Genomic DNA, 56655 nt, shown 5'->3' with positions numbered 1-56655 from the left:
TGCCGGTCACCTGCTCGATCTGTAAGTGATCAAGCAGGCTGATCGCATCGTCGGCCATGGCGTCAAGAGACCAAGGAAGCGGCGGACAGCCGGAGGGTCGCACACCCCTAGCAGCGAACCAAACAACTCGGTGCCCCTTGGAAAGCAACGCCTCGACCAGACCACAGAATTCCCACGCAATCATCGGCTCACCAGAACCTCCGAGTAGAAGTACCGGCGTGCCGGTACCTCGATCTTCGTAATGCACGTCGTGAGTCGGAAGCGACATAATAGGCATTCACCCACAATATACTTACCAATGGTAATTACCAAGGGGTTGACATGAACCGTGCCCAGACCTTTGACCTCCTGACCGTTATAGGGCTGCGACTCGCCGCCGCGGTCGATCTTGGCAGTGCCGCCCTCGGGCTCACAGCCGCCGAATCGCGCGCTGTTGTGTGCCTCCAAGAACACGGCCCTTCGCGCCCAAGCGTCGTCGCCGAGCGGCTCGAAATCTCGCGCCGACGAATGACGCAAGTCGCCAAAACGCTCGAAGGTAAGGGCCTCGCCGAGCTCATGCCTGAACCTGGCGATGGGAGAGCCAAACACCTAGCCTTAACCACCGACGGCGCAACTTTGGCAGACGAAGTGACCACAATGCGCGACCTCTGGGCACAGGAAATCCTCAAGGATATCCCCGAAAAAGAAGTCGCCCACCTGGGCGAATCCCTTTCTCGCATTCTTCAAACGCTGCCGCCCGCCGTCCATCAAGTCTCTTGACTCTTGGCACGCCTCGCAGCGGCACCGGCACCAGGACATACGGCCGCTGTACTGCACAAGGAGCGCGAGTCCTTCAGCCGCCCTACGAATCCAGCGTGGGCCCTGAAGTGGCTATGACGCGCGGTCGTCCCAACGTGGCTCCCCGTGACAGTTAGCCGCTTTCCCGCTACGTCACGAATTCATTGAGGCTTTCATGATTCTTGGTCGATTCCGAGTTGCGCCCTCGCGTCGCGCGGAGGACTCAGGCACTTCTGGTGCTGCTCATCAGGTGGTTGCAAGGGCATGTACCGTATCCTGGTCTTGTGGGCCCACGGAAGGCGTCGATCATTGAGTAAAAGTACAAAGCTCTCCTGTGCACTAATTATTGTCGCACTGGTGGTGCTCGTCGGCTTCTTCGTTTTCACCGGAAATGATGATGAGAACGGCGCGTCTGCGCCCGAGAGTGCCCCTAGCCAGGAGCTGCTAGTTCGAGAAGATAGCCCCATCCTGTCGGAGGGGACAGAAGCCACGTTCGTCGAGTTTCTAGACTTCGAATGTGAAGCCTGCATCGCCTTGTATCCCACGATCGAGCAGCTCCGCGAAAAGTACGGTGACAGGGTGCGTTTCGTGGTCCGCCATATGCCACTTCACGGCAACTCCGTCAGCGCGGCGCAGGCTGCAGAGGCCGCCGCGGAACAAGGCCAGTTCGAGGCCATGTATCAGCGCTTGTTTGAGTCCCCCGAGGAGTGGGGGCATCAAGAAACATCGCAGGAGGAGACGTTCTTCGGATACGCCGAGGAACTTGGTCTCGACATGGAACGATTCACGGTGGACTTCGAGGCTCCTGAGATTATTGAGCGAGTCGAACAAAGTCAGCAAGACGGCCAGGACCTCGGCGTTCAAGGAACGCCGACATTCTTCCTCGACGGTGAGCGCCTCGCACCAGAAACGACCGCCGACTTGGAGAATAGTCTCAATGCGGCACTCGACGAGTGACGTTCGCCGTGCCGAGACCGGAACTGTCGAGAACTCGGCAGAGAGTCGAAGGCTGGCCGTAGTCCTTCTGATCGGCGGAGCTATCGGCCTCGCGATGGCGGTGACACTGTTGGTAGAGAAGATCGCGCTCATTGAGAACCCCGACTACGTCCCGAGCTGTTCGATCAATCCGGTCCTTTCGTGTGGATCTGTGATGTCCACGCCCCAGGCTGAGGCGTTCGGCATTCCCAACCCGGTCCTTGGTGTTGCTGGATTCGCTACTGTGGCCACAATTGGCGCGGCACTATTGGCCGGTGCGAGGTTCGCAAGCTGGTTCTGGGTCCTATCCCAGTTCGGAGTGACCTTCGCGGTCATTTTCGTTCACTGGCTCATCTACCAAAGTCTGTATGTCATCGGGGCGCTCTGCCCGTACTGCATAGTGGTGTGGGCCGTGACCATCCCGATTTTCCTTTACACCACGACGCACACGCTGCGGCTTGTTCAACAGAGCTCGGCCGGTGAAGAACATCGACTTATTCGAGGGCTCACCGAGTACCGGGGTGCAATTATCACCAGCTGGTTTCTGGCCATCGCTGCCTTGATCGCCGTGCGCTTTTGGAGCTACTGGAGCTCACTCATTTGAGCACGGCCTCAAGATCTGAGAATACGACCGCGTGTCGGATGCACCGTCGCGAATCGCGCGTTCTGTCTTTCGACAAATGGCCAGGGGTGGTGTGGAAGGGTTCCCGTTTTCCTTCGTAACCTTGGCGATGATTCGGCCGGGGAACCGATGTCAGCTATTCGTGGAGTACTGTCGCGCTCTCCGAGGCGTGGGTCTTCGCCGTTTCGAGTTGAAACGTGGCGTGTTCAATCTCCGCCCCGTTTACGTCGTCGAGGCATCTGCGTGCGTTTTCAAGAATGTCAGGCGCATGCCCAGAGTTAAAGCACTCTTCGTGAATCACCAAGTGCGCAGTCAAGATCGGGAGCCCTGTGCCGATGGTGGATGCGTGGACGTCGTGCACGCCGGTGACGTGCTCGAGTCGAAGTAGGCGCGCGCGAACCTCGTCGAGGTCGAGATCGCGCGGGGTAAATTCCATGAGTACGCGCAGCGATTCACGCATGATCCGGAACGCCCGCGGTGCGATGAGCGCGGCGATGAACAGCCCCGCGAGCGCGTCTGCCTGCTGGAATCCGGTGGTCCAGATGAGGATAGCTGCGATGATTACGCCGATCGATCCCAGCGCATCGTTGAGCACTTCGAGGAATGCGGCTTTCATATTCATATTGGAGTTGCGCCCACCCAGCAAAACAGCCATGGCGACGATGTTCGCGATCAGGCCAATGACGCCGAAGATCAGTAACTCGGTCGACGGCACCTCCGGCGGATCGAATAATCGAGTAATACCTTCGAACGCCGTGTAGGTGCCGACGACCAGCAACAATGTCGCTTGCCCGAGTGCGGCCACAATCTCGATACGCGCGAAGCCCCAGGTGCGTTTACTGCTCGGGGGGCGCATCATCATCGTGGCCGCGATGAGCGCCACGAGCAGGCCGGAGGCGTCGACCAGCGCGTGCGCCGTGTCTGTGAGTAAAGCGAGGCTGCCGGTGACGGCGGCGCCTACTGCTTGCGCGATTACGATGAGGGCCGTAATTGCAAAAGCAATCGCCAAGCGGCGGCGTGCTCCAGGGTTCGCGGTCGGCGAGGCGTGATCGTGCCCATGGCCGTGGGATTGCCCTGCACCGTGGTTGTGTCCAATGCTCATGACAGCTCCGTTTCAGGTAGACCTGCGGAGTGGTCATGTGACTGATGTTCCCGGAGCGACAGCGCGATTCCAGAATGAACCAGCAGGGATTCGGCGGAGGAAATAAGTGCCGCCAAGCGAGGCGCGTCCGCGATCGAGAACCACGACGCCCGACCTTCGACACGAACCGAAACGAGACCACATTCTCGCAGGCAAGCGAGATGTTTACTCACCGTGGATTGTGCGAGGTGCAAATGTTCAACGATGTCGCGTACGCGGTGCTCGCCGCGCGAGAGGTGCTCAAGCACCGCGAGCCTCGTTGGTTCAGACAAGGCATGAAATACTGCCGCGAGCGCGTCGCTCGCTTCTGCGAGGCGAGAAATATCGCCGATATCATCGTTTCTCATACGGCGATTATATCGCCATATGGCGATTAATCAAGATATTTGGCGCCTCGTCTTGAGGGGAGGATTAATGCCCACGAACTAGTGGCAACCAGGCGGGGCGAGGAACGCGGCGCGAGCCAACTGGAGACGGCCTGCCAAAAGCAAGGGGAGGACCCGTGCCTGATTTCTCAGAGGTTCCTCCCCAGCGGACAAGTTGGCATCTTAAGAAAGCGCCAACTACAAAGCCGCTCCCTCAATTAGACAATGACGCCGTTTCGCGCGAGCCACGGAACGGGGTCGGTCCAGTTACCGCTAGCGTCTTGGACTCCGAAGTGCAGGTGAGGTCCAGTCGAATCGCCCCGGTTTCCCACCGTGCCAATTACGTCGCCGGCTTGTACACGCTGCCCTTTCTGGACAAAGTTCTCATTGTTGTGGCCGTATTCGAGTAGTTCGCCCTCATCGGTCCGAATGCGAATCCATAATCCGTAGCCCGATGCAGGTCCAGCTTCCTCGATCACGCCCGATTTTGCGGCATACAGTGGAGTGCCAATCGGCGCTCCAAAGTCGGTGCCATTGGTGAAGGTGCCCCACCGCGGGCCAAAGCTGGACGTCACGGCGCCCACAGTCGGTGCGTGGGCCGCGCCGCCTGGTAAGGCTGCCCCGAACGAGCCGAGATCAACCCCGGCCACATCGGCATATTCGCCGTACTGATCGACGACCGGAGCCAGCTGGTCACCCAAGCCGTCATTTACAACTTGGGTCGCGAGCTGCTGAATTTGGTCATTGGCCGGTAATTCGCTTGACTGGGCCGAGGCGAGGGGGGCGGCGGCGATTGCCGCTCCACCAGCGATAGCGGCACCGGCGACGATTCCTGCAGTTGTGCGACCGCGACCAGCGGCCGCACCTTTGGCATGTCGACGCGCACTACCGACGTGGCTAGCCCCCCCTACGCGTGCGACAAGTTCAGTGACGGTGACAGCGTTCGGATTGTGGTTCATCCTCATCCTTCGGATTGACATCCTGGCGCCGCGAAATGCGGCACAGACAGAGAACCTAACAGAACGGTATCCGAAAAGTCACGATCCAATAGAGGAATCGGCAACGCTCAACTCAGCGACTCAGGCGCTCCAGACCGATCTAACAGCGCAAAGGCCCGGAGCAAAGCGAGCGCCGCCGCGCAAGTCTTACAAAACCCACGGGCACTTCTTCGGGCAATTGTTGTCAAACCAAATTGTTCGACATTTCAACATTGCCCCGGACAGGTTCGACGTTTCCCTTGGGCGGCATTATCGATAATTCGGTGTCGCGTCAGGATCGTAACTCACGAGTAGCTATGTTGACCCCCGACACCCGGCCTGAATGCGCGTCGTATGGGAGAGCGGGTACTGGCAGATCTACCGACGTGCAAGTGCCGAATATGCACTGAACGAATATGCACTGTTACCAGTAAACCGTTCGTTGGTTCCCTCGTCCGCCGGCTACGCACGCATCGTGAGAAGCCCTAGGGCGAAACATGACTCCTCTATCCCCCTCATCAACGTCCTCGCCGACTACAACCAGCGCGCCCCGCCGAGCCCTTAGGCTCCGCGGGGCGCGTAAGACGTCAGTCCCAACTCTTCGTGCCGGTTAACGGACCACGCTGAGCTACGAGGCGGACACCTTCTGCGGCATTGTGGACTCTGACTTGACCGCCTTGCCGAGAACGAGGAAGAAAATAACGAGCGCAATCGTCAGCAGGATGTGCCCGAGCCCGGCAATGCCGGAAATCGCCGGCGAAACTTCTTCCGTCCCCATCACCGTCATCGTGCCGTGGACGAACAACATGCCCACGGTGAGGACAATTCCGGCATTGTAGAGCCAGAAGAACCAGTCGAACAGCTTCGATCGCGAAAGGCCGAAAGACTTCTCCAGTGCCAGGACTACGAGCATGACCAGCAGTCCCAAGGCGAATAGATGCGTGTGGACGACGCTCAGTTGGGTGAACCCGTCCTCCGGGAAGTCTTGAGCCTTGGTCAGCTCGCGGTAATAGAGCCCACCGAGCAACCCGAGAATAGTGTACGTGAATGCCGCGTAGTAGAGACGACGCATGACTTTCCTTTCGACGTGTGTCCTTGGGCCTTCTCGGCCCGATAACTCCATTCTCGACACGTTCGCATTGCCCGACATCAACCGAAAGAAGGAGGAAGCATCGGCCAATTCGCCGGAAAATCTGAGTCTGCCCGCCGTCATGAATAGCTAGGCTGAAGGGACAATGCGTATACGTTCCCCCTATTCCCCGCCGCTCGCCTGGCCGTCCCAGGAATGCCCTACCGTCCGAAGGGAGGTCGCGGCGTGAGTTTCGGAATAGTCACCAACGTCGTGCTCGTTTCGGTCGCGACATTGCTGCTTCTGGCGTTTATCATCGTGGCCTCGCGGCGAATCCTCGGTGCGGACCTGGGCATCGGAAGAATTCTTTTTGCCGGTGTGCTCGGCCTGGGCGCCGAGCTCGGGTTCGAGTCCCAGGTCGTGTGGCCGTCGGACTCCTCTAATTTCGCGCTCATTCCCGTCCAGTTCGGGATTCTCGTGCTTGTCACGATTGCGATTCTCGTACTACTCGAGATCGTCGTCCCGCAAGGTCGGGTGCCGGCCGTCCACCAATGGGGCAAAATACTTCGCCAAACGCTTTCGCGCGGACGCCGCTATACCCAGCTCATGCGGATTGTCTCGCGCAACGGCCTCATCCCATTCCGCATCGACAACGGTAAGGGCCTCGAGGCCGAGCGTAAGCGGATCGAGCAGGCTGCGAATCTGCGCGCCGCGTGCGAGCAGGCCGGCGGCGCATTCATCAAGTTCGGCCAGCTCCTGTCGACTCGCAGCGACCTACTCCCCGACGCCTACCTCACCGAGTTGAGCCTGCTCCAGCAGGAAATTCCACCAACTCCGTGGGAGGAGATCTCCGCCGTCCTCGACGAGGAACTGCCCGCACCCGTCGGCGACATTTTCGCCTCCATCGACCACTCTCCTGTCGCCACCGCTTCGATCGGTCAGGTCCACATTGCAACGCTTGCCTCCGGCGAAAAGGTGGCAGTCAAGGTGCAGCGTCCCGGCATTGTCCCGCTCATCGAGCGGGACTCAGACATCGCCATGCGACTGTCGCGACGGCTCGAGGGATCCTCCGAGTGGGCTCGCGACGTTGGTGTCTCAGAAGTCGTGTCGAGCATGACGGCGAGCCTCCGCGAGGAAACGGACTTCCGGGTCGAGGCGTCCAACCTACGAGCGATGGAGTCGGCGCAGAATCGTCACAAGCCGGCCGATCGCATCAGGGTCCCCCACTGCTATCGAGAGTGGTGCACAAAGCGTGTGCTCGTCATGGAGTTCATGGAGGGCAATACCGTGAGCCGGCCGTCCGCGCTCGATTCTCTTGACGCAGACACACGGAAGACGATCGCGGAGACGGTATTTCGCTCGCTCCTCCTGCAGATCCTCGAGGACGGCGTCTTCCACTCGGATCTCCACCCGGGCAACGTCATCATCACCCCGGACGGCTCCCCCGCACTTCTCGATCTGGGATCCGTTGGCCGTATCGATTCCGAGACGCGGCACCGGCTTGCGGATGTCTTTCTCGCCGTCTCCCGTCGCAATTCGCGCGCGTTCGCCGATTCAGTGCTGGCGTTCGTCGAGATTCCCCCGGGCGTCAACGAAGTCGAGCTTCGAAAGGAAATCGGCGCCTTCATGGCGCACCACCTGGCCCCCGGGTCGAGCATGGATCCATCGGCGTTGTCCGAGATCTTCACGATTTTGAGTCTTCACGGCATCGCTCTTCCGGCCGAACTCATGTCCGCGCTGCGCGCGATGGGCGCAGCCGAGGGCACCCTGCTCAAACTCGATCCCTCATTCAACCTCCTCGATAGCGCAACCGAGTTCGGCTCGGCGACGATGAGGTTCCGCCTCGAACCGAAGTCGGTGAAGGAGTCGGTGGAAAACGAGGTCATCGAATCTCTACCTTTATTGCACGGCCTCGTGCAGCGTGCCGATACCGTGACCCGAGCGCTCGCCGAGGACCGCTTCTCCATCGGGGTCAGGGCGATGGCGGACGAACACGACCGACGCGTGTATCGCGAGTTCCTCCACTTCGCCGCGATCACTTTTCTCGCCGGCGTGTTCGGCATCATGGCGGTACTACTTTTGGTGAGCTCGACTGGGCCGAAGGTCACTGAGACGCTCACGCTCTTCCAGCTCTTCGGGTTTATTCTCATTCCCGTGTCCGGAACCCTGACCTTCCGCGTTCTATTCGACGTGTTCAGCAGCAGACGACGGCACTAGCGACAAAGAATGGTGCCCGAGTAGCTTGACCTCCAGCTACCCGGGCACCAGTTCGTTTCCGTTTCGAAGTGCGGCTTCGCCTATGACGTCGCAGGTCCCTCATCCGTGTCTTCCGGGGCAACCGACGGATCCTGTTCCAGCGGCGAGGGCTCGACCTCGGCGAGTTCCGCCTCCGTCGTCTGCATGACGAAAGGCTCGCCCTCGTGAGCGCGGATCGCCGTCGTCACGGAGCTATCGAGCACCGCCTTCGCAAGGTCCTCGCGAATCACCAGCGGATCGCGAGAAAGGTCCTTCCAGATGCTCACGCACAGCATGCTCAATACGATGACGAACGGCACCGACGACACGATCGTGATGTTCTTCAGCCCCTCGAGGGCCTCATCGGGCTGGTCCCCACCCGCGAGCAAGATCGCAGCCGCGACGGCACCGGTGGACACACCCCAGAATATGACGTTGAACTTCGAGGGTTCCTCGGCCCCGTTCTCCGAAAGCGACCCCATGACGATTGACGCAGAATCCGCACCGGTGACGAAGAAGATCGCGATGAGCACCACCGTGATGACGGTGACGATCGTGAGGATGATGCTCGGCAATCCGAGGTGTCCGAGCATGTCGAACAGGACGGTGTCGAAGTTGATGTCCGCACCTTGCTCCCCGAGCTGCGCGAGCATGCCGCCCGAATCCCGTGCCTGCTCCGCGCGCTCCTGAAGCCCGATCGCTCCGCCACCGAACACCGCGAACCAGACGAGCGAGATCACCGAAGGCACAAGGAGTACGCCCGTGATGAACTGGCGGACGGTGCGACCACGAGAGATTCGCGCGATGAATAGGCCGACGAAGGGGGTCCACGAGACCCACCATGCCCAGTAGAAAACGGTCCAGGTGGACATCCACTCGACGAGCGCCTGGTCGTCGCCGGCCGGCGTGCGGGAAGCCATCGCGGGCAGCATGTCTATGAACGAGCCGACGCTGCGCGGGATGACATTGAGGATGAACAGCGTAGGTCCGCCGACGAAGACGAGCACCGCGAGCAACACGGCCAGCACCATGTTGATGTTCGACAGCCACTGGATGCCGCGCTCGATGCCCGAAACGGCGGACGCGACAAAGCACGCGGTGAGCACCGCGATGATGAGAATGAGCAGACTCGAGCCGACGTTCTCTGCGAACCCGCCGGCGACGATGCCGCCACCGATCTGCAAGGCGCCGAGTCCCAGTGAACATGCCGAGCCGAAGAGTGTGGCGATGATTGCGAGGATGTTGATGGCCTTACCGGCGACGCCGTTGACGGCGCGGCGGCCGCTATGCCGAATACGAGCTTGTCCAGATGCGGACTAGATTCTCCCGGTTTTCGATCGGCCGACTTCTGGTAGGCCCGCAGCAAGTGCGTTGTCTTGTCGTTGGGTGACATCTCTTCATTTCTCCTTGAGCGGCCAAGAGCCGTTGCGCCCCCGGGCGAGTCGTGCTCGACGCATCAAATCCGTGCCGCTGCCCGCTGGATAGAACGCTTGCGTAACCAGAAGGCTGTTGGTGACGTGAGGGCCTTGGTCGCGACCGATTCCGTCATCGAACGATTGAGCTTTATAGAACCTTACGATTACCTGGGTCTCATTAATTTCGAAGGGGCAATTTTCGTTCCGGGAAGTACCGACCCCTTCATCACTCAGTCTTCACTTCGACGAGTCGTCTCCCGTTTTCACAGCGCTGACCTGGCCGGAATGTCGAAGCGTAAGAACGCCCGAGGATCAGCCCGACCACAGGCGACTACTGCCTCTCCCTGGGGATTCGCTAAGAGGCGTTCGGCTTTTTGAGAACGCCCGACGTCATGATCGTGTGTTCCGGATTTGCGACGCGCCGATGTGCACTGCGCCGTGCATAATCGGTGCATGCATGCCGACGCGACGACCGCTCAACTATCAATTGCCGACGAATTGCTCGACGGGTATGCCGACGCGTTGCACACCCTTGATGACGACTCGGTGAACCGCTCTCCCGTGCCCGGCACCGTGAACACGGCATTCGCACTCGTGAAGCACGTGCACGGGATGAGCCGGTTCTGGGGCGGGTCGGTAATTTCTGGCCTTTCCTTCCCGCGCGACAGGGCAGCGGAGTTCCGAGCCTCGGGAACTGTCGCCGAGGCGTTGAGCCTTGTGGAAGACGTACGTTCGGAACTTCCGACCTGGGCCGATAACGCGATGCGCCACGGCGTCCTTGACTCCTCCGCGAAAGGTACGAGCCGCACGGATGTCGCCGACGCCGGGCCCGAGTGGATACTTGCGCACATTATCCGCGAGCTGTCCCAGCACCTCGGACACCTCGAGGTATGCCGCGACATCGTGGTCGCCGGAAACTAGCCCCACTCCCCGTCCCGGCAGAAAGGCCCGATTTCGGAAGGAACCCTGATACCGAATGGGGAGCTTCCCCGATGTGCACTCCAGAACCGAGTGGAAATATCGCAAGCATGACGATTCAGAATGTGGGCGCTGACGGCGGCACCGCCCCAAAGCCTGTCAATGCGGCGCGTGGCGGCGCACCATCTCTACTCATCGCCACGTTCGTCGGGCTCGTCCATGCGGGAGTCACTTTCTACTGGGCTTCGGGCGGGCAGTTCCTTCTAAGCACTGTGAGCGACCGTGCGACCTCCATATTTGACGGAAACGAGCAGTGGCTTTATCCCGTAGGCGCAATCAAGGCGCTTTTCGCACTACTCCCCCTGCTTTACCTACTCATGCGGCGAAAGTTGAAGAAGGCTCGTGTCGTTCTCGGGATAGGCGCGCTCGTGCTCATCTTGTGGGGCGGCATCAATACCGTCACCGCAAATCTCAACTTCTTCGGAGTCCTCGAATCCGGCGTTGGTGGCAACGAGCTGATCGGCCACGCATTCGTCTGGGATCCCCTCTTCTTCGTCTGGGGCATGGCGGTCGTGGTGTTCCTCGTCTCCACTCGGAAGTTGAAGGATGCCTGACGGCGTACTTTCCGGGGAATAGTGCACTCCTACCTCGCGTTGCACGAGGCATGGGCCACTCTCCCCCGCGATAAATGCTGTGGCGCTTGCCCGTCGACTTTGGCGAGCCTGCACTGAGCTCGATCACACGAAACGGGTGACGGGAGAATGAGGCGCGGGAATCCGCGTAAGCTGTAGTGAGAATCTTTCGAACGAAAAGAGGGATGTAGCTGTGCCAACGCAACAGATTGTTGCACCGCCCGCACGGGCCGCGATGTTTCTGGTTTTCACCGTGAACGAAGGCTCTGAGGACGAGGTCCGGGACTTCCTCTCCGACGTGCCCGGTCTCACCCGGACGGTGTCCTTCCGCGCAACGGGACCGAACCCGTCGAAGGACATTCTCACCGTGGTCGGACTGGGCGCGGAGATGTGGGACCGGCTTTTCGCTGCCGACCGTCCCCGCTACCTGCACACCTTCGATCCGATCTACGGCGATAAGCACACCGCGCCGTCGACGCCCGGGGATCTGCTCATCCATCTGCGCGCTCCGCAAATGGATCTGTGCTTCGAGCTCGCACGAATCATGACCGACAAGCTCGCCGGCCACGTGACCGTCGTCGACGAGGTGCATGGCTTCACGTACTTCGACAACCGTGACCTGCTCGGTTTCGTCGACGGGACGGAGAACCCCGAAGGCAATGACGCCGACGAGGCAGTGCACGACAATGCCGACACCGAGCTCTACAACGGCGGCTCGTACGTCATCGTGCAGAAGTACACCCACGACATGCAGTCCTGGAATGCCATCAGCACCGAAGAGCAGGAACGCGTGATCGGGCGCACCAAACTGGATGACGTCGAGTTGGACGACGACGTCAAGCCGACAAATTCACATGTCGCTCTCAACGATGTGTCCGACGAGGACGGCAACGATCTCGACATCTTCCGCACGAACATGCCGTTCGGATCGATCGGCTCGGAGGAGTTTGGCACCTACTTCATCGGATATGCCGCCGACCCGTCCATCACCGAGCAAATGCTCGACAATATGTTCCTCGGCAATCCCGTCGGCAACTACGATCGCATCCTCGACTTCTCGACTGCGATCACCGGAACATTGTTCTACGTCCCATCGGTCGGCCTTCTCGAGGAAATCGACTCACTCGCCACCGGCTCCCCGGCCGGCCAGCAGAACGATGCACAAGCAAACGAGTCCGCCGCCGCGCCCTCGGACGAGCCCGCCGTTACCGCCGACGGCAGCCTGGGAATCGGAAGTCTCAAATAGTTTCGGCGATTCGTCGCCGCCATATCGAAAATTCGTAAACCACTACTTTCCAAAGGAACGAAAATGAGCAATCTCTACCGCGATCTCGCACCCATTACTCCCGAAGCATGGGACGAAATCGAAGAAGAAGCCCGCCGCACCTTCAAGCGCAATATCGCCGGCCGCCGAATCGTCGACATGCCCGAGGCCAAGGGACTTGAGTTCTCCTCCCTCGGCACCGGCCACGTAACTCGCATCGACTCCGGCGTCGAGGGAGTCGAGACGCGCCGCCGCGAAGCACTGCCCGTGTTCGAGCTGCGCGTACCGTTCACGGTCACCCGCGAGGCTATCGACGATGTCGAGCGCGGGTCGGCCGATTCGGACTGGCAGCCCGTCAAGGACGCTGCCGAGCGCATCGCGCTGGCCGAGGACAACGCCGTTCTCTACGGCTCGGACACGCTCGGAATCAAGGGCATCGCGATGTCCTCGTCACACAAGCCGGTCGATCTGCCCACCGAAATCCGCGAGGTCCCTGCAGCGGTCGCCAAAGCGCTGAGCACGCTCCGTCTGGACGGTGTCGCCGGACCTTACGATCTGGTCCTCTCCGCAGATCTCTACACTCAGGTCCTCGAGACAACCGACCACGGCTACCCCGTGCACGAGCACATCGGCCGGGTCCTCAAGGACGGCGACATCAAGTGGGCCCCGGCCCTTGAGGGCGCGCTCCTCGTGTCCACTCGCGGCGGCGACTTCGAGTTGCACATCGGCCAGGACCTCTCCATCGGCTACCACTCCCACAACGAAGAAGAGGTCAACCTGTACTTACAGGAAACCTTCGCATTCCGCGTCCCGGGCGACGAGGCAGCCGTCCGCTTGAGCTAACACGCTCCGCAGCACACGAAGAACGCCGCGGACACCTCCTAAGTGGCGAGGTGTCCGCGGCACTTTTTTATCCACCGGCCGATCAGATACCGGCACCACGAAAGGCTTTACGGAATAACTCCGGGCGTAGTACGTTTACATTAGGTGACACATCAACAACTAGAGCGAGGAGCGCACCATGCAGTTCGGAATCTTCACGATCGGGGACGTCACAACCGACCCCACCAACGGCACGACGCCCACGGAGCATGAGCGAATCCAAGCCATGACCGACTACGCGCTCAAGGCGGAGGAGGTCGGGCTCGACGTTTTTGCGACCGGCGAGCATCACAACCCGCCGTTCGTGCCGGGCTCGCCCACAACCCACCTCGGCTACATCGCCGCGAAGACGAAGAATCTCCAGCTGACCACCTCCACCACGCTGATCACCACCAACGACCCGGTGAAGATTGCCGAGGACTTTTCCTTCCTGCAGCATCTCGCCGGCGGCCGCGTCGACCTCATGATGGGTCGCGGAAACACCGGCCCGGTATACCCGTGGTTCGGGAAGGACATCCGCAAGGGCATCCCGCTGGCCGTCGAGAATTATCACCTGCTCCGGAAGCTGTGGCGCGAGGAGGTCGTCAACTGGGAGGGCGAATTCCGGACTCCGCTGCGTGGATTCACGCTCGCGCCGCGGCCGCTGGACGATACTCCCCCGTTCGTCTGGCACGGTTCGATCCGTTCGCCGGAGATCGCCGAGCAGGCCGCCTATTACGGGGACGGCTTCTTCCACAACAACATCTTCTGGAACTTCGAACACACCGCGCAGATGGTCAACCTCTACCGCCGCCGCTTCGAGCACTACGGGCACGGCGCGGCCAACCAGGCCACCGTCGGCCTCGGCGGCCAGGTCTTCATGGGCGGCTCCGAGTCAGAGGCGAAGAAGCAGTTCCGCCCCTACTTCGACAACGCGCCGGTGTACGGACACGGCCCAAGTCTCGAGGAATTCACGAAGATGACCCCGCTGACGGTGGGCACGCCGGAACAGGTCATCGAGCGCACCCTGACATTCGCCGATTGGGTCGGCGACTACCAGCGCCAGCTCTTCCTCGTCGATCACGCCGGTCTCCCCCGCGACGTCGTGCTCGAGCAGATCGAAGTCCTCGGCAAAGAGGTCGTGCCCGTGCTGCGCAAGGAGTTCGAGGCGCGCCGCCCGGCGGACGTCCCCTCGGACCCGCCCACGCACGCAAGCCTCGTCGCCGAGGGACCGAATTCGCCTTACCACCTCGTCGAGCCCGCGAAGGCTCGGATGGAAGCACAGGAGGCTCGTTCCTAATGCGCAAGATCGTCGTCATCTCCGCGGGTCTGTCCACACCGTCCTCGACGCGGCTACTCGCCGATCAGATCTCCGACAGCGTGCGCAGACAGATCACCGCACGCGGCGAGGCCGTCGACTTTACATTTGTCGAGCTCCGCGATCTCGCCGGGGATCTCGCCCAGGCGATGCAGACCGGCGCGATGCCCAACCAGATGCTCGACGAGGTCAAGAATGCGCTGAGCGAGGCCGACGCGCTCGTGGCGGTCTCGCCCGTGTTCGCGGCGAGCTACAGTGGACTGTTCAAGATGTTTTTCGACCTGCTCGATCCCGACGCGCTCACGGGCATGCCGACACCCATCGCGGCAACGGCGGGCACGCCTCGCCACTCGCTCGTCCTCGACTACGCGATGCGCCCGCTGCTGACCTACTTCCGCGCGAACGTCGTGCCCACCGGCGTGTTCGCCGCGACGGAGGACTTCGGCGGTGCCGAGGGCAAGTACCTGGAGGGCCGGATACAGCGCGCGGCCACCGAGCTCTCCTCGCTCGTGGTGAGCGAGTCAGGTGCCGTAGAGGGTTTCACCGCCGCCGAGACCACGGCGCCGCGGCGCACCTCGGGTAAGTCCATCGACACGGGGTTCACCCCGTTCGAGAGCCTGCTCAAGGGCCATTCGGGCGACTGATTCCTGCCCGCCACCAATAGACCCAACTGATGACGTCGGGCGTCCCGGATATCCGGGACGCTCGACGTCATCTGCGTGTGGTTACTTTTTAGTTCTTCGAGTCGACCAGAGCGTAGGACAGGCCCGAGGTGGCGGCGGTGACCGCCGCGATCGCGGGCCAAGCCCCAATCTTCTTCGCCAGCGGGTGGGAGGCGCCGAAGGCACCGATGTAGGTGCCTCCCAGGACCGCGGTGGTGGCCGGGCCGGAGGTTTCCTTCCACGTGCGTCCCGCGTAGATACCGGCGGCAGCGAGAACGACCCCGCCGAGCGGGCGAATGCCGGTCTCGCGCGCCACGAGATAGCCACCGACGAGACCGAAGGCGGACACCGCCGCCGACGAGACCTTGCGCGCGTTGTTCAATTCCATCGAACTCTCCCCTAGCGAAAAACGACTGTGCCGGGCGGCCTCCGCCGCCTGCTTCAGCCTAGCCGCAGGCGCCGCCGACACAATCCGGGAGGCCGTCTTGCCGACGGGCGCTACCGCTGGGTACGCCGTGGTTCGCGACTGGCCAGGAGCTGCCAGGCATCGACCCATCCGCTGCGGTACGACGCTTCCATGGCGGCCAGATGCAGCTGCCACATGCGGCGGAATACCGGATCGAATCCCTGTGCGGCGGCGTCGCGGCCACGGATGGTGAAGTTCTCTCGCCACAGCCGCGCGGTGTGGGCGGCGTGTTCGCCGAATTCCATTCGGCCGCGGAGCCGGAGCTCGGGATGGTGGGAGAAGGCCTCTTTGAGGTCCGACCGCAGCGGTATCGCGGTTCGTTCGTCGACGTAGCGCCGCCTCCAGGATGTGAGCTCGGAAATCTCGTGTTCATGGGAGTCGGATCCGACGTCCACCTGCAGGGCGAGGCGTCCGCCGTCATCCAGAAGCGCGGAGGAGCGCTCGGCGACGACCGCTATTCCTTCGCGGGTGGCTGCGTGCGGTTCGGCGATGACGATCGCGTCCGCCATGCCGCCGAGCGATTCGAATTCGCCTAGGCTGAGCGAGACGGCGTGGGACTGCCCAGCCGCCTGCACGCGGGCGCCGACGACGTGGAGCCGGTCGATCGACTCGGTCACGGTCCGCACCTGTGCGCCCCGCTCGGCGGCGCGCAGCGGCAGTTCGCCCCACCCCGGCGGCGCGACGATGACACGGCTGTCCTCCCCCACTCCCGAGATGCTGAGCAAGAGCTCGTGCGCCCGGCGCTGGGCGTCGCCGAGGTCGAGGCGGTGCGGTGAATTAGTCGGCGCGCTTACTCGCACCACCGTCCGCCCACGGCGGTCGTGGCTCTGGTTGCGTGCGCCGGAGGCGAACAGGGCGGCGCTGGTCGCCATGGTCGCGTCGGTGTACAGGGCCACGAGGTCGCCGGGGATGCCCATCTCCAGATCGGAGTTCTTCGCGCCCTGCTGCGCGCGCCGACGGCCCTGTCTTTCAGCCTTATGACGTCGGGCACTCTCCAACTCCGGGTGGCGTGCGAGCCACGGCACCAGGGCCGACAGGACCGTCGGCAGGTCTCCCGACACCCATTCGCCGGCCATGTACGACTCGAAGACGCCGGCCGTGGCACCGGAGGCGAGTCGAGTAAAGAATTCCTCCGGCGAACGCAGCACGATCGAGATGGGAGCGTCCAAGGAGCCGATTGACGAATCGTCGGGGAATTCGACACGCAGGCCCATTTCGGGGATCGCCGCGCGAAAGGCGTCCCGGATCTCTCGGACGGTGCTGCTGCGCACGCCGCCGTGATCGCGCTCCGGCGGGGCGAGCTCGGGCCACCGGGTGTGATCTACGCTTGAGGCCTCTACGCGCGCCATAAATTGCCTTCCTCCAGGTCGGTAATACCACCTGCCGCCGAACACTTGAGGCTGTGCCGTGTGAGGCGAGATTACCTGCGGGGGTGGAGGATTCCGGGAAGGCACGACGCGATAGTCGCGAACCGCCGGTGATGAGTTCGTGGTGCACCGGAACGCAAGCCGAAACCGTGTGATCTAGAGTTGTTAACGGCCGCCTACCTACCCGAATTCGCGTCACTGACTGCCCAGGAGTGATGAATGTCCACACCCGCCACTCGCGATCTTTCCGCCGGCGAAACGAGTTCCACGTCGCGGCACCATGTCGTAATCATCGGCTCAGGGTTCGGCGGACTCTTCGCGGCCCGCGAGTTCAAGGGCAAGAATGTCGATGTCACGCTCATTGCGAAGACCGGGCATCACCTGTTCCAGCCCCTGCTTTACCAAGTGGCCACAGGCATCTTGTCGGTCGGCGAGATCGCACCGCCGACGCGTTTCATTCTCCGCGACCTGAAAAACGTGAAGATCGTGCTCGGAGATGTCTCCGACATCGACGTCACGGCAAAGAAGGTGAAATACGTATCGGGGCGCCTCGACATCGAGACGAGCTTCGACAGCCTGATACTCGCGGCCGGGGCCAACCAATCGTATTTTGGTAACGACCACTTCGAGCAATACGCGCCGGGCATGAAGACTGTCGACGACGCTCTCGAGCTTCGCGGCCGGATCCTCGGCGCGTTCGAGCAGGCGGAGCTCACCACCGACGAGGTGGAGCGGCGGCGGCTACTCACGTTCGTCATCGTCGGGGCCGGCCCTACCGGCGTGGAGATGGCAGGTCAGGTCGCCGAACTCGCACGGAACACCTTCAAGGATCTGTATCGGAGTATTGACCCGTCGTCGGCCAGGGTGATTCTTCTCGACGCGGCTCCCGCCGTGCTTCCTCCTTTCGGTCCGAAGCTTGGCGACGAGGCGCGTCGTGCGCTGGAAAAGCTTGGTGTCGAGGTTCAGCTCGGCGCGATGGTCTCCGGAGTCGATGGACGCGGGATCACCGTCAAGGATGAAGCGGGCAAAGAGCGCCGTATCGAATCGGCGTGCAAGATCTGGTCGGCGGGGGTTTCCGCGAGTCCGCTGGGTGCGATCGTGGCGAGGCAGACCGGTGCCGAGGTCGACCGCTCGGGCAGAGTTCGAGTGGAGAAGGATCTATCACTTCCCGGCGAATCGAACATCTTCATCGTCGGGGACATGATGGCGCTCGATGATCTTCCCGGGGTCGCCCAAGTGGCCATTCAAGGTGGTCGCTACGCGGCCCGCCAGATTATCGCGGAGGTAGAAGGTTCTTCCGACCCCACTCGCCGTAAGCCATTCCGATACTTCGACAAGGGGTCGATGGCAACGGTCTCTCGCTTCAACGCGGTCGTGAAGATCGGGCGCATAGAGATCGACGGCTTTCTCGCGTGGATCATGTGGCTTGTTGTGCACCTTGCGTACCTGGTCGGATTCAAGAGCCGGTTCACTGCTTTGGTGTCGTGGGGGATGCACGTCATGGGCAATCAGCGGTCGCAACTCACCTCGACGAGCCAGCAGGTCTATGCGCGAAGCGCGCTGGAGCACATCGAGGAAGCCGCCGCAACGGTCACGACGTTCACTCCTCCGGAACATGTGGAAGACGACAGCAAGTAGCGTCGACGCGGCTATGCCTTTGGCGTGAGATTCGCCAGCCTTACCTGGCTGGTGGCGAGAACGCGGCCCGAAGCATCGCTGATCTCGACGCGCCAGAGCTGCTGAGAGCGCCCGCGGTGGATCGGTGTGCCCACGGCTCTCAACGTCCCTTCCGAAACGGAACGCAAGAAATCGGTGTTGTTGTTGACCCCGACGACGTTTCCGCGATCTCCCAGCCACGTTTGACCGGCCACACTTGCGACTTCCTCGGCGATGGCGGCGTAGACGCCGCCATGCACGATTCCCACGGGCTGGTGGAGCTTGGCGGTCACCGGGACGTCGATCACCACAGAGTCGGGTCCGGCCTCCACGTATTCGAAGCCCAGCGTCGAGCCGAGGTTCTCGGTGTTCTTCGTCATCTCGAGAAATTCCTGCCGCACCCGATCGTCCATGCCCGCCCCTATTCGCCTGGTTTCCACTTTCGCTCCACCATACTGCGCGACCGGAATGCCGACGGAGCCGCGACTATCCGATCACGGCCGAGAGCGCTTCGGGTTGACGTCCATGAGCGTGCTGGGAAGCGGACGCGAACGCCTGACCGGATGGCCGGCATGTTCCAGCGCGCCGAGAACGAGTTGCACACGGCGCTCGGCAGCCTCCCGGCACGTACCGCCGAAACGCGAGGCGATCACCGCCGTATACGAGGACTCGCGAGCCGTCGTCGACCACATCTGAGCCGTCGTGCAATGACTGAGTTTCGACAGCGACGCGAACACCGGGGCGAGGCTGGACGCCGCGCGACCTGCGAGCCAGTAGGCCATCTGGCTCTCCCCCGGGAAAACGATCATCTCGGAGCGCGGAAGATCGGCATCCGCATAGCGATCGTCAGGTAGAACGCGCATCGTCGAATCGTCGACGCCAACCCAATCGAAACCCCACTCTTGGTTCGTCCGGACGTAGAAGTTGGTGATATAGGGGTCCCAGATCCGCCCCTTGTGCACGAAGCTGGCCACCGCCCGGCCGAGCACGGAGTGGACGAATTGGCTCGTGACGAGATAGGTCGCGTACTTGACGTCGCCGTACTCTTCAAAGTGCGCTGAGAACATGTCCTCAACCAGGGAATATTGATTGAGTTCGGACAATGCGCGCCAACGTCGCCTGTTATGGACGCCGAGATCGGCGATGGAATACATCCGGGGATCGTCGTTGCTCAACTTCGCCATGTCGAGCGACGTCTCTGCAAACACGGGATTATCGGAACCGCGCTCGTGTATTCGTATTGGTCTGGCCATCTAACTAACACCTCCGCACTTCACGACGCCTTCGGCACACGATGTGGTTCCCTTGGGACTCACATTCTTTTGTTCGCGGCTGGAGGTAGTCGGTTCGCTCGATTCGCCTTCCAACACTGATGCTCAAAGTATTTATTACTGAAACATTTGCATTTACCTGGTCGACCGTTAAGCATTAAACCAGACCAATATTCCCCATACCAGGACAAAAAGGGATTTACATAAATTATTTACCATTTGTTTATCTAAATAAATTTGTCGCCATATCAGCATTTTCCTGGCGCCGATGCTCGAGCGAATCCGGCAGTTCTCCCCACTTGACCGGTCACTGACTATATTTGAGGCCATGACTGACGCATCGCCTTCGACCGCACAGGCCCCCGCAGACGGCAAAGCCAACATCGGAGTCACGGGATTGGCCGTGATGGGTTCGAACATCGCCCGCAACTTCGCCAGGAACGGTTTCACCGTCGCTCTACACAACCGTTCCGTCGCGAAGACGGATGCACTTCTCGATACGCACGGCGACGAGGGGTCTTTCATCCGTACCGAGTCGATCGCGGAATTCGCCGACGCTCTCGCGACGCCGCGTTGCGCGCTCATCATGGTCCAGGCCGGCTCGGCCACGGACTCCGTCATCGACGAACTGGCTTCCGCGTTCGACGAGGGCGACATCATCATCGACGGCGGCAATGCCCTGTACACCGACACGATTCGCCGCGAGAAGGAAATGGCCGAGCGCGGCATCCGGTTCATCGGCGCCGGCATCTCCGGCGGCGAGGAGGGCGCGCTCGAAGGCCCCTCGATCATGCCCGGTGGTCCGGCATCGAGCTACGAGGTCGTGGGCCCGATCCTCGAGAAGATCTCGGCACATGTCGACGGCCAGCCGTGCTGCACCCATATCGGCGAGGACGGTTCCGGCCATTTCGTCAAGATGGTGCACAACGGCATCGAATACTCCGATATGCAACTCATCGGCGAGGCCTACCACCTCCTCCGTGAGGTCGGCGGACTCGAACCCGCCGCGCTCGCCGAGGTCTTCCGCGAGTGGAACGAAGGCGACCTCGATTCCTACCTGATCGAGATCACTTCTCAAGTTCTCGCCCAGGTCGACGAGCGCACAGGTTCCCCACTCGTCGACGTCATCGTCGACCAGGCCGGGCAGAAGGGCACCGGCCGGTGGACGGTCAAGTCCGCCCTCGACCTCGGCGTCCCGGTCACGGGTATCGCCGAGGCGGTGTTCGCCAGGGCGCTGTCCAGCTCGCTCCCACAGCGCGAGGCCGGCAAATCGCTTCCCTCGGGCGCCACCAACGTCCCGCTCGATACCGGAGACGATTTCGTCGAGGATGTGCGCAAGGCGCTGTACGCGTCGAAAATCATCGCCTACGCGCAGGGCTTCGACCAGATCAACGCGGCCAAGGACGAGTACGGCTGGGATATCCACCGCGGCGATCTCGCCACCATCTGGCGCGGCGGCTGCATCATCCGCGCCAAGTTTCTCAACCGTATCGTCGATGCCTACGAGGAGAATCCGGAACTGCGCAGCCTCGTCGAGGCGCCATACTTCCTCTCGGCCCTCACCGACTGCATCGATTCGTGGCGCCGCGTCGTGGCGACTGCGGTTCACGCCGGAATCCCGGCCCCGGGCTTCGCTTCCTCGCTCGCCTATTACGACGCGCTGCGCACCAGCCGGCTCCCGGCCGCGCTCACCCAGGGACTGCGCGACTATTTCGGCGCCCACACCTACCGCCGTACCGACGCCGAGGGTGCATTCCACACGCTCTGGTCCGGAGACCGCAGCGAAGTCGAGGCGTAGCAGCTCATCGACGTTCCCACTCTGGACCAAGTCCTCGCCGACTGCGGTGCGGCGGTGCCCGTACGCCACGCGGTGCGCGCCATCGCGGACGGCCGGGCCACCGAGGCACAGCGTCTCGGCATCCCTGCGGTCGTCGCCCACGACCACCTCGCGCTCGTCGCGCCCACGGGGTCCGGGAAAACCCTCGTCGCCGCCGTCGCCGCGTGTATCGAGCTGGCGGTGGGGGCAAGCGCTCCCCGGCGCCCGCGCGTCCTCGTACTCTGCCCCACCAGAGAACTTGCCGATCAGGTCTCCGGTGTCCTCGCCGAGGTTCTCCAGGGGGTTGGTGCACGAACGGTTTCTCTCACCGGAAGCCCGGCGGCGCGCAAGGACACCTACGCGCTCGCCCGCCCCGTCGACTGCCTCGTCGCCACCCCTGGGCGGATGCTCGACCTCATTCGCCGAAGCACGATCTCGCTGGATGACGTCGGACAGCTCGTTCTCGACGAGGCCGACATGCTCCTCGGACCGAGTTTCCATACGCAGACACTCTCGATCCTCGAGGCGGTCACGACCCCGCGCGGCAGGGCGACGAGGGTGCTCGCCATGACCGCAACCGCTTCCCCCGAGGATTCTGGCGCGCTGCAGGCCGCGTTCGGCGCGACGTTCCACGACATCCGCGTCGCCGTAGATCCCTCCACTACGTCGCCGGCCCACGGCTCGGCCGCGCCGGGGCCTCCGGCATCGCTCGAGCTCCTCCCCGCCCGCTCGGAGAAGGCGGTTCGGAGCGCCCTCATCGAGCTGTGCTCGAGCGCGCGCTCGGCGATGGTCTTCGTGCCCCGGCGGGCCGATGTCGCCGATCTCGTCGCCGCCCTCGAGGACCGCGGGGTGGCGGTAGGCGGATTCACCGGGCGTTCTGCGACCTCGGTACGGACGTCCGCGATGGACTCCCTCCGCTCCGGGAAGGTCTCGGTGCTGGTCAGCACCGATGTCACCGCCCGCGGGATCGACGTCGCCAACCTCGCGATGGTCGTGCACGTGGGGCTTCCCCATTCGGCGGAGGACCTCACGCACCGCTCGGGTCGAACCGGGCGCGGCCACCGGCCGCCGGGGCTCGTCGTCGCGGTCATCGATCCGGAGGAGGAAGAACGCCTCAGGGAATTCGCCGACACGGCGGGACTGCAGGTCCACCGGTCTGGCAGCGCACGCGACGTCGTCGCGAAATTACGCCCGTCCGACGTCATACGGCGTCCCCTCGCCCCAAAGGGGAAGGACTCGCCACCTGCAGCGCAATCGCGGAACGTGGGTGCAGGGCGTCAAGCCCGGAAGCAGACGCGGTCCACGGGCGCTGGCCGAGGGCATACTCGCGGGCAACAGCGCGCGACGGGCAAGGGCGAGCGGCGCGGCGGTGCATCCCGGCGTGGGCGCTGACAACTTTGTCGGGACGCCGTAGTATTTTTGCATCCATACTCCACGAGGCGAAAGGCGGTTTGAGTGCCCAGCGCACCCAGTGATACTTGCGGTTCCAGACGATGGGGCATGCTCCGGCGAGGAGTATGCCCGTGACTATCGCCTGGCAATTGCTTTCCGTCCTGGCCTTCTTCGCGTTGACGCTGGGTACAGCGTTCTTCGTGGCCGCCGAATTCTCGCTGGCGGCGCTGGAGAAATCGGGCATCGACACCCGCGCCGAAAGCGGCGACGCTCGAGATCGCGCGGTGCAGTCCGCGCACCGCAAACTCTCCCTACAACTGTCCGCGTGCCAAGTGGGCATCACGATCACGACGCTCATCACGGGTTATCTCGCCGAGCCGTTGATCGCGAAGTTGTTGGAACCGCTGATGGAGGCGGTCGGGCTCCCGGAATCGACCGCCATCGTCATCTCGCTCGGCCTCGCCCTGGTCATAGCCTCGTACCTGTCGATGGTGATCGGCGAGCTCGTGCCGAAGAACATGGCGATCACCAACCCGACTGCGACCTCACGATTCGTCGCGCTGCCGCTCCTGGGATTTTCGAAGGTGTTCGGTTTCCTCATCCGGGCCATGGACAATTCGGCGAACGCCATCGTGCGCAAGCTCGGCGTCAAGCCCGGCGACGAGCACGCCGCGCGCTCGTCGAGTGAGCTCGAAGCGCTCGTGCGCAACTCGGCACGCGAGGGCGCGCTGGACAACGACACGGCGGTCATTCTCGAACGCTCGCTGTCCTTCGGCGAGCTCAGCGCCGAGGACATCATGACGCCCCGCTCGACGGTCGTCACCCTGGGCAGCGACGACTCGATCTCCGACCTCGTTCGTACCGCGGTCGATTCGGGCTTCAGCCGCTTCCCCGTCACCGCTCAGGGCCTCGACGAGACGATCGGCATGGTGCATGTCAAACAGGCGCTGGCACATCCGGTCGACGAGCACGAATCGATTCCGCTGTCGTCCATCGTGCGCCCGGTGCACCGAGTCCCCGACTCGCTCGACGGGGATTCGGTGCTCACCCGCATCCGTTCGGAGGGCGCGCAAATGCTCCTGGTCATCGACGAATACGGCGGGGTCGCCGGTCTGGTGACGCTCGAGGATGTCGTCGAGGAAATCGTCGGCGAGGTCGTCGACGAATACGACGATGCCTCCGAAGGCAGGCCCATCTACAGGCGCGGTGCATGGTGGGAATCGACCGGCCTCGCACGGCTCGACGAGGTCTCCCGCGAGACCGGGTACCACGCCCCCAACGGTCCGTACGAAACACTTGCGGGCTTGGTGATCTTCGCTCTGGGCAGGATGCCCGAGGCGGGCGACGTGGTCGATCTCCCCTCGGACCAGAGCACGATCTCCGATGAACTCGACGCAGGACATTTCCAGGTGTGGCAGGCGAGGGTTACCAAAATGGACGGACGCCGAATCGACCAGCTCACAATCGGACCGAACGTCGCTGCGTCCACCCCGGCTGCCGCCAATGAGAACGAGGAGGGCCAGCGATGAACGGACTCTGGGGCGTCCTGCTCACGATCTTCCTACTCGCCGCGAACGCGTTCTTCGTCGCTTCCGAGTTCGCTCTGATCTCCTCGCGCAAGGACAGGCTCGAGGCGCACATCGCCCAGGGACGCGAGCGCGCCCGCACCGTGATGCGCGCGACCGAACGCCTGTCGCTGATGATGGCAGCCAGTCAACTCGGCATCACCGTGTGTTCGATCCTGCTCGGTAAGGTCGGCGAGCCTGCCATTGCGCACCTGTTCGAGCCGGTATTCGAAGCCCTGAATGTGCCCGAAACGCTCGTCCATCCGATCTCGTTCGTCATCGCGATGTCGCTGGTCGTGCTCTTGCACGTGCTGCTCGGCGAGATGGTGCCGAAGAACATCGCCATCGCCGGCCCGGAGCTCACGGCGATGTACATCGTCCCACTCCATCTGGCGATCAGCCGGTTGGTGAGTCCGATCATCCACTTCTGCAATTGGTCGGCGAACCTCATCCTCCGCGCGTTCGGAGTCGAGCCCAAGAACGAGCTCGATTCGGTCGTCACACCGGCAGAACTGTCTTCGATGCTCGCCGACTCGCATTCGTCCGGACTGTTGGACAACGAGGAACATTCGCGATTGACCCGCGCCCTGGACAACGAGACGCGTACGGTCAACGAAGTGATGATTCCGCTCACCTCGGTGCGCACGGTCCGCGCCACCGATGCCGGTGTACCGCTCGAGGCGATCCGCGCTGCGGCCGGCGAAACCGGGTTCTCGCGGTACCCGGTACAGCGCCACGGAACCGAGTTCGAGGGGTATGTCCACATCAAGGACACCCTCGCATCGATCATTCCCGACGACGGACGTCCCGCTTCCGGCGATGCCGAGCATCTCCCCCTCTCCGCAATCCACGCGATGCCGTCGATCGGAGAGCAGGAACTTTTCGAGAACGCGCTGGGCAAAATGCGGCGCACGTCGAGCCACATCGGGAACGTGGTTGATTCGCGCGGATACACCGTGGGTATCGTGGCGCTCGAAGATCTGATCGAAGAATTTGTAGGCACGGTACGCGATGGCACCCATTACCGCCGAGACGGGCGCACACGCTAGTCGCCAGCGAGTCGCGCTGGAAGACTGGCGCGCCTGCGAGGCCGAACACCACGCCGCGGTCGACGAGCTGACCGCGGCGCACCTGCGCCGCTCGCACGAGGGCATCAAGCATCCGATCATCGACTTCCTGTTCACCTATTACCGGTCGTCGGTCGGGGCGCTCCGTACCTGGCACCCCGGTATCGGCGTGCAGCTCGAGATAGAGGACGACCGCCGCGATATCCCCCGCTTCTACCGCCGCGTCGGCACGGCCGAGGATCAAAGCACCTCGGCCATAGAGGTGGACGTCGACGCGGTGGCCGAGTCCAAGGGCAAACGTTGGCAGCGCGCGGCGACGATCGTGTCACGCACCGCTTCCCGGCCGCCACGTTTCGGTTGCTTCGGACGGCACGAATGGGCGATGGTCTACCGCCTGCGCCCGCACGAGATACGCCACGAACAGGTTCCCCTTCGCGTGAGCGAGGGGACCATCGCCGAGCAGGTCGAGGCCGGGGTCCACTGCACCCACTTCGACGCGTTCCGGTTTTTCACCGCGCCCGCCGAGCCACTCAACGAATTCGCCCTCAGCCGGGACTCCCAACTCGAACGGGAACAACCGGCGTGTCTGCACGCGGGAATGGACCTTTACCGCTGGGCCTCAGAGCTCGGCCCCGCCTGCCCCTCGGACCTGCTCTTGGATACCTTCCGCTCCAGCTTGCGTGCCCGAGTGGTGGATATGCAGGCGTCGCCGTACGACTTGAGCGAGTACGGCTACGAGCCGATCAAGATCGAGACACCGCAGGGTCGCGCGCACTACGCAGCGTTCCAGCGACGCTGGGCGGAAGAGACGAACGAGCTTCGCGAGCGACTACTCGAGTTGTATGCCTCGCTTGGAGTGCTGCCCGAGTAGGCAACGGCGAGGCTTCAGGTCTCGAGGATTTCGCCGTCGGCGGGGCGACGCCTCGAAGGCACGGGGTCGATCTCGAGGGCAGGGGCGACGAAGCGCTGTACGACGTCATAAATGGTGTCGATGACCTGCGCGGGAACCGTTTCCCGGGCCAGTAATCCGATCGTGCGCGCCGGACGGGGCTCGCCGAACTCCACGAGGGCGCAGTCGGTGTCGCGCGCCTCGACAGCGGCCGCGGTCGCGGGAAGGACGGTGATCCCGAGCCCCGCCTCGACGCAGCGCACGGCCGTGGACAGGTTCGACACCTTGGTCTGGGTAGAACCGAGGATGCGGGCATTGCCCTGCCTGCACAGATCGAGAGTCTGGTCACGCAGGCAATGGCCGGCCTCGAGCAGGAGGACGACTTCCTCGTCGAGGTCCTGTGGGAATATCTCGTCCCTTGAAGCGAGGGCGTGGCCCGAGGGCGCGGCAAGGACGAAACGTTCGTTGTAAAGCGGGTACTCGAGCAGCCCGCGTGCGCCCACCGGGATGGCAAGAATCGCGACGTCGAGACGTCCGGAACGCACGGATTCGACGAGATCGGCCGTCTGCTCCTCGACTACCACGGGCTGGAAGCCCGACTCGGGCGCAGCCATACCGCGAAGAAGCGACGGGAGAAGGTACGGCGCGACGGTGGGGATGACGCCCATGTTCACCGTCACCCTCCCCGCGCGGCCGGGATCTGCGGCTGCGACCATCGCATCGAGGGACTGCAGCGCTGTGCGAGCGAAGGGCAGCAGATTGAGCCCCTCGGCGGACAGCTCGATCTTCCGGGCACCGCGCCGCACGAGCTCTACCCGCAGACCCGTTTCGAGCGAGGACAGGGCCTGCGAGAGCGCAGACTGGCTCTGTCCCGCCGCCGCGGCCGCGGCGGTAAAACTTCCGAGGTCAGCGACCTTGACGAACGCCCGCAGCTGGGCGGGCGTGGGCGAAAATTCGGTGCGCGGCATGAACATAACCGTATGCCGGGCAATCCATCCAAGCAATAAGCACAACTGATTAGTTAGCTACGTCACTATTAGGTTTACTTTTAGAATCGCGCTGGGCATAGTGGTCATGGGCCACTTCAACGAGTGGACACAAATCTTCCAAATATCCGCGCCCACTAGGAGGCACACATGGCTATCCGTACCATCGGCGACCAGTTCCCGGACTTCGAGCTCACCGCTCTTCGCGGCGGCAACCTCAGCGACATCAACGCTTCGCAGCCCGAGGACTACTTCGAGACGGTCACCAACCAGTCCTACAGCGGCAAGTGGCGCGTGATTTTCTTCTACCCGAAGGACTTCACCTTCGTGTGCCCCACCGAGATCGCCGCATTCGGCAAGCTCAACGACGAGTTCGCCGACCGCGACACCCAGATCATCGGCGGCTCGATCGATAACGAGTTCTCGCACTTCAACTGGCGCGCGACCCACGAGGACCTCAAGACCGTGCCGTTCCCGATCCTCTCGGACATCAAGCACGACCTCATCAAGCAGCTCGGCGTCGAGAATGCCGAGGGTGTCGCGGATCGCGCAACCTTCATCGTCGACCCGGACAACGTCATCCAGTTCGTCTCGGTCACGCCGGACGCCGTCGGCCGTAACGTCGACGAGGTCCTCCGCGTCCTCGACGCTCTCCAGTCCTCCGAGGTCTGCGCTTGCAACTGGCAGGCCAACGACCCGACGAAGAACATCGACAAGTTCTCCGAGATGCAGGAGGGAATCAAGTAAATGAGCATTGACAATCTGAAGAACGGACTCCCCGAGTACGCCAAGGATCTCAAGCTCAATCTCGGTTCACTCGCTCGCTCCACCGAGCTGAACGAGCAGCAGCTGTGGGGGGCCCTCCTCGCCGCTGCCGCCACGACCCGGAACGACACAGTGCTTTCCGAGATCGCCGATGAGGCTCGCGGACACCTGTCCGACGAGGCGTTCAACGCCGCGCTCGCCGCATCGTCGATCATGGCGATGAACAACGTGTCCTACCGCGCGAAGTCGTGGCTCGGAGATGACTACGCCCAGGTGCGCATGGGTCTGCGCATGAACGTCATCGGCAACCCGGGCGTCGACCAGGCCGACTTCGAACTGTGGTCGACAGTCGTCTCCGTCATCAACGGTTGCGAGCACTGCACCCTCGCGCACGAGACGAAGATCCGCGAAGAGGGCCTCACCAAGGAGCAGGTCTGGGAGGCCATCAAGGTCGCCGCGACCGTCCAGGGAGTCGCGCAGGCCATCCAGATCGACGCCGCGCTCTAAGCACTTCCGCCGTCACGGCCGATAGAAAATCCCCCGCTCTCCCACGGAGGGCGGGGGATTTCTACGTCCTACGTAGTTCATGCACGCGTATGACGTCGGAGGTGCCCACCCCCAAGCCGGCACGGCATGCCGGTGCTGTATTCAACGCCGAGACGTGTAGAGAGATGTATTCGTGTGTAGTTGCCGAATTCGGCGTACGAACCTTTAGTGGCGCGGCGAATCGTCGCCGGCAGCCTCTTCGTAGCCCTGAGGCTCCTCGGCCCCACCGTCCGGCTCCGACGCCTCGGCGTCGGCCTCATGCCCCTTGATAACGGGGCGATCCTCCGGATGCTTGGCGTACCAGGCTTCCTCGCCGTCGTTCGCCTTCTTCACGGCCCACACGGTGCCTGCCGCGGCGACGATGGCGAGCGGCCAGCCCATGACGATGCGCGCGACACCGAGAGCATCTTCGAGATCGGCGTAATACAAAGGCGCCTGCACCGCGACGCGCGCGAAGAACACGAAAGCCCAGATCGCGGTGGCGACGATGTACCACCGCATCGCGGCGGGGACCTTGCGCCACGCATTCCCGTGCCCGTTAACGAAGCCCCAGATGACGCCGACCAGCGGCCATTTCACCGCGGCGCTCACCCCGAACACGAGCCCGTAGACGATCTGGGTGATGATGCCGTAGAGGTAGTACCCGCGCGCCGAGCCGGTGCGATAGGCGATGAACACGCAGATCACCACGGCAAAGAATCCGCCGATCGCGGGAGCGATCTTCTCGCGACGAAACACGGTCCACAACAGAAGTAGAATAGCCGCGCCGACGGCTGCGAACATCGCGGGCCGCAGCCCCCAGAAGGCGTTGACCGGAACGAATGCGAGCACTGGGAGCGTAGATGTGACCAGGCCCTTGACGCCGCCCATCTGTTCGAGCAATGGCGCGTCCGGATCTCCGAACATCGACGGGGTCGATGGTTTGGCGCCCGCTTTCGACGACGCTGAATGGGATGATTTCTCGGTGGGCTGATCGCTCACTGATTAGCGTCCTTCTCGCGCGGGACCGGAAACGTCTTCGCGTAGTTCGTAGCGGGGGTTGAAAAGCACTCGGCGGTTGTCCTTGAACGCGACGCGGCCGGACACCTGGAGGCAACGCCCCACCTCGATGCCGGGGATCGATCGCCGTCCCAACCAGACCACGTCCACGGATGCCGTGCCATCGTATACCTCTGCGGTCACTCCGAGCTCGTCTTCTCCAAGCCCGTAGGTGACGCAGCGGATGCGCCCGATGATCGTGGCGGACTGCCCACAGGAACAAGAGCACACGGAATCCGCGCCCGAGGAGCGGGACGCCTTCTCGAGCTCTTCGGCGTCGGAGTTTTCCAACGTTTGCGTCAATCGCGCACCCAGTCGACCCAGGAAACCCGTGTCGCTCACCGGTGTACCTCCAGATCGAGCACAGAGAATTGCGGGAACGAGGAAAGTCTACTTCTCATCGTCGAGTTCGTGAAGGCGGTTCATCGCGGAGGTGCGCTTGCGCTGCTTCATCTGCGGCGGCTCGCCGCTGCCGCCCGCGGCCTGGTGCGGAGCCGGCGCCTGGTTCTGTGCCGCATTCGGCGCCGGTGCCGCCGGCTGCGCACCTGCGGGAGCCGCCGTGGTGCCCTGCGCCTGCGGCTGAGACCCGGCTTGCGCGGAGCGAGCGGTCGCCGCCTGCTGCTGCGCGAGCTGCTGGCGGGCCTGGTTGAGCGACGCGGTGATCTCCTCCGGGATGTCCATCGGCAGTAGCTCCCCTGCCGGCATCGGATCCGTGCCGCGGTTGACGATGAACCGTCCGACGATCTCGCGTGCTTGCTCCATCGCCTCTTCGGCCTTGTCATTCGTACTCACCACGCGGACCTCTAGCATCCACCGCGGGCCTTCGACGCCGATGAGGCGGAGCATCGCGTTCGATTGCTCGGCGACGAGCTCTCGGCCCCACGGTCCGTCCTCGTGGAAGGTGGTTGCACCCTGCTTGTCGAGCTGCTCGCGAATGGACGACATGAATGTGCGCCACTGGCCGCCACTGCGCGGCGCTGAGAATGCACGCGGGATCACCCGCGCGGCCTCGCTCACTACGTGGAATTCGGGTGTGCCGTCCTGGGACAGCGCCGCGTTGAGCTGCGCATTCGGCGGGATCCCGAGCACGATCGTGCCGAGGTTGAGGTAGCCGTACCCCAGGTCCTTGTAGAACGCTTCGACATCGGGCACCGCCGACTTGTCAAAGGGCCCGTCCTGTGGATCGAAGTCGAAGCCCTCCGATTTTTCCGGCTGCTCCGCCTGTTCTGTGTCGGCTACCGTTGCCGCATCATCGTTTCCCGGTGTTGCCGCGTTGGAATTCTTCCGACGACCGAACATTCTTCACGCTCCCTCTATCGCCACGTCGCACTCGCTGCGCGAGCGGTTCTCGCCTAATGCTATTCGGATTTTCTCCATCCGACCGTACTCCGGGGATGCCACCCCTACGCCGTCGGCCGAGATATCCGTTCGCTTTCCACGCCGTACGGCTCAGCCGAGTCGGTCGTGTCCGCCGGTCGATCCGAACCCCTTCGCCCCGCGGGCGCTCTCCCCTAGTTCGGCGACGCTTTCTACTTCACGCACCGGCCACAGTTCGACGCGCTGGACAAGTAGCTGCGCGATTCGATCGCCCCGGCGAATATGGATCGGCTCGGCCGGATCGTGGTTGATGAGGTTGACCTTGAGTTCGCCGGTGTATCCGGCATCGATCGTGCCAGGCGTATTCACCATGGATAGCCCCGCCTTGTGGGCGAGCCCCGATCGCGGGTGCATGAGCCCGACGAACCCCGGTGGGATGCGCACGGCGAGACCGGTTCCCGTGAGGTGGCGCGCGCCCGGCTGCAGCGAGACGTCTTCGGCGCTATATACATCGATTCCCGCGTCGTCGGCGTGGCCGCGTACCGGCATCGGCAGCTCCGGGTCCAGGCGGTGGACGAGCAGCTCTCCCGGGCCGCCGGCTGCGGACGGCGTGGAAGAGGGGGTGGCGGGGGTTTCGGACACGGGGCTTGCCTCCACGGTCGGTGCTGTTGCTGTAACTTTTCGCCACCAGCATGCCAGGTGGGGGTCTGCTCCCCCGAGACCGAGGTTCTGGAGGTGCGGGGTCGCCGCGATAGTCTGGTACCCGTGAGTGAACGTATGGAATCGGCCCCGGGCTCTGGAAACGATACGGCGAGGGAGCTGTTCACCGAGCGCCTCTATGTGCCGCTTTGGTGGTGGTTGTTCCTCTTCGGCGTCATCGCCATCGTCATCGGCCAGGGGGTGTTCATCAGCTCACCCTGGTGGGTGTGGTTACTTCTCGTCCTCGTCGGCCCATTGATGATCTGGCTCATGTGGCGCCTGGGTAGAGAAAGGGTCGCCGTCGTCGATGACGGCGGAGGTGCGCGTTCTCTCGTCGCAGGCGGCGCCACGCTGCCGTTCGACGCGATCTCGCGATGCGCGGTGGTACCCAAGACGGCGAAGAGCGCGGCGATGGGGCGTCAATTGGACCCCGAGGCCTACGTAGTCCACCGCGGATACGTGCCGACGATGGCGATCGTCGTTCTCGACGACCCCTCTGATCCGACACCGTATTGGCTCATCAGCACCCGGCGCCCGAACGAGCTCACCGATCTGTTGCCTGGGAAGGTAGAGAACTAAGGGGCCGGCGATGCCGACCACACTTCGGGCCGCCCCGCGCGGTCGCGGGGCACCCGGCCCTCAGCTATGCGCAGTCCTGGCAGACCGGAAGGTTGCCGTCCATTCGGGCGAGCCGGCTGCGGTGGTGGACCAGGAAGCACGAACTGCAGGTGAACTCGTTGTTCTGAATCGGCACGACGCTCACGCTGAGCTCTTCGCCCGACAGATCCGCGCCGGGAAGCTCGTAGGACTCGGCCGTGGCCGTCTCGTCCTCGTCCACGACACCGGTCGTTCCCTCTCCGCCGCGGCGAGCCTTGAGCTCCTCGAGCGAATCGGCGCCGAGCTCGTCCGAGTCAGTCCTACGGGGGGCATCGTAATCGGTAGCCATGATTAACATTCCTCGAACTATCCGGTGGTGGTGAATGGCCTCGATCACGCCATCCATTCGGTTACTGTGCGTTCATTAACTAACGCATCCAGCGATCGCAAAATAGCGCACGACACACCCCGAAGCAACAGGCGTGTCGAGATAACGCGATATCCTCAGACAAAAGCCCACCGTACGCCGGGTGTGCTGGATAAATAAGAACTGGTTTCAGATAAATTCACCCCTTTTCATGGGTGATTCCCGCGCGAGGATAGGTGTCCGGAATTTCTCCGATGTCCGCCGTCATACGCCCCGTACTTTCGCCCTTCCCGCATGCCCGGCGAGGCCTTTGCGCGCGCCGTGGCACGGGAATCCGGCGGGGACAGCCTAGAGTAGACGCCGCACGCGTTGTACCCGCCCCGATGGATCCGGGCGCAAGGAAGGTCGATTTACAGCCATGGTCGCTCACCTGAGCTCTCGCAGCGTTCCCCGCCCGCCGATCAAGCGCGGATGGGACCGTTTGACGACACCGTATGCGCTCGTCGTCGCGGTGATGCTGGTCCTCGGCGCGATCGTCGCCGCCGTCGCCGTGTCCATCAGCGACCCGGAGACCTCGACTGTGGCCTGCGAGCTTTCGGACGAGGCCCAGGCTTCGGGACTCCAGGAAGAGGACGCGAGCACGCTCGATGACGTCGACGCGGCGCCGCTGGATCAGGTAGCTGTGCGTGTGCTCAACGCCAACGGCCAGACCGGACAGGCCGGGCAGGTCGCCTCCGAGCTAGGCGAGATGGGCTTCGCCGTGCCCGACTCCAACCCGGTGGGCAACGATCCGCTCTACCCGGAACAGAACCTCACGTGCCACGGCCAGATCCGCTACGGCGGCGATGGAGAGTCCGCGGCGGCGGCCCTCAAGCTCGCCGCGCCGTGCATGCAGCTCGTCGCCGACGGTCGCCCCGGCAATACCGTCGATCTCGCGCTCGGGAGCTACTTCCAGGAACTCAACACCGAGAACGCCTCGAAGGAGGCGCTCACCTCACTGGCCTCCGGCGGAGAGTCCTCCGAAGAGCAGGTCGGTCCCGCCTCCTCCGAAGTGAGCTGCTAGCTCTCCCCTCGCACCTCCGCGCTCAACGCGGCGGCGATCCTCGGCGCCGCCGCGACCACGGGCTCGCTCGGGACATTGGCCAGCTCGACAATGGCGCCGGCCTCCTCGGCGATGACCAAGCCTGCCGCGTAGTCCCACACCTTGATCCCGCGCTCGTAGTAGCCGTCTATTCGGCCGGCGGCGAGATGGCATAGGTCCAGCGCTGCCGCTCCGAGCCGTCGGATGTCGCGCACCTTCGGCAGTAGTCGCGCAACCACGTCCCCTTGCTGACGTCGGACGTCTCGTTCATAGGAGAACCCTGTGGCCACCAGCGCCGTCGCCAGGTCCTCGCGGCCGGATACGCCGATCGGCCGCCACCCCGCGTCCGCGGAGGTACGGTGCCACGCTCCCCCGCCGCGGCGCGCCGCGTACGTGTCCCCGAGACTGAGTGCGTGCACGGCGCCCGCCACATGCTCCCCGTCGATGACGGCACCCAGCGAGACCACGGACAGCGGCAGCGCGTAAAGCAGGTTGACCGTTCCGTCGACGGGGTCGGCGATCCACGTGACACCCGACTCCGCGATCCGGCCGCCCTCCTCCTCGCCGAGGATCGCGTCCTGCGGACGGAGCTCGGCGAGAATCCGGCGGATGAGCGCCTCGGATTCGGTATCGATACGGGTCACCGGATCGACATCTGTCGACTTCGTCTGTGTCCCGAGAGCCTCGGCACGGGATGCCGTGCCGTCCCCGTGCTCTGCGAGAGCGAGTTCGTAGCGGAACACGCGGCCGACGTGTTCGGTGATCTCGATGGCGAGGAGTTCCAAGACCTGGGTATCGAGGGGTCCGGCGTCATCCATGAGCTGTAAGAGGCGGGCCGAGGGGCGCCACTCCGGGCGGGCGGAGGGCACGTCGGGAGAGACGATCGGTTGTGGCGGGGGGAGGTGTTCGGGCATGACGTCCTTTCGGGCTCGGCGTGCGGGGCGGCCTTCTGTGGCCCCGCACGCGCCTTGGCATTAACCTTGCCGCTGGAGACCACGCGGCGCATCCGCGCGCCACAAGTCGAGGAGAACCATGGCACACACCACCGGATCAGGCACCGAGGCTACGGATCACATCGGGCTCGGTGTTGACGTCGGCGGAACGGGAATCAAGATCGGGCGGATCGACCTGCGTGCGGGCGAGGTTATCGGTGAGCGAATCTACATCGACACCCCACAGCCTTCGACCCCCGAGGCCGTGGCGACGACCATCGCCAATGTTATCGACGACCTGCAGTGGACCGCGCCGGTGGGAATCGCGCTCCCGACCGTCGTACACAAGGGAATCGCGCAGATCGCCTACAACATCGACCCCTCGTGGATCGGCACCGATGTGGAGGAGCTTCTGGCTCGCCACCTTCCGAATAACGTGACAGTGACGCTCAACGATGCCGACGCCGCCGGCATAGCCGAGTCCGCGTTCGGCGCGGCGAAGGGCACCAAAGGTCTGACGCTGCTCCTCACGTTGGGCACCGGAATCGGCTCGGCCCTTCTCCTCGACGGCAGGCTCGTGCCCAATTCCGAGCTAGGCCACGTCCTCGTGCGTGACATTGACGGGGTTACCGTCGACGAAACCGAGAACCTCGCAGCACCTTCACTCAAGGAATCCAATGGGTGGTCGTATGAAGAATGGGTGCCGCGCATCGATTCGGTTCTCAAACAGCTCGAGCACGTCTTGTGGCCCAGGCTGATCGTCATCGGCGGAGGCATCAGCGCCGAATCAGAGAAGTGGTTTCCGCTGCTCACCAATCGCACCGAGGTCGTTGCAGCGACCCGGCTCAACGACGCCGGGATCATCGGCGCGGCCGCCCTCGCCGCCGGAGACGCGGGAATAATCGATCTCTCGGGCGTAACGCCAACAACTCATTGATTATTAAGTCTTGTGAAAAATTGAAAACGCTAGTACCCAATCTAAGAGTCAAAGTCAGCCGATGCATCGACCTCGCTGGCGCGGTAACGTGAAGTTATGCAGCAAAGGGCGGACGCGCCCTGCCCCACATTTGTGGCGAAAGTAAGGGACGACGGTGCATCGAGTGCCGACCTCCCCTCTCGGCGCGGCTAGGACGCGGGCGGTTACACGTGCGTGATGTGCTCGTCGCGCAGAAAATCGACCGCATCTCGCCTCTCACTGCGTCCCTACAGAAACTATTCGGCCAGACCGAAGAGATCGGGTTCGTTGCGGAAGCCACGATCGCCCGTCTGGAAGGCGTCTCGAACGTGTCCAGTCGGTGCTGGCCGGCCCAGTCCGACATCGACGACATAACCCGATCTGGTGTTACCGCCGAGGTCATGCGCTTAAGAGCCGAGAAACGTTGGTAACGGGAGGGCGAATGCGAAAGTTCGCCACGGAACCCAGATCCTTTACATACGTCGTACCCCATACGGCACGAAGAAGCCGGCCCCCGCACGAAAGGGATCCGTATAGGGGCCGGCTAGATAATGGCTCAGGTTTTACTGCTGAGCCGGCAGCATAGCGGCCAGCTCCGGGGGAAGCTGGATCAGTCCGTTCTGGACAGCCCAAGCGCCACCGCCCGCAGCGAGCGCGGCAGCAATAGCGAGTCCACCGCCAATAGCCAGCGAGCCGAGGTCCGGGCTGGGAACCGATCCGAGAGCGCCGGGGGTGTCCTCGCAGAACCCGGCCTCGGCAAGGCCTTCACCGGTCAACGATGCCGCATTGACGACCTTTTCCCCCTGCCCGGGCGCCCCGGTGGTCGACGAGTACGAGTATCCGAGCGATCCGTTCGCGGGAACTTCCGGAATCGTGAGGGTGATCGTATTGCCTTCGATTTTTTCCGTCACCTTCTCCCGAATGTCGACGCCAACCTTCGGTTCTGCCGTCAGGGAGTACTTGCCGACCGCAATACCGAGCTCAGGCTGCGGATCGTGTGCCTTTACCTCCTTCAGCTTGTCGTCAAGCTTGAGAGTGATTTTGACGTTCTTGAGCGGCTTCTCGGTCGCGAAGGCGATGCGAGCGTTCTGACCGCCGGTACCACCCCAGCCATCGACACGGAAGTAGGCCTTATCCTTCTCTTCCACGACACCGGTGCGGGATGAGACGTCTGCGTAGGAGTTACCTTCGACTCCGTCCTTTGTGGCTGTAGTTGCGAGCGCGCACGATTGCCCCATGATCGAACCCTGAATCGCCTCCGGAGAAAGCGATCCCATTTCGACCGACTGGGCACCGGCGACGGGAGCCGAAAGCGCGGATCCGGCGAGAGCAACAACGGGGGCTACGGCCAGCATGGACCGACGCGAGAATTTCATAACCATTCCTTCATGTTGTCAGGTTTAGCGCCTTTGTTGGCGATAAACAGTGCCTAGTGTCAACGTTGCGCGAAGCGTATTGCGACAGCACTGGGCGACACGTTAGCCCTGCTCTCACACATCGGGCGAACAACCCTCATTAGGTGGAACGTTACTCAGTTCAACTAACTATGTTACGAATGCAATCACTTATGTTGAGCTGAGTCGAAGGGGACGCGCAGGCATCACCAGAGCACAATCACCGCATATCGCTCCCCTGGTAGAACTCTGTAATCCTGAATTCTGAACCGAACCAGGTTTCATGCCACTTTCTTTCGAGCTGGAAAGAAGTAGATGACGAGTAGAAATTTCACCCTGCACTGCGTCAGCAGCCCGTGAGCCTGGCGATGATTCGTCGGGTTGAGGAGTCGTCGACAACCGCGGAGGTGCTAGCGGTGTCGCATCGAGTGAGCGTTGGGCCGGATCTCTGAAACGCGACCATCCGAGGTGAGAACAGCCAGCAGCCGCCTCACGGCCACAGCCGACGAATCCCGAGCACACCTCACTCGGAGTCCGGCACGAGCCTGTACCTCAGTGCCCCAGAACTGAAGTTCCTGCAGCGCGTGAGCGCCCTAGTTCGATGCGACCAATGACGGATCACCGGCTTCCGACAGGTTCGGGTCAACGCCCAATATCGCTAACTGCACTGTGGCGTGTCGACTTGATTCCAGCGACGAGCGGAACCACCCCGGGCGGAGTGATACTCAATAGCGCCACCTTGGCGTGCTCCGGCGTGTTCAGCTAGATGTGCCGCACGTGGCAGCGCGCGGGAGCGATGATCTCTCGCAGCGATTTTCTGCGGGTACCCAAACGTGGCCTGCTGCAGTAATGTGGGTCCATTGTAGCCTTTCTAGCAGGGCAGATACTTTAATGTGCGCAAAGCTCGTTACAATGTCACGCAGAGATCAAGCGCCTGGGTTATTGGGCGCTTTTTGCGCGCGGTTTCGTCGACACTCGCATTCATCGCGAGCACGGCGCTCCGCGCTGCGGTGAACGACTTTCTTCAGCGATGTACAAAGGGGCATGCGTGGTAGCCACCGATAGCGATACTTCCACTCAGACGTCGGCAGAGGTCGACGCGGGATCCGGAAGCGCGCCGGCTAAGAAGGCCGCCCCCAAGAAGACGGCGGCCAAGAAAACTGCGGCGAAGAAGACTGCGGCGAAAAAGACCGCGGCCAAAAAGACGGCGGCGAAAAAGACCGCAGCCAAGAAAACCGCCGCCGGCGCTGCGAAGGCGACCGCGAAGAAGGCCGCAGCGAAGAAGACCGCGGCCAAGAGCGCGGCGGCCAAGGACGCCGATCCCGCCGAGTCGACGGCTATCGATCCAGCCACCGAGCAGGACGAGTTCGCGGACAACGACGACGCCGACGTAGAGCCTGACAGCGGCGAGCTCGCCGAGGATCCGGCGATCGAGGATGACGCCGACATCGACGAGGACGACTCCGACAACGACAATAAGGCCGTCGTCACGCCCAAGAGCGCAGTAGAGGCCGAGGAAGAGGATCCCGAGGCCGACGCAGAGGTCGAGAAGAAGCCGACCGCTAAGGACAAGGCTTCCGGCGACTTCGTCTGGGACGAGGAAGAGTCGGAGGCGCTGCGCCAGGCTCGTAAGGACGCCGAGCTCACCGCCTCGGCGGACTCGGTCCGCGCGTACCTCAAACAAATCGGCAAGGTCGCGCTGCTCAATGCGGAGGAAGAAGTCGACCTCGCCAAGCGCATTGAGGCCGGACTTTACACCACTCACCTCGTCAAGCAGATGGCCGAGGACGGCAAGAAGCTCACTCCGCAGCAGCGGCGCGACTTCCGCTGGATCGAGCGCGATGGCGTGCGCGCCAAGAACCACCTCCTCGAGGCTAACCTCCGACTGGTGGTCTCCCTCGCCAAGCGCTACACCGGGCGTGGGATGGCGTTCCTGGATCTCATCCAGGAAGGTAACCTCGGTCTGATCCGCGCGGTGGAGAAGTTCGACTACTCCAAGGGTTATAAGTTCTCCACGTACGCCACGTGGTGGATCCGCCAGGCGATTACGCGCGCCATGGCCGACCAGGCCCGCACCATCCGTATTCCGGTGCACATGGTGGAAGTGATCAACAAGCTCGGCCGTATCCAGCGTGAGCTGCTCCAGGACCTCGGGCGCGAGCCCACACCGGCCGAGCTCGCCAAGGAGATGGATATCTCCGAGGAGAAGGTCATGGAGATCCAGCAGTACGCGCGCGAGCCGATTTCCCTCGACCAGACCATCGGCGACGAGGGCGATTCCCAACTCGGCGATTTCATCGAGGATTCCGAGGCCGTCGTTGCTGTCGACGCGGTGAGCTTCACACTTTTGCAGGATCAGCTCGGCTCGGTGCTGGAGACGCTTTCCGAGCGCGAGGCCGGGGTCGTACGCCTGCGTTTCGGTCTCACCGATGGTATGCCGCGCACTTTAGACGAAATCGGGCAGGTCTACGGAGTCACGCGTGAGCGTATCCGCCAGATTGAATCGAAGACTATGTCGAAGCTGCGGCACCCGTCGCGCTCCCAGGTCCTACGCGATTACCTCGACTAGATCCGGATCCTTCACGCGGACGCGACGCCCTCGCCTTTCACTAGGCGGGGGCGTCACTCATTGCGGTGACGTGACGAAGTCCTGTCGGCTTGTCGATTTCGTCACAGGCAACGATCGCGAGGTCTGCAGAGGTGATCCGCGAAACGCCGCTCGAGGACACGAGAAGCTCGTCGCCCCCGCGGACGACGGCATTCGATCCTTGCCCCGGCTCGAACTGTGCTGACGGACTGAGATAGACCCAGTTCCCGTCCGGGAATGAATAACAAACCGCCAGTTGAGCGAGGCTCGCTCGCGCGACTGATTTCCATTCCAAAGGCACGAACTCGTCGTTCTCAACCAGACGTGACTCGGGATCACCGGGGACCTTTAACGCGCCAGCGCCACCCACGACGACTACTCGGAGCTGCAACGACGCGGCTGCTTGCAGAACGTTGTGCGTCATGGGCACGATATCCATCTCGTTTCCGGAAGTGGGACGGCCGGCAAGCACGATGACGTCGATCCCCTTCAGCGCCCCCACAATCGTCGACGGCTCACGAGCGTCGAGCAACACGTGGTGCGCCATCGATTCGAGCCTGTCCGACTCTGGTCGGGATCGCGACGCACCGATGACCGAGTGCCCTCGGGCGAGTGCCTCGTTCGATATGGCGCTACCTGCCATTCCGGTTGCGCCTATGACGAGTATGCGAAGTCGGTTCACGATTGCCATCACCGAACCGCCTCCAATTCGCGCGCTGGTCCGGTCGAACGCCTTCGTCCGGTCAATTGCCCCGAAGCCATGGCAGACAAAGCCACGGCGAAGCCGGCCACCTGGAAGACGGTGAGTTCTTCACCGGCGACGAGCACCCCAAGCGTCGCGGCTACGAGCGGTGACAAGATCCCCAATAGCGATGCCGCGGTCACGGGAATACGGCGGATACCGGCGAAAAGAAACGTATATGTCACGAGGGCTCCTGGGATCGCGAGCCAGAGATAGCCGCCAACCGCTCGAGCATCGATGCCGGAGGGAACACCTTCGAAGAGAAGGGTAGGCGCGAGAAGCACGAGTCCGCCGGCCGTGAGCTGCCACGACGCGATGGTCAGGCTTCCAACATTTGGCATACTTCCCCACCGTTTGGTGAGAACGAGTCCAGTGCCCATCGCGACTGCTGCCAGAAGGCCTGCACATATTCCCAGTGGGTCCAACGCGGCGTCCGGTCCAATAACGACTAGGCCGACCCCGAGGACGCCCACTACTCCCCAACCAAGACGCCATCGTGAGAGCTTCTCGGACAACAGAGGGACGGTGAGAACGGCGACGAAGACGGGCTGGGCGGCGATGAGCGTTCCAGCGACGCCGCCGGGCAGCCTTTCCGCGGCAACGAAGAGTAGTGGAAAGAATGCGCCGATGTTGAGCGCTCCCAGCAGTCCCATCCGCCACCACCAACGTCCGCTCGGTAGCTTGCGAACGATCAGAAGCCCGAGGAGGCCAACGGGAAGTGAACGCATGAGGGCTGCGAATAGCGGCCCATCAGGCAAATATTCCGTGGTCACGAAGTAGGTCGTGCCCCATGTGGCCGGGGCGCTGGCGGCAAGAAGCGTCCACCCGAGTAGGCGAGGGGCCGGAAGGTCGAGTTGTCGTATCAGTTGCATACGAAAACTATCCGTTCACCACTACGGATGAGTCCAACACATTGTTGTCATCGTATCGATCGACGTGGAAGATTGATCGCATGGAGCTGCAACAACTCAGGTATGTGATCGCCGTGGCCGAAGAGGCGAACTTTACCCGAGCTGCCAAGCGTTGTTTCGTGGTGCAGTCCGCGTTGAGCCACCAGATCAAGGCGCTGGAGTCCGAGTTGGGCACGGACCTGTTCGCACGAACGAGCAGGCGTGTGGATCTCACTCCCGCCGGTGCCGCGTTCCTGCCGCACGCGCGGCGCGCGTTAGAGAGCGCGGAACTCGCTGCGCAGGAGGCCGTTGCGGCTCACGGGATCGTTAACGGTGCACTGAAAATCGGAATGATTCCCACGGTGAGCGCGGTAAATGTGCCCGTTCTACTTCGCCATTTTCACGAATCATTCCCGCAGGTGAATACCTCGCTGTCCGTCCGGGCGAGCGACGACATCGTCGAGTCCGTGGCCGATGGAGCGCTCGATGTCGGCGTTGTCGGCATGCCCCGAGGTCGCGCCCCCAAGGGCGTCGAATCGGCACATCTCACGACCGAACGGTTAGCGGCGATTGTTCACGCCGGCCACCGTCTTGCTCATCGAGAGTCGGTCGATCTCGCGGAGTTGACGGAAGAGGTGTTCGCCGACTTCGCCACGGGCGGGGCAGGTCGAGAGCAAAGCGATGTCGTCTTCGTATCCGCCGGCATCGAGCGCAATGTGCGATTCGAGGCGGACACTCCGGAATCCCTTCTCGGGCTCGTACGGGAAGGGTTGGCGGTGTGCCTGTTGTCGCCCGAAGCAATTTCCGATTCGACAGGAGTTCGGGCGATCGCAGTGAACGGCGGGCCCGAACGTACTCAGTACCTCGTGTGGAGCCGGTTCAATCCGAGTCCAGCCGCCCGTGCGTTCGTCGACTTCGTCGAGGAGCCGCAGACTTGAGCGCATCGCCGTCCGGCGTCATAAACTACCAGCGGCGTAGCTCGGAAATCCGAGACCGGATCTCTTCTACCGAGGCCATCGGCACCGGCGGCCCGCCGCAGCTCGCGCGGAGCTTGTTATGGATCGATCCGTGCGACATGTTGAGGCGCTTCGAATAGACCGACACAAGCGTGTTGAGCTCCTTGCGCAACTCCTTACGCTCGGCGGCGGTGTTCGCACCGCCCGAGGCCGGCGAGACCGGCTGCGGCGGAATCATGTCCGCGGCGTTCGTACCGGACGATGCGATGACGGCGGTGTTGCCTGCTGCGGCACTGGCCGCCGCCTCACCTCTAGTGGATTCCGCGGCGATCTGTTCCTTCTCGCGTTTGCGCAGCAGGGCCTTGACGTCGTCCGCGCCGAGGAGACCCGGGAGACCAAGGTAATCGGCCTCGTCCTCACTTCCGGAGAATGTGGCCATGCCGTACGAGGACCCCTCGTACACGACCTGATCGAGCTCGGCATCGGCGCCGAGGGACACGTAGCCCTTTTCTTCTTCGTCCTCGTCCGGGTGGTCCTGCGTGGCATTCGCGGCGGCGAGAGCCTCGTCGTCCCAGCCTTCGGATTCGCGGTGCGGCTTGCCGAGCACGTGGTCTCGCTGAAGCTCCATCTGCGAGGCGAGATCGAGGAGCACCGGTACCGAGGGCAGGAATACCGAGGCGGTCTCGCCGGGGCGGCGTGCGCGAACGAAACGGCCGATCGCCTGGGCGAAGTAGAGCGGTGTGGACGCGCTTGTCGCGTAGACGCCGACACACAGGCGGGGCACGTCGACGCCCTCGGACACCATACGCACGGCTACCATCCAACGATCCGTGGATTTGGAGAACTGCTCGATTCGGGACGAGGCTCCCGGATCGTCGGAGAGCACTACGACGGGCTTGTCCCCTGTGATCTCCTCGAGTAGCGCGGCGTAGTCTCTCGCCCGCTCCTGGTCGGTGGCGATGACCAGGCCACCCGCGTCGGACACTCCTCCTGCGCGTACCTGCTGCAGGCGCGTGTGCGCCGCCTGCAGCACCGAGGGCATCCAATCGCCGTGCGGGTCGAGCGCGACGCGCCAGGCCCGTGCAGTCTGCTCGGCGTTGAGCGGTTCGCCCAGGCGCGCGGAGAACTCCTCGCCGGCGTTGGTGCGCCAGCGTGCCTCGCCCGAATATGCGAGGAAGACGACCGGGCGAACGACGCCATCGGCGAGCGCATCGGAATATCCGTAGGCGTGGTCGGCGACCGAGCGCATGTGGCCCTCGCCGTCAGGCTCGTACTCCACGAATGGGATGGGCGAATCGTCCGACCGAAAGGGCGTTCCGGTCAACGCCAGGCGGCGTTCGGCGTCGGAGAATGCTTCGCGGATCCCGTCGCCCCAGCTCTTCGCATCGCCGCCGTGGTGGATCTCGTCGAGAATGACAAGCGTGCGCTTGGCTTCGGTGCGCACGCGGTGCTTGTAGGGCATCGCTGCGACCTGCGCGTAAGTGACGACAACGCCATGGTATTCGGGAGGAAGAGCGCCGGAGGCGTTGGAGTATTCCGGGTCCAGCACGATCCCAGAACGCGCCGCAGAAGCGGCCCACTGGAACTTGAGGTGTTCGGTCGGCGCGACGACGGTCACCGTGTCGACGGTCCGGTCGGAAAGCAGCTCGGCGGCGAGGCGCAGCGCGAATGTCGTCTTGCCGGCACCCGGCGTAGCCACGGCGAGAAAGTCCTTCGGACGTGCCATGAGGTACTTGCGCATCGCCGTGCGCTGCCATGCACGAAGGTTCTGCTGCGGCGGCTGCGAAGCGGTGGCGGACGTGCTTGGGCCAGCGTGAGTCAAACTACTTCACCAGGATTCTTTCGCCTTCGGGGAATTGGGAAACGTGCGGTGTGTCCGTGCGCGGAAACTAGGCGCCGCCACCGCCGAAGGACTCGTAGATTTCCTTGCACTCGGGACATACGGGCGAGCCGGGCTTCGCCTGCCGCGTAACCGGGAAGACTTCCCCGCACAGAGCCAAGACAAAGGTCCCCAGGACCGCACTCTCGGCGATCTTGTCCTTGTTCACGTAGTGAAAGAACTTCGGGGTATCGTCATCGGTCCGGTCGGTCTCGGAGACCTCCGGCCTTTCAATCGTCTTCGTCGTAGTGCTCGTGCTCACGCGTTCAATTGTGCCGCATCGGAGCATTAAATCGCCAACCCCGAAGCTCACCGTTCGCCCGCCCGCAACGTGGGCGAAAGCGCGTGTTTCGGGTCGGAGTAGCCTGGGCGACATGGCAACGTCGCGGCGCGGCCACGATGGCCGCTTCCACCGCAAGGACGAGGACGACACCAGCTCCCCCGTCCTCATTACCGCTGCGAGAAAACCTTACGAAGAGGAATTGGCGGACCGAAAACGCCGCTACTTCTTCCTCATGTCGCTGCGCATCCCGGCCCTGCTTTTCGCGGCCATCGCGTTCATGATCTGGGATAACGGGTGGATCGCGCTCGCGATCATCGCCGGATCGATCCCGATTCCGTGGATCGCGGTCCTCGGGGCGAACGACCGCCCTCGCCGCAGCAAGAAGGAGCCGCGCGGATACGCCCGAGGTTCGCTCCAGACGACTCCGTTGTACCGGCAGATCGGACCGGGTGGCGTCGTGTACACCTCCGCCGGCACTCAGGCGTCGGATACGGCCACGAACCATGATGCGCCTCGCTACGTGCGTCCCCCGGACGACAACATCATCGACGGCGACTCCGATACCGGCGCCGACGGCGATCCTCCCGGCACTTCGCGCTGACCGCGTCCCCACCGGCCATCCGGCCTCAACGATTTTCGCCCGACCTCCCGCGAAAGGCCCCATGACCACCGACACCACGCTCCTCGCCTCTGTGGCCCCAGCCCTTCGCGATGCGTTCCTGCAGCACGACTACACAGTCGACGGGCTCGCCGCCGCGCTCGGCGATGCCGGGGTTGCCGCTTTGGGCCGGTCCGACGCCGCGTCCACGGCGAGACTCGCCTCCGATGCCGGCCCACGCGGGGAACTGCTGCGCCTGTTCGTCCTCGGCGAGGCGCTGTCGCGCGAAAAGATCGCGGACCTGCTTCCCGAACTCGACATCGATCTCGCCATACGCTCCGGATTGCTGGATGACGTCGCCGGCACCGATGTGCTCCACGCCGGCGTTGATCTCCGCCCCGTGGACACCGGAAGCGGCGCCCAGTGGGTCATTTCCGACCGCGACGGATCCATGGTGCGCGTCGAAACCAGACCCGACCACGTGCTCGGTGTCGGCCAGGCGAGCTTGTCGCTCCTCGGCATCACGCCACCCGGGCGCACTCGTTCCGTACTCGACCTCGGCACCGGGTGTGGAATCCAGCTTCTCGCCCAGGACTCCGAGCGCCGCGTGGGCACCGACATCACCCCGCGATGCCTCGATTTCGCCGCGGCAACAGCTGCGATCAACGAACTCGACGTCGACCTGCGCAACGGCTCGTGGTTCTCCCCCGTAGAAGGCGAAACCTTCGACCGCATCGTCGCGAACCCGCCTTTCGTCATCGGCACCCCGGAGATCGGGCACTCCTACCGCGAATCCGGCCTCCACCTCGATGGCGCGACCAAACTCGTCACCGAGCAGGCGTCCGAACATCTAGCGCCCGGAGGCGTCGCGACGCTACTCGGCTCGTGGGTATTGCAAGAAGGCGAGGACTGGCGCTCGCGCCTCGCCGACTGGATTCCCGCCGAGGGGGTCAGTGCCTGGGTGTTACTCCGCGACATCTCCGGCCCCGAGCACTACGTGTGGACGTGGCTCACCGACGAGGGCGCCGACCCGCGGACCCCGGAGTTCCGGGACTCCGCTGCGCGCTGGCTCGACCACTTCGCCACCGAAAACGTCGCGGGCCTTGGCTTCGGCTACATCTATCTGCAGGCCATCGACGGCCCCTCGGAGGTCGTCTGCGAGGAACTCACCCACCCGTTCGATCCGGGCCTGGGCGCCGAGGCGCTCGCCCACTTCGCGCGCGCCGACTGGCTTCGCGACTGCGACGAGGCAGACGTGGACGACTGCGTCTTCGAGATCGCACCGTCCGTCGTCATATATGAATCGCAGCGTCTCGGCAGCGCATCCGGCCGCGCAGGGGTCGGCCCTGCGCCGGGCGAGTCGGACTCGTGGTTCGTTGTCGAGCGGGCCTCCGGTCCCCGTTGGCGACACGAGGTCGATGCGACGATCGCTTCGGTCCTACGCGGCATCGAGCAGGGTGGCCTGCCGTTGGCGGAGATCGTCCAGCTCGCCGCGCTGTCCCGCGGACTCGACGAGCAGACCGCCGGCTCGGAGATCCGGTCGATAATCGTCGACCTTTTCCGCCACGGCATCGTCGTGCCTCGCAATGCCGAAGGGATGTGCCTCGAGGAGAGGTGGCCGGCCCACGACAGGCGTTCCAGCTCGTAGAACTTAGGGGAGGCAAAATGAAAGCAGTGCTCACGCGGGTGTCCTCCGCTCGCGTCCTCGTCTCTGGCGAGGTTGTCGGCGAGCTTCCCGGGCCGGGACTCCTGGGACTCGTCGGCATTTCCGTCGATGACAATCGAGCGGACGTCGCCACCATGGCGCGAAAGATCGCCGAGCTCCGCATCCTCGCCGCCGACGAGGCGGACGGCCCCGCCGAGGTTTCAGCCTCGGACATCGGCGCCCCCGTGCTTCTGGTCAGCCAATTCACGCTCTACGGGGACACCCGAAAGGGGCGCCGGCCCTCCTGGCAGCAGGCGGCTCCGAGCGCCGAAGCCGAGCCCCTTTTCAACTCCCTCGTCGAGGAGTTACGCAAGCGTTCACTTTCCGTTTCCACTGGCGTTTTCGGGGCGCACATGTGTGTCGAATCAGTAAACGATGGACCGTTTACTGTGCTCGTGGAAACCTCGGCGTAACTTCGTCGACTCCCGCACGGCGAGCGTGCCCGAAATGAGACACACCTCTCAGTCACTTCTCAGCGCCTACTACTCGCGTAAAGAAGGTTGAGGGTATTGAATTGAGGCCAATCGGGAACAAAGCGGGACCAGATCTCGTTGGACTCTTTGAAGACCTTCTCGGTTATTCACAAACAACCGGCCGAGCCGGGAAAACAATAGGCAAGTTTGTCTGCTTGCAGGTCGGCGGCCGCAGCCAGCGGCGCGCGCCATAGGAGGAGTAATGACGTCAGCCACCACCCGCCAGGACGCCCGTAAGGAATTTGAAGCAGAAGGACAGGGCCCCTCAGCGGACCTGGTTCGCGTTTACCTCAATGGAATCGGCAAGACGGCACTCCTCAACGCAGAGGACGAGGTCACGCTCTCCAAGGCAATCGAAGTCGGCCTCTACGCGCAGCACATCCTCGACACGAAGAAGCGCATCAGCCCGCAGCGTCGTGCCGACCTCAAGACGATCGTCGCCGAGGGGCAGTCCGCTCGCGCGCATCTTCTCGAAGCAAACCTCCGCCTCGTGGTTTCGCTGGCAAAGCGCTACACCGGCCGCGGCATGCCGCTCCTCGACCTGATTCAGGAGGGCAACCTCGGCCTCATCCGCGCTATGGAGAAGTTCGATTACGCCAAGGGCTTCAAGTTCTCGACCTACGCGACGTGGTGGATCCGGCAAGCGATCACTCGCGGTATGGCCGACCAGTCCCGCACCATTAGGCTCCCTGTTCACCTCGTCGAGCAGGTCAACAAGCTCGCACGGATCAAGCGTGAGATGCACCAGCAGCTCGGCCGCGAGGCGACGTTCGAGGAGCTCGCCGAGGAGTCGGGCATTGCCGCGAACAAGATCGAGGAGCTGCTCGACCACTCCCGCGACCCGGTCAGCCTCGATATGCCCGTCGGCGCAGACGAGGAGGCGCCTCTCGGGGATTTCATCGAGGACGCCGAGGCGATCAGCGCAGAGAACACCGTCGTCACCCATGTGATGCACTCGGACGTGCGCGAGGTTCTCTCGACCCTCGAGGAGCGCGAGCAGCAGGTCATCACGATGCGCTTCGGCCTCGACGACGGCCAGCCCCGCACTCTCGACCAGATCGGCCGCCGCTTTGGGCTTTCCCGCGAGCGGGTGCGCCAGATCGAGCGCGAGGTTATGGCCAAGCTCCGCGACGGAGACCGTGCGGAGCGCCTGCGCTCTTACGCCTCGTAACCAAGACGTCCGGCGCCCTGAACTGGGCGTCGGTAACGAACCACCAATGGATGACGCCGGGGTGGGAATGCTTCGAAAGCACTCCTGCCCCGGCGTTTTTCTATCTCGCCGCTAGTGGCATCCCCCGGCAACTGGTAGCCCGTTGAACCGGTCTAGCAGGAAGCCGACACCGAAAGGCGCGCCTGAGGCCGCCTGGATGAAGTGGTTGTAATCCCCGATCGGGGGCATGAAGTCGTCGCGGTAGACCACGTTCGCGCCCGCACTGCACCACAGGCCGGCCAGGTCTTTCGACTGCTGGTAATCGACGGTCGGGTCGTGGGGCCCTGCGACAATCATCGACGGGGCTTCCGGTGCACGTTCGCCCAAGCGCTGCTCTTCCATCGCGGCCCTACCCGCCGGGATTTCGTCCAGCAGCTCATCGAGCTTCTGTCCCGAGAGGGTCCACTCTGCCGTCGTGCGCCCTCCGTATGCGTCGTTGATCTCATCGGTGCACATCGTCGACAATTCGTCGAGCGCGTCGTACCCGGCTGGCGACAAGTTCGCCGCAAGGTCGGTCTCGAGATCCGGATATCGATCGACGAGTCCGTTGATCGTGAAGCCGATGGCGCCGGTGAGATCCGAACCGTCGATGTGCCGCTGCACCGCATTGAGATCGGCCGGAGGCGCGGACGAATACGTCCCGGCAACATTGAGGTCCGGCGCATACTCCGAGGCCGACTCCGCGGCCGAGGCCGAAGCGCCACCGCCCTGGGAGTGCCCGTAGAACGCGACCTTGCCGAACTGGCCGCCGCGCTCTCCGACGAGATTGCGCGCAGCCCGAGCCGCATCGAGCATCGCATGGGCCTGTTCGGCCCGGTTCATGTAGGTGTGGATACCCGGCGTGCCCATCCCGATGTAGTCGGTGACGACCACCCGCACCCCAGCCGTGGCGAACACCCAGTCGTAAAGCCCTTCGAGCGCAACCTTCCTACCTGATTGCAGCGGGTCGGGCTGATTATCGAGCGGCCAGTTGCGCGAGGGCGCGCATTGATCGCCCTGCCCGATCGTGCCACGACCGATAACGACGGTCGGCCGCTCCCCTGCGCCCGTCCAAGGCACAGTGGGCTCGACGACATATCCACTGACGGGCACTGAACGGCCGTGCGTATCCGTCGTCGAATACATAATCTTCTCGGCCGTATCGGGAACGCTGAAGTCGAGGCCGTTGAACACGGGCGCATACGGCGCCTGAAGGGTGCGGAGCACCTCGCCCGGCGCACCTGCGGCGAGCCCCTCGGTCTCATAGAAGGGGTCAGTGTCGCCGTTTTGGACGCTGGGGGCGAGCCCGGACGAGCCGAACTCTACGCTCCCCTCGGCCAAGGCGTCGCGGGCAGGAGCGAACGGATCGGCGACGGCAGCGGGTACCGAGGTGGCAATCAGCCCGGCACCCGCGGCGATCGCGCAAAGTCCCCGGACGGACCGGCGACGGAAATCTAAGAACGTGTTGCGGTTTCTCATAAACAGATTATGTGCTGTTCGCCACACCGAAATCTCGAAATTGCTCATATTCGGGACAATATTTTGAACAAAGGTCCAGATCTGGATGCCCAGTTCTAGCGAAGCCTTCTGGGCCCAACCTCGTTCCCCCGCCGAGGAGCAGGACCGAGCAGGATTTCTGCATAGAGTACGGCTGCCTCGGTGGCCCCGGCCAGCGCGGGTTCCACCAACGCAAGGCGCATCTCCGGAATCTCCTCCGCGAGCACGGAAAGTCGCACCATGAGTTCGACGATTTTCTTCTTGTTCGCCGGCGCCTCTCCTGAGATGCCGTCAAGGATCGGGGCCGCGGCCGGTCGGTGCAAAAGCTCATCCGCTTGCGAGGGCGTCAGCGGCAGAGCAGAGTACGCGCGATCGCCGAGCATTTGAGTGATCATTCCCGAAAGGCCGAACGAAATGAGAGAGCCGAAAATCGGGTGGTCCCCCACCTTCATAGTCACGCCGGTTCCACGAGGCGCCATCTTCTGCACGTGTATCGGTCCGCTGCGCCCCGCCGAGGAATCCAATTCCTCGAACGCCCTCCGCACGGATTCCGGATCGCCGATGTCCAGTCGCACTCCGGACATATCGCTACGCCTGCGCCACTTTTCGCTCATCGCCTTGATCGCGACTGGGTACCCGATTTCCTCTGCCGCATATGTTGCCTGTTCGGCATTCTGGACAACGCGATACTCGACGATGTTGATGCCGAAGCATTTGAGTAACTGTCGAGTCTGTCCCTGTGACAGCTTGATGTCGCCGCTGGCGGCCCTGCGGGTCCAGATCGAATCGACGAGCTCCCTCGCCCTCGAGATGTCCACGTCGGACACCTCCATGGGCTCTTCGGCGGGGCGCGAGAGCCACCGCTGATATGTAAGCGCACGGCTCAGCGCGGAAATCGCGCGCTCGGGGTACCCGTACGAGGGAATCGAGCCGCGCAGTGGTTGCCCCCGCTCATCTCGGACCGTGAGCCCCTCCGGCAGTCCCTCGACGGCGAGGAAGGTACTTGCCACCGGCTTCGTCGACTCCCGAGCCGCCTCGCGGATCGCTTCCGCGTACGCTTCGACGTTGCGTTGGACGGGAGGTACGAACACCGCAAGCACTGCATCGACGCCGTCATCCTGCACCGCTTCGGCCACCGCACGGGAGAACTCTTCCGGTGCGGCGGCGGCGCCGAGGTCCACCGAATTGACGACCTGGAGGCCTTCTCCCTCCGCGGCGTCCGCGCCGAGGTTGGATACCGCGGTGGAGTTCGCGACGATCGCCAATCGTGGCCCCTCGGGCAGGGGCTGATATGCGAGTAGCGCCGCGATGTCGAACATTTCCGGCAGCGAGGTCACCGGGATCAGGCCTATATCGTTGTAGAGCTCGTTCGCCGCCTGTGGCGAGATGTCAGCGAACTGCCCCGCAGCGGCGTCGGACGATCGGTGCACCACGACGACGGGCTTATTGCGCGCCACCCTCCGGGCGATGCGCGAGAACTTGCGTGGGTTACCGAACGATTCGAGGTACAGCAGGACGACCTCGGTATCGACTTCGGTGTCCCAGAATTGGAGCAGGTCGTTGCCCGACAGATCAGCACGGTTTCCGGCGGAGACGAATGTCGACAAACCGAGCCCTCTCCGCATCGCGGAATCGAGAATCGCGATGCCCAGCGCACCGGACTGGCAGAAGAACCCGATTTTTCCCGGCGCCGGGATGCGGTTGGCGAGTGTGGAGTTGAGCCGGATGGACGGATCGTTATTGATGACGCCGAGCGCGTTGGGGCCCACCACGCGCATTCCGTGCGCGCGCGCCTCGGCGACGAGCTTGCGCTCGGAAACGATGCCCTCCCCACCGACATCGGAAAACCCGGCAGAGATCACCACGAGTGTCGACACGCCCTTGGCGAGGCAGTCCTCGAGAACCTGCTGCATCGAGCCGGCGGGCACTGCGACGACGGCGAGGTCGACCGGGTCCGGGATGTCGCTCAGCGCTGGGTATGCGCGGATGGACAGGATCGAGCGGGCATCGGAGTTCACCGGATACACAGGCCCCTCGAAGCCCGTGTCGACCAGATTCTTCAGGACCGCATGGCCGAGTTTGCTCGGTTGATCGGATGCACCGATGACGGCGATCGAGCTCGGATTCAGGACTCGGGCGACGCTGCGAGCCTCCGCGGCGGCTTCCCGAGAGTTCCGCACCGAGGTGAGCGCATCGCTGGGGTCGATGTCGAACTCGAGGTGGATCGCCGAGCCGTCGAAGCTGCGAGATACGTCGTATCCGGCGCGCCGGAATACCTGAATCATCTGCCGGTTCTCCGAGAGCACCTCGGCCTCGAAGCGGCGTATCCCGCTCTCGGCCGCGGCGCCGGCGAGATGCTCGAGGAAGATCGACCCGAGCCCGCGTCCTTGATGATCGTCGGAGATCGTGAACGCGACCTCGGCGATGGGCGAACCCTCTTGGCCCTCGTACACGGCCATGCCGATGATCTCACTGCCGAGGAGAGCGACGAACGCCATACGGTTGACGTAGTCGATACGGGTCATTCGCTCGAGCTCGCTGTCACCGAGGACATTGTGCGAACCGAAATATCGCAGATATCTCGTGCGCTCGCTCAGCGTCGAGTGGAACCTCTGAAGTTCCTCTGCGTCCGAGGGGAGCACGGGGCGGATGCGCACGGCGCGACCATCGGAACCGAGAACGTCGGCCGCCCAGTCCGCGCGGTAACCCTCGGGCGGGAGATTCGCAGGGGATTCGCGCGGGGGTTCGTTTCCGGGCGCAGCCTCGATCTCATTGTCGGCGGCGGGTTCGTTTGCCATCGTCTATTCCTCCGAACGGTGGGCTGGCTCGAATTTCGATCGCACTAGTCTCGAGGGTCGTCGGGGTCCAGCCCCAGTGGCGGGAACGCTGCCCTCCTCGTATCGAGTATGGCTTGGTCCAAGCGTGCCATCGACCGATCGTCGGCCATCGCTACCGCAGCGCCGGGTCCGAGCTCCCACCGGGAGAATGAGGTGTCTCCGCCGTCACCCATGGTGGTGGGCACCTTCGATGGAGGCGCGACCTCCGCCGCGAGGTCGCGCCACTGCGTGGGTATTTCGGTGTCAGTCGGGACGTCGCGATCAAGCATTGTTGCGATGAGATGAGTCCACGAACGTGGGACGACGCGGGTGAGTTCGTACCCGCCGCCGCCCACGGCGATGATCTTGCCGTCGCACAGTTCATCGGCCAGCGCGCGCACTTCTCGGTAGGAGGCGCGGTGCCCGTCGACGGTAAGCGACAGGTCGGCGATCATGTCCTCCCGATGGCTGTCGCAGCCTCCCTGGAGCACGATGATCTCCGGTTCGAACGCACGAAGCGCGCCGGGGACTATCGCGTGAAAGCCGCGCATCCACTGCGAGTCCGTGGTTCCGGGCAGCAGCGGAAGGTTGACGACGGTCCCCTCGCTAGCTCCGTCGCCGATTTCCGACGACCATCCTGTCATCGGCCACAGTGTCGCCGGGTGCTGGTGCAGCGACACCGTCATCACGCGGGGATCGTCATAGAACGCGGCCTGGACTCCGTCGCCGTGGTGTACGTCGACGTCGACGTACGCGATTTTCTTCAACCCCTGTTCTAGAAGCCAATGAATGGCAATGGCGCAGTCGTTATACACGCAGAACCCGGCCGCGGCGTTGCGCATCGCATGGTGCATGCCGCCCGCAACGGAAATCGCTCTCTTCATCCGTCCTGACGCCACTTCCCGCGCTGCCGTGAGGGTGCTTCCGGCAATCGCCGCGCTCGCCTCATGCATGTGCGGGAACGTGGGATTATCTGCGGTACCAAGCCCATGAGGCAAGCCGGAGTGCTCGCCCGGTTCCATGGTCGACGCACTCTTGACCGCATCGACGTACCTTATGGCGTGAATTCGCAGCAAGTCCTGTTCGGTGGCTTCGCCCGGGGCAAGAATTTCGACTCCGTCGAGCACGCCGAGCGACGTCGCCAGCGACATCGTCAACGCCAGTCGGTGCGGGCTCATAGGATGGTCCTGCGAGTGCTTGTACTTGAGCAGCTCCGGACTCCACACGACCGACGCCGGCAGAGAATCCCCTTGTCCCCTGGCCACTAGCACCCCTCCCCACCTGCGGCATCCACCCTGCCCCAGTTCCATTCGACATCTCACTTCGAGTGACCTTCGTAACTCTAGTTCGCAACGGGCAAACATGAGGGACAACTCGGAATCTCCGAGGTCCGAACACTGTGGGAATAAGTAGCTAAGATGACGGTGTTCGACGAAGTAGATCAAACTACTTCGGCAGACTACGACTTTTTCCATTTCGGGTCGTTGTTACCTGTGTGAAGCGGTGGCGCCGGCGTGGTTTCTCGAAAGGAGCAAGTGTGAAGGACCTGGTGGACACCACCGAAATGTACTTACGCACTATTTTTGAGCTCGAGGAAGAGGGCATTGTCCCTCTGCGGGCTCGTATTGCGGAGCGTCTGGAGCAGAGCGGCCCCACGGTCAGCCAGACCATCGCCCGCATGGAGCGTGACGGATTGGTGTTCGTCGCCTCCGACCGGCATCTTGAGCTCACGGCCAAGGGCCGCGAGACTGCTGTCAACGTCATGCGCAAGCACCGTCTCGCCGAGCGCCTGCTCGTCGATGTCATCGGTCTCGAGCTCGAGAAGGTCCATGACGAGGCGTGCCGCTGGGAGCACGTCATCAGCGAGGATGTCGAGCGCCGCCTTGTCAACGTTCTCAACAAGCCGACTATTTCCCCGTATGGCAACCCGATCCCGGGTCTCGACGGGCTCGGCATCGATGTCGAGGCCGAGAAGAACACTTTTCCCCGTCTGGCAGAGATCCCGATGGGCCAGGAGATGGACGTCCGTATCCATGCTCTCGGTGAGCAGGTGCAGTCAGACTCGGATTTCTTCCACACCATCTGCGAGCTTGATGTCTCCCCGGGCTTCCCCGCCAAGGTCAAGCGCATCGGACACACGGTGACGTTGACAACCGACAAGGGAACCATCGAAATCGATCAGGATAAGGCGCACGCCATCCGTATCGAGGTCACCGAGTGAGGGTTCTCGTAACCGGCGGGGCCGGCTACGTCGGTAGCTGCTGCGCAGCGGAGCTGATCTCCCGTGGACACGAAGTAGTCGTCCTCGACGACTTGTCGACCGGGAACCGCGACGGAGTCCCGCCAGAAGCCACCTTCATCGAAGGCGACCTCATCAGTGACTCGGCCCGAGCGCTGGAGGGCGTGGATGCGGTGATCCACTGTGCGGCCCGCTCGCTCGTTGGTGAGTCCGTGGAACAGCCCGCCGAATACTGGCACGGCAACGTGGTTTCCACGCTGGCGCTGCTCGACGCGATGCGCGAGGCGGACGTGAAGAACATTGTGTTCTCCTCGACTGCCGCCACCTACGGCGAGCCCGAGCAAGTTCCCATTACCGAGGACATGCCGACCCGCCCGACGAACACCTACGGAGCGACGAAACTCGCCATCGACATGGCGATCACTTCTTACTGCGTCGCCTATGGCTTCGCCGCGACCAGCCTGCGTTACTTCAACGTCGCCGGCGCCCACCTCGGTTTCGGGGAGAATCGCGTCGTCGAGACCCACCTCATCCCACTGGTTCTCCAGGTCGCAGCAGGGCATCGCGAGAAAATCTTCGTCTTCGGCGATGACTGGCCGACGACGGACGGCACCTGCGCGCGCGACTACATCCACGTCGGCGACCTGGCGGACGCACACGTGCTCGCGCTCGAGAGCAACGCAGCCGGTGAGCACAGAATATTCAACCTCGGAAGTGGCGAGGGATTCTCGGTACAACAGGTGATCGACGTGTGCCGCACCGTCACCGGCCACGAGATTCCCGCGCAGGTCTCACCGAGACGAGCCGGGGATCCCGCCACACTCGTAGCCTCGTCCGAACAGGCTAAATCGGTGCTTGGCTGGCAACCGTCGCGGACCGATCTCACTACCGTTGTCGAGGATGCGTGGGAGTTCCTCCGCGCATTGGGCGACAGAGCGCACTCGGCGCACAGGTAGCGCCGGGCTACGCCGGGACCTGGTCGTCGACATCCATCAGCTCGGCGAGAATCGCGCACACCTTCTCCGGTGAAGTTCCTCTCTGGAGCAGCGACAGGATCAGCCTGTTGAAGTAGGGCATGAAGCCCGTCCGAAGCGCGGCTTCGAAGCATACGACGGCATGGATCCCGCTACCGCGGAGATAGTGGCTCGTACCGTTCAGCAGTAGCGCCCCTCCTCTCGCCCGGTCGCTGCCGCGCCGGGAGATCTCCATCAGCACGTCGAGATCTCCCGGTTCGGCCCCGAGATAATCGGCGTCGTCGACGTCAACCTCGAAATGCTCGTGGAGCGCGTTCGCGTACTGGCCGGCGACCATCTGCGTCAGTAGGTGGGAGCAGATCTCTGCCGACCCCAGGATCGACCCCGCCTCATTGAGCTCGTCCTGTCCGAAGGGTCTGGGCAGACGGGC

Annotated in this window: 56 protein-coding genes (2 of these 56 only partly in view); 30 read left to right on the top strand and 26 right to left on the bottom strand. The window is 63.3% G+C overall.

Annotated elements, in window-relative coordinates; all coding sequences use genetic code 11:
* Positions 1-268 carry the start of an alpha/beta fold hydrolase gene (locus BJL86_RS07915; RefSeq protein ID WP_257787305.1) on the bottom strand. 572 nt of this gene lie to the left of the window's left edge, so only the first 268 of its 840 coding nucleotides appear in the window; it begins with the start codon at positions 266-268; the stop codon falls past the left edge of the window.
* A 53-nt stretch (positions 269-321) separates the two neighbouring features.
* Between BJL86_RS07915 and BJL86_RS07910 the strand changes: the two genes are divergently transcribed.
* The 3 genes from BJL86_RS07910 to BJL86_RS07900 all read left to right on the top strand — a co-directional run bounded on the left by BJL86_RS07910 (position 322) and on the right by BJL86_RS07900 (position 2356).
* On the top strand, positions 322-759 hold the full coding sequence (locus BJL86_RS07910; protein ID WP_067471247.1) for a MarR family winged helix-turn-helix transcriptional regulator: 438 nt from the start codon (positions 322-324) through the stop codon (positions 757-759).
* A 327-nt stretch (positions 760-1086) separates the two neighbouring features.
* Positions 1087-1734 carry a DsbA family protein gene (locus tag BJL86_RS07905; RefSeq protein WP_082908294.1) on the top strand — a complete coding sequence of 216 codons (648 nt, stop codon included), beginning with the start codon at positions 1087-1089 and terminating at the stop codon, positions 1732-1734.
* The gene (locus BJL86_RS07900; RefSeq protein ID WP_067471249.1) at positions 1715-2356 is read left to right on the top strand and encodes a vitamin K epoxide reductase family protein; all 642 of its coding nucleotides are present in this window, start codon (positions 1715-1717) and stop codon (positions 2354-2356) included. The genes BJL86_RS07905 and BJL86_RS07900 overlap by 20 nt, the downstream gene beginning before the upstream one ends.
* A gap of 154 nt (positions 2357-2510) precedes the next feature.
* Here BJL86_RS07900 and BJL86_RS07895 read toward each other — a convergent pair whose 3' ends face one another.
* The 4 genes from BJL86_RS07895 to BJL86_RS07880 all read right to left on the bottom strand — a co-directional run bounded on the left by BJL86_RS07895 (position 2511) and on the right by BJL86_RS07880 (position 5929).
* Positions 2511-3476, bottom strand: coding sequence for a cation diffusion facilitator family transporter (locus tag BJL86_RS07895; protein ID WP_067471250.1), 966 nt, complete (start codon positions 3474-3476; stop codon positions 2511-2513).
* Positions 3473-3862, bottom strand: a complete 390-nt coding sequence (locus tag BJL86_RS07890; RefSeq protein WP_075844906.1) for an ArsR/SmtB family transcription factor — start codon at positions 3860-3862, stop codon at positions 3473-3475. The genes BJL86_RS07895 and BJL86_RS07890 overlap by 4 nt, the downstream gene beginning before the upstream one ends.
* Before the next feature lie 236 nt (positions 3863-4098).
* Positions 4099-4839: a M23 family metallopeptidase gene (locus BJL86_RS07885; RefSeq protein ID WP_067471392.1), complete on the bottom strand. Its 741-nt coding sequence runs from the start codon at positions 4837-4839 to the stop codon at positions 4099-4101.
* Positions 4840-5485: 646 nt separating this feature from the next.
* Positions 5486-5929 carry a DUF2871 domain-containing protein gene (locus BJL86_RS07880; RefSeq protein ID WP_067471252.1) on the bottom strand — a complete coding sequence of 148 codons (444 nt, stop codon included), beginning with the start codon at positions 5927-5929 and terminating at the stop codon, positions 5486-5488.
* A gap of 243 nt (positions 5930-6172) precedes the next feature.
* Between BJL86_RS07880 and BJL86_RS07875 the strand changes: the two genes are divergently transcribed.
* Positions 6173-8143, top strand: coding sequence for an ABC1 kinase family protein (locus BJL86_RS07875; RefSeq protein WP_067471261.1), 1971 nt, complete (start codon positions 6173-6175; stop codon positions 8141-8143).
* A gap of 80 nt (positions 8144-8223) precedes the next feature.
* On the opposite strand, the gene BJL86_RS07870 is transcribed toward BJL86_RS07875, so the two are convergent.
* Positions 8224-9456 (bottom strand): BCCT family transporter, encoded by a 1233-nt coding sequence (locus tag BJL86_RS07870; protein ID WP_082908296.1) that lies wholly within the window; start codon positions 9454-9456, stop codon positions 8224-8226.
* Between the two features lie 573 nt (positions 9457-10029).
* Here BJL86_RS07870 and BJL86_RS07865 point away from each other — a divergent pair.
* From BJL86_RS07865 to BJL86_RS07840, 6 genes are all read left to right on the top strand, one after another.
* A complete protein-coding gene (locus BJL86_RS07865; protein WP_067471265.1) occupies positions 10030-10497 on the top strand; it encodes a mycothiol transferase in 468 nt (155 codons plus the stop codon).
* 107 nt (positions 10498-10604) lie between these two features.
* Positions 10605-11108 (top strand): DUF3995 domain-containing protein, encoded by a 504-nt coding sequence (locus tag BJL86_RS07860; protein WP_067471266.1) that lies wholly within the window; start codon positions 10605-10607, stop codon positions 11106-11108.
* 211 nt (positions 11109-11319) lie between these two features.
* Complete coding sequence (locus BJL86_RS07855) at positions 11320-12372, top strand: Dyp-type peroxidase (protein WP_075844905.1); 1053 nt, start codon at positions 11320-11322, stop codon at positions 12370-12372.
* 63 nt (positions 12373-12435) lie between these two features.
* Positions 12436-13233, top strand: a complete 798-nt coding sequence (locus tag BJL86_RS07850; protein ID WP_067471271.1) for a family 1 encapsulin nanocompartment shell protein — start codon at positions 12436-12438, stop codon at positions 13231-13233.
* A gap of 178 nt (positions 13234-13411) precedes the next feature.
* Entirely contained in the window at positions 13412-14551 is a 1140-nt protein-coding gene (locus BJL86_RS07845) for an LLM class flavin-dependent oxidoreductase (RefSeq protein ID WP_067471272.1), read from the top strand.
* Entirely contained in the window at positions 14551-15213 is a 663-nt protein-coding gene (locus BJL86_RS07840; RefSeq protein ID WP_067471274.1) for an FMN reductase, read from the top strand. Before BJL86_RS07845 ends, BJL86_RS07840 begins: the two co-directional genes overlap by 1 nt.
* 88 nt (positions 15214-15301) lie before the next feature.
* Here the strand turns inward: BJL86_RS07840 and BJL86_RS07835 are convergent, their stop codons facing one another.
* Both BJL86_RS07835 and BJL86_RS07830 read right to left on the bottom strand, forming a co-directional pair.
* Positions 15302-15619 (bottom strand): hypothetical protein, encoded by a 318-nt coding sequence (locus BJL86_RS07835; RefSeq protein WP_067471275.1) that lies wholly within the window; start codon positions 15617-15619, stop codon positions 15302-15304.
* Positions 15620-15729: 110 nt separating this feature from the next.
* Entirely contained in the window at positions 15730-17046 is a 1317-nt protein-coding gene (locus BJL86_RS07830) for a class I SAM-dependent methyltransferase (RefSeq protein WP_067471276.1), read from the bottom strand.
* Between the two features lie 237 nt (positions 17047-17283).
* Between BJL86_RS07830 and BJL86_RS07825 the strand changes: the two genes are divergently transcribed.
* On the top strand, positions 17284-18702 hold the full coding sequence (locus BJL86_RS07825) for an NAD(P)/FAD-dependent oxidoreductase (protein WP_067471277.1): 1419 nt from the start codon (positions 17284-17286) through the stop codon (positions 18700-18702).
* Between the two features lie 11 nt (positions 18703-18713).
* Here the strand turns inward: BJL86_RS07825 and BJL86_RS07820 are convergent, their stop codons facing one another.
* Together BJL86_RS07820 and BJL86_RS07815 are read right to left on the bottom strand one after the other, a co-directional pair.
* Entirely contained in the window at positions 18714-19133 is a 420-nt protein-coding gene (locus BJL86_RS07820) for a PaaI family thioesterase (protein WP_082908298.1), read from the bottom strand.
* Positions 19134-19214: 81 nt separating this feature from the next.
* Positions 19215-19928, bottom strand: a complete 714-nt coding sequence (locus tag BJL86_RS07815) for a hypothetical protein (protein ID WP_082908299.1) — start codon at positions 19926-19928, stop codon at positions 19215-19217.
* A gap of 391 nt (positions 19929-20319) precedes the next feature.
* Here BJL86_RS07815 and gndA point away from each other — a divergent pair, with 391 nt between their 5' ends.
* The 5 genes from gndA to BJL86_RS07790 all read left to right on the top strand — a co-directional run bounded on the left by gndA (position 20320) and on the right by BJL86_RS07790 (position 26702).
* Positions 20320-21789, top strand: coding sequence for an NADP-dependent phosphogluconate dehydrogenase (gndA, locus tag BJL86_RS07810; RefSeq protein ID WP_067471278.1), 1470 nt, complete (start codon positions 20320-20322; stop codon positions 21787-21789).
* Positions 21790-21843: 54 nt separating this feature from the next.
* The gene (locus BJL86_RS07805) at positions 21844-23199 is read left to right on the top strand and encodes a DEAD/DEAH box helicase (protein ID WP_067471279.1); all 1356 of its coding nucleotides are present in this window, start codon (positions 21844-21846) and stop codon (positions 23197-23199) included.
* A 131-nt stretch (positions 23200-23330) separates the two neighbouring features.
* Positions 23331-24728, top strand: a complete 1398-nt coding sequence (locus BJL86_RS07800) for a hemolysin family protein (RefSeq protein ID WP_414836049.1) — start codon at positions 23331-23333, stop codon at positions 24726-24728.
* Complete coding sequence (locus BJL86_RS07795) at positions 24725-25813, top strand: hemolysin family protein (RefSeq protein WP_067471282.1); 1089 nt, start codon at positions 24725-24727, stop codon at positions 25811-25813. Before BJL86_RS07800 ends, BJL86_RS07795 begins: the two co-directional genes overlap by 4 nt.
* Positions 25776-26702, top strand: a complete 927-nt coding sequence (locus BJL86_RS07790) for a hypothetical protein (RefSeq protein ID WP_067471284.1) — start codon at positions 25776-25778, stop codon at positions 26700-26702. The genes BJL86_RS07795 and BJL86_RS07790 overlap by 38 nt, the downstream gene beginning before the upstream one ends.
* Before the next feature lie 14 nt (positions 26703-26716).
* Here the strand turns inward: BJL86_RS07790 and BJL86_RS07785 are convergent, their stop codons facing one another.
* Positions 26717-27688 carry a hydrogen peroxide-inducible genes activator gene (locus BJL86_RS07785; RefSeq protein ID WP_197487510.1) on the bottom strand — a complete coding sequence of 324 codons (972 nt, stop codon included), beginning with the start codon at positions 27686-27688 and terminating at the stop codon, positions 26717-26719.
* Between the two features lie 168 nt (positions 27689-27856).
* Between BJL86_RS07785 and BJL86_RS07780 the strand changes: the two genes are divergently transcribed.
* Positions 27857-28453: a peroxiredoxin gene (locus BJL86_RS07780; protein ID WP_067471288.1), complete on the top strand. Its 597-nt coding sequence runs from the start codon at positions 27857-27859 to the stop codon at positions 28451-28453.
* Entirely contained in the window at positions 28454-28978 is a 525-nt protein-coding gene (gene ahpD / locus BJL86_RS07775) for an alkylhydroperoxidase, AhpD family (protein WP_067471289.1), read from the top strand.
* 204 nt (positions 28979-29182) lie between these two features.
* Here ahpD and BJL86_RS07770 read toward each other — a convergent pair whose 3' ends face one another.
* The 4 genes from BJL86_RS07770 to dut form a co-directional block, all read right to left on the bottom strand.
* On the bottom strand, positions 29183-29998 hold the full coding sequence (locus BJL86_RS07770; protein WP_231887086.1) for a DUF3159 domain-containing protein: 816 nt from the start codon (positions 29996-29998) through the stop codon (positions 29183-29185).
* Positions 29999-30001: 3 nt separating this feature from the next.
* Entirely contained in the window at positions 30002-30397 is a 396-nt protein-coding gene (locus BJL86_RS07765; RefSeq protein ID WP_067471293.1) for an OB-fold nucleic acid binding domain-containing protein, read from the bottom strand.
* Positions 30398-30445: 48 nt separating this feature from the next.
* A complete protein-coding gene (locus BJL86_RS07760; protein ID WP_075844904.1) occupies positions 30446-31354 on the bottom strand; it encodes a DUF3710 domain-containing protein in 909 nt (302 codons plus the stop codon).
* A gap of 150 nt (positions 31355-31504) precedes the next feature.
* Entirely contained in the window at positions 31505-31954 is a 450-nt protein-coding gene (gene dut / locus BJL86_RS07755; RefSeq protein ID WP_075845162.1) for a dUTP diphosphatase, read from the bottom strand.
* A 183-nt stretch (positions 31955-32137) separates the two neighbouring features.
* Here dut and BJL86_RS07750 point away from each other — a divergent pair, with 183 nt between their 5' ends.
* The gene (locus BJL86_RS07750; protein WP_231887103.1) at positions 32138-32650 is read left to right on the top strand and encodes a DUF3093 domain-containing protein; all 513 of its coding nucleotides are present in this window, start codon (positions 32138-32140) and stop codon (positions 32648-32650) included.
* Positions 32651-32714: 64 nt separating this feature from the next.
* Here BJL86_RS07750 and BJL86_RS07745 read toward each other — a convergent pair whose 3' ends face one another.
* Complete coding sequence (locus BJL86_RS07745; RefSeq protein WP_067471567.1) at positions 32715-33017, bottom strand: DUF4193 domain-containing protein; 303 nt, start codon at positions 33015-33017, stop codon at positions 32715-32717.
* A 436-nt stretch (positions 33018-33453) separates the two neighbouring features.
* On the opposite strand from BJL86_RS07745, the gene cei reads away from it, so the two are divergent.
* On the top strand, positions 33454-34098 hold the full coding sequence (cei, locus tag BJL86_RS07740; RefSeq protein ID WP_067471570.1) for an envelope integrity protein Cei: 645 nt from the start codon (positions 33454-33456) through the stop codon (positions 34096-34098).
* Here the strand turns inward: cei and BJL86_RS07735 are convergent.
* Positions 34095-35030 carry an inositol monophosphatase family protein gene (locus tag BJL86_RS07735; protein WP_231887104.1) on the bottom strand — a complete coding sequence of 312 codons (936 nt, stop codon included), beginning with the start codon at positions 35028-35030 and terminating at the stop codon, positions 34095-34097. The genes cei and BJL86_RS07735 overlap by 4 nt on opposite strands.
* 118 nt (positions 35031-35148) lie before the next feature.
* Between BJL86_RS07735 and ppgK the strand changes: the two genes are divergently transcribed.
* Complete coding sequence (gene ppgK / locus BJL86_RS07730) at positions 35149-35985, top strand: polyphosphate--glucose phosphotransferase (RefSeq protein WP_067471576.1); 837 nt, start codon at positions 35149-35151, stop codon at positions 35983-35985.
* 209 nt (positions 35986-36194) lie between these two features.
* Entirely contained in the window at positions 36195-36434 is a 240-nt protein-coding gene (locus tag BJL86_RS07725) for a hypothetical protein (RefSeq protein ID WP_067471578.1), read from the top strand.
* A gap of 132 nt (positions 36435-36566) precedes the next feature.
* Here BJL86_RS07725 and BJL86_RS07720 read toward each other — a convergent pair whose 3' ends face one another.
* Entirely contained in the window at positions 36567-37379 is an 813-nt protein-coding gene (locus BJL86_RS07720) for a hypothetical protein (protein WP_067471581.1), read from the bottom strand.
* Positions 37380-38427: 1048 nt separating this feature from the next.
* Between BJL86_RS07720 and BJL86_RS07715 the strand changes: the two genes are divergently transcribed.
* Entirely contained in the window at positions 38428-39966 is a 1539-nt protein-coding gene (locus BJL86_RS07715) for an RNA polymerase sigma factor (RefSeq protein ID WP_067471584.1), read from the top strand.
* 40 nt (positions 39967-40006) lie between these two features.
* On the opposite strand, the gene BJL86_RS07710 is transcribed toward BJL86_RS07715, so the two are convergent.
* Positions 40007-40675 carry an NAD(P)-dependent oxidoreductase gene (locus BJL86_RS07710; protein ID WP_067471587.1) on the bottom strand — a complete coding sequence of 223 codons (669 nt, stop codon included), beginning with the start codon at positions 40673-40675 and terminating at the stop codon, positions 40007-40009.
* Complete coding sequence (locus BJL86_RS07705) at positions 40675-41598, bottom strand: EamA family transporter (protein ID WP_067471590.1); 924 nt, start codon at positions 41596-41598, stop codon at positions 40675-40677. Before BJL86_RS07705 ends, BJL86_RS07710 begins: the two co-directional genes overlap by 1 nt.
* A gap of 80 nt (positions 41599-41678) precedes the next feature.
* Between BJL86_RS07705 and BJL86_RS07700 the strand changes: the two genes are divergently transcribed.
* The gene (locus BJL86_RS07700; RefSeq protein WP_067471593.1) at positions 41679-42554 is read left to right on the top strand and encodes a LysR family transcriptional regulator; all 876 of its coding nucleotides are present in this window, start codon (positions 41679-41681) and stop codon (positions 42552-42554) included.
* Positions 42555-42579: 25 nt separating this feature from the next.
* Here BJL86_RS07700 and BJL86_RS07695 read toward each other — a convergent pair whose 3' ends face one another.
* The gene (locus BJL86_RS07695; protein WP_231887108.1) at positions 42580-44313 is read right to left on the bottom strand and encodes a DEAD/DEAH box helicase; all 1734 of its coding nucleotides are present in this window, start codon (positions 44311-44313) and stop codon (positions 42580-42582) included.
* A 148-nt stretch (positions 44314-44461) separates the two neighbouring features.
* Positions 44462-44740, bottom strand: coding sequence for a DUF3039 domain-containing protein (locus tag BJL86_RS07690; protein WP_067471681.1), 279 nt, complete (start codon positions 44738-44740; stop codon positions 44462-44464).
* Positions 44741-44825: 85 nt separating this feature from the next.
* On the opposite strand from BJL86_RS07690, the gene BJL86_RS07685 reads away from it, so the two are divergent.
* From BJL86_RS07685 to BJL86_RS07670, 4 genes are all read left to right on the top strand, one after another.
* The gene (locus tag BJL86_RS07685; protein ID WP_067471603.1) at positions 44826-45335 is read left to right on the top strand and encodes a DUF3099 domain-containing protein; all 510 of its coding nucleotides are present in this window, start codon (positions 44826-44828) and stop codon (positions 45333-45335) included.
* A 61-nt stretch (positions 45336-45396) separates the two neighbouring features.
* Entirely contained in the window at positions 45397-46980 is a 1584-nt protein-coding gene (locus BJL86_RS07680) for a DUF7782 domain-containing protein (RefSeq protein WP_067471606.1), read from the top strand.
* A gap of 17 nt (positions 46981-46997) precedes the next feature.
* A complete protein-coding gene (dtd, locus tag BJL86_RS07675) occupies positions 46998-47450 on the top strand; it encodes a D-aminoacyl-tRNA deacylase (RefSeq protein ID WP_067471609.1) in 453 nt (150 codons plus the stop codon).
* A 262-nt stretch (positions 47451-47712) separates the two neighbouring features.
* The gene (locus tag BJL86_RS07670) at positions 47713-48681 is read left to right on the top strand and encodes a sigma-70 family RNA polymerase sigma factor (protein ID WP_067471612.1); all 969 of its coding nucleotides are present in this window, start codon (positions 47713-47715) and stop codon (positions 48679-48681) included.
* 111 nt (positions 48682-48792) lie between these two features.
* On the opposite strand, the gene BJL86_RS07665 is transcribed toward BJL86_RS07670, so the two are convergent.
* From BJL86_RS07665 to BJL86_RS07655, 3 genes are all read right to left on the bottom strand, one after another.
* Complete coding sequence (locus BJL86_RS07665) at positions 48793-50178, bottom strand: alpha/beta fold hydrolase (RefSeq protein WP_075844902.1); 1386 nt, start codon at positions 50176-50178, stop codon at positions 48793-48795.
* A gap of 95 nt (positions 50179-50273) precedes the next feature.
* Positions 50274-52994: a bifunctional acetate--CoA ligase family protein/GNAT family N-acetyltransferase gene (locus BJL86_RS07660; RefSeq protein ID WP_082908320.1), complete on the bottom strand. Its 2721-nt coding sequence runs from the start codon at positions 52992-52994 to the stop codon at positions 50274-50276.
* Positions 52995-53038: 44 nt separating this feature from the next.
* Entirely contained in the window at positions 53039-54190 is a 1152-nt protein-coding gene (locus tag BJL86_RS07655) for an acetoin utilization protein AcuC (RefSeq protein WP_335672058.1), read from the bottom strand.
* A gap of 359 nt (positions 54191-54549) precedes the next feature.
* Between BJL86_RS07655 and BJL86_RS07650 the strand changes: the two genes are divergently transcribed.
* Together BJL86_RS07650 and galE are read left to right on the top strand one after the other, a co-directional pair.
* Positions 54550-55233, top strand: coding sequence for a metal-dependent transcriptional regulator (locus BJL86_RS07650; protein WP_067471621.1), 684 nt, complete (start codon positions 54550-54552; stop codon positions 55231-55233).
* Entirely contained in the window at positions 55230-56207 is a 978-nt protein-coding gene (gene galE, locus BJL86_RS07645; RefSeq protein WP_067471624.1) for a UDP-glucose 4-epimerase GalE, read from the top strand. Before BJL86_RS07650 ends, galE begins: the two co-directional genes overlap by 4 nt.
* Positions 56208-56214: 7 nt before the next feature.
* Here the strand turns inward: galE and BJL86_RS07640 are convergent, their stop codons facing one another.
* Positions 56215-56655, bottom strand: the end of a protein-coding gene (locus BJL86_RS07640) for a DUF4192 domain-containing protein (RefSeq protein ID WP_197487514.1). 825 nt of this gene lie beyond the right edge of the window; only the last 441 of its 1266 coding nucleotides appear in the window; its start codon lies beyond the right edge, outside the window — the gene reads right to left on this strand; it ends in the stop codon at positions 56215-56217.

This window comes from Dietzia timorensis, assembly GCF_001659785.1.
GTDB classification, from domain to species: Bacteria; Actinomycetota; Actinomycetes; order Mycobacteriales; family Mycobacteriaceae; genus Dietzia; species Dietzia timorensis.
The sequence above is the reverse complement of the archived record's forward strand: the minus strand, read 5'-3'. Positions and strand labels throughout refer to the sequence as shown.

Bases quoted from the DNA above. Each gene is read 5' to 3' on its own strand.
- BJL86_RS07910 (WP_067471247.1), top strand. From the start codon at position 322: ATGAACCGTGCCCAGACCTTTGACCTCCTGACCGTTATAGGGCTGCGA.
- BJL86_RS07670 (WP_067471612.1), top strand. From the start codon at position 47,713: ATGACGTCAGCCACCACCCGCCAGGACGCCCGTAAGGAATTTGAAGCA.
- BJL86_RS07785 (WP_197487510.1), bottom strand. From the start codon at position 27,688: ATGCCGCGCACCGAATTTTCGCCCACGCCCGCCCAGCTGCGGGCGTTC.
- BJL86_RS07710 (WP_067471587.1), bottom strand. From the start codon at position 40,675: ATGGCAATCGTGAACCGACTTCGCATACTCGTCATAGGCGCAACCGGA.
- BJL86_RS07845 (WP_067471272.1), top strand. From the start codon at position 13,412: ATGCAGTTCGGAATCTTCACGATCGGGGACGTCACAACCGACCCCACC.
- BJL86_RS07880 (WP_067471252.1), bottom strand. From the start codon at position 5,929: ATGCGTCGTCTCTACTACGCGGCATTCACGTACACTATTCTCGGGTTG.
- BJL86_RS07695 (WP_231887108.1), bottom strand. From the start codon at position 44,313: ATGCGCAAGTACCTCATGGCACGTCCGAAGGACTTTCTCGCCGTGGCT.
- BJL86_RS07715 (WP_067471584.1), top strand. From the start codon at position 38,428: ATGTACAAAGGGGCATGCGTGGTAGCCACCGATAGCGATACTTCCACT.
- ppgK (WP_067471576.1), top strand. From the start codon at position 35,149: ATGGCACACACCACCGGATCAGGCACCGAGGCTACGGATCACATCGGG.
- gndA (WP_067471278.1), top strand. From the start codon at position 20,320: ATGACTGACGCATCGCCTTCGACCGCACAGGCCCCCGCAGACGGCAAA.
- BJL86_RS07795 (WP_067471282.1), top strand. From the start codon at position 24,725: ATGAACGGACTCTGGGGCGTCCTGCTCACGATCTTCCTACTCGCCGCG.
- BJL86_RS07885 (WP_067471392.1), bottom strand. From the start codon at position 4,839: ATGAACCACAATCCGAACGCTGTCACCGTCACTGAACTTGTCGCACGC.
- BJL86_RS07685 (WP_067471603.1), top strand. From the start codon at position 44,826: ATGGCAACGTCGCGGCGCGGCCACGATGGCCGCTTCCACCGCAAGGAC.
- BJL86_RS07655 (WP_335672058.1), bottom strand. From the start codon at position 54,190: ATGAGCCCGCACCGACTGGCGTTGACGATGTCGCTGGCGACGTCGCTC.
- BJL86_RS07825 (WP_067471277.1), top strand. From the start codon at position 17,284: ATGTCCACACCCGCCACTCGCGATCTTTCCGCCGGCGAAACGAGTTCC.
- BJL86_RS07830 (WP_067471276.1), bottom strand. From the start codon at position 17,046: ATGGCGCGCGTAGAGGCCTCAAGCGTAGATCACACCCGGTGGCCCGAG.
- BJL86_RS07895 (WP_067471250.1), bottom strand. From the start codon at position 3,476: ATGAGCATTGGACACAACCACGGTGCAGGGCAATCCCACGGCCATGGG.
- BJL86_RS07690 (WP_067471681.1), bottom strand. From the start codon at position 44,740: ATGCTCCGATGCGGCACAATTGAACGCGTGAGCACGAGCACTACGACG.
- BJL86_RS07790 (WP_067471284.1), top strand. From the start codon at position 25,776: ATGGCACCCATTACCGCCGAGACGGGCGCACACGCTAGTCGCCAGCGA.
- BJL86_RS07745 (WP_067471567.1), bottom strand. From the start codon at position 33,017: ATGGCTACCGATTACGATGCCCCCCGTAGGACTGACTCGGACGAGCTC.
- cei (WP_067471570.1), top strand. From the start codon at position 33,454: ATGGTCGCTCACCTGAGCTCTCGCAGCGTTCCCCGCCCGCCGATCAAG.
- BJL86_RS07850 (WP_067471271.1), top strand. From the start codon at position 12,436: ATGAGCAATCTCTACCGCGATCTCGCACCCATTACTCCCGAAGCATGG.
- BJL86_RS07865 (WP_067471265.1), top strand. From the start codon at position 10,030: ATGCATGCCGACGCGACGACCGCTCAACTATCAATTGCCGACGAATTG.
- BJL86_RS07860 (WP_067471266.1), top strand. From the start codon at position 10,605: ATGACGATTCAGAATGTGGGCGCTGACGGCGGCACCGCCCCAAAGCCT.
- BJL86_RS07835 (WP_067471275.1), bottom strand. From the start codon at position 15,619: ATGGAATTGAACAACGCGCGCAAGGTCTCGTCGGCGGCGGTGTCCGCC.
- BJL86_RS07840 (WP_067471274.1), top strand. From the start codon at position 14,551: ATGCGCAAGATCGTCGTCATCTCCGCGGGTCTGTCCACACCGTCCTCG.
- ahpD (WP_067471289.1), top strand. From the start codon at position 28,454: ATGAGCATTGACAATCTGAAGAACGGACTCCCCGAGTACGCCAAGGAT.
- BJL86_RS07735 (WP_231887104.1), bottom strand. From the start codon at position 35,030: ATGCCCGAACACCTCCCCCCGCCACAACCGATCGTCTCTCCCGACGTG.
- BJL86_RS07700 (WP_067471593.1), top strand. From the start codon at position 41,679: ATGGAGCTGCAACAACTCAGGTATGTGATCGCCGTGGCCGAAGAGGCG.
- BJL86_RS07720 (WP_067471581.1), bottom strand. From the start codon at position 37,379: ATGAAATTCTCGCGTCGGTCCATGCTGGCCGTAGCCCCCGTTGTTGCT.
- BJL86_RS07660 (WP_082908320.1), bottom strand. From the start codon at position 52,994: ATGGCAAACGAACCCGCCGCCGACAATGAGATCGAGGCTGCGCCCGGA.
- BJL86_RS07760 (WP_075844904.1), bottom strand. From the start codon at position 31,354: ATGTTCGGTCGTCGGAAGAATTCCAACGCGGCAACACCGGGAAACGAT.
- BJL86_RS07665 (WP_075844902.1), bottom strand. From the start codon at position 50,178: ATGAGAAACCGCAACACGTTCTTAGATTTCCGTCGCCGGTCCGTCCGG.
- BJL86_RS07820 (WP_082908298.1), bottom strand. From the start codon at position 19,133: ATGGACGATCGGGTGCGGCAGGAATTTCTCGAGATGACGAAGAACACC.
- BJL86_RS07900 (WP_067471249.1), top strand. From the start codon at position 1,715: ATGCGGCACTCGACGAGTGACGTTCGCCGTGCCGAGACCGGAACTGTC.
- BJL86_RS07680 (WP_067471606.1), top strand. From the start codon at position 45,397: ATGACCACCGACACCACGCTCCTCGCCTCTGTGGCCCCAGCCCTTCGC.
- BJL86_RS07780 (WP_067471288.1), top strand. From the start codon at position 27,857: ATGGCTATCCGTACCATCGGCGACCAGTTCCCGGACTTCGAGCTCACC.
- BJL86_RS07890 (WP_075844906.1), bottom strand. From the start codon at position 3,862: ATGAGAAACGATGATATCGGCGATATTTCTCGCCTCGCAGAAGCGAGC.
- BJL86_RS07705 (WP_067471590.1), bottom strand. From the start codon at position 41,598: ATGCAACTGATACGACAACTCGACCTTCCGGCCCCTCGCCTACTCGGG.
- dtd (WP_067471609.1), top strand. From the start codon at position 46,998: ATGAAAGCAGTGCTCACGCGGGTGTCCTCCGCTCGCGTCCTCGTCTCT.